Origin of the sequence: Acinetobacter sp. 1294243 (genome assembly GCF_000588015.1) — a bacterium.
GTDB lineage: Bacteria > Pseudomonadota > Gammaproteobacteria > Pseudomonadales > Moraxellaceae > Acinetobacter > Acinetobacter pittii.
In genome coordinates this window covers 1-57671 of record NZ_JFXG01000012.1, presented here as the reverse complement: position 1 = coordinate 57671, position 57671 = coordinate 1, and the positions used below count along the sequence as shown (strand labels likewise).

Annotated in this window: 51 protein-coding genes and 2 pseudogenes (1 of these 53 running past the window's edge); 20 read left to right on the top strand and 33 right to left on the bottom strand. The window is 37.6% G+C overall.

Annotated elements, in window-relative coordinates; translation table 11 throughout:
- Positions 1–550, top strand: the 3' portion of a protein-coding gene (locus J655_RS18260) for a DUF2062 domain-containing protein (RefSeq protein ID WP_005803254.1). It extends 17 nt beyond the left edge of the window; only the last 550 of its 567 coding nucleotides appear in the window; its start codon lies off the left edge, out of view; it ends in the stop codon at positions 548–550.
- Between the two features lie 32 nt (positions 551–582).
- Here the strand turns inward: J655_RS18260 and J655_RS18255 are convergent, their stop codons facing one another.
- The 3 genes from J655_RS18255 to J655_RS18245 form a co-directional block, all read right to left on the bottom strand.
- Positions 583–1455 carry a 5'-methylthioadenosine/S-adenosylhomocysteine nucleosidase gene (locus J655_RS18255; protein WP_005803256.1) on the bottom strand — a complete coding sequence of 291 codons (873 nt, stop codon included), beginning with the start codon at positions 1453–1455 and terminating at the stop codon, positions 583–585.
- A gap of 143 nt (positions 1456–1598) precedes the next feature.
- Positions 1599–2789, bottom strand: coding sequence for an iron-sulfur cluster carrier protein ApbC (gene apbC, locus J655_RS18250; protein WP_005803257.1), 1191 nt, complete (start codon positions 2787–2789; stop codon positions 1599–1601).
- A 145-nt stretch (positions 2790–2934) separates the two neighbouring features.
- Positions 2935–3435 carry a hypothetical protein gene (locus tag J655_RS18245; RefSeq protein ID WP_019767935.1) on the bottom strand — a complete coding sequence of 167 codons (501 nt, stop codon included), beginning with the start codon at positions 3433–3435 and terminating at the stop codon, positions 2935–2937.
- 284 nt (positions 3436–3719) lie between these two features.
- Here J655_RS18245 and metG point away from each other — a divergent pair, with 284 nt between their 5' ends.
- Complete coding sequence (gene metG / locus J655_RS18240; RefSeq protein WP_032052751.1) at positions 3720–5786, top strand: methionine--tRNA ligase; 2067 nt, start codon at positions 3720–3722, stop codon at positions 5784–5786.
- A gap of 83 nt (positions 5787–5869) precedes the next feature.
- On the opposite strand, the gene J655_RS18235 is transcribed toward metG, so the two are convergent.
- The 3 genes from J655_RS18235 to J655_RS18230 form a co-directional block, all read right to left on the bottom strand.
- Positions 5870–6205: a hypothetical protein gene (locus J655_RS18235; protein WP_005803261.1), complete on the bottom strand. Its 336-nt coding sequence runs from the start codon at positions 6203–6205 to the stop codon at positions 5870–5872.
- The gene (locus J655_RS25415) at positions 6186–6374 is read right to left on the bottom strand and encodes an NF038215 family lipoprotein (protein WP_005302999.1); all 189 of its coding nucleotides are present in this window, start codon (positions 6372–6374) and stop codon (positions 6186–6188) included. Before J655_RS25415 ends, J655_RS18235 begins: the two co-directional genes overlap by 20 nt.
- 163 nt (positions 6375–6537) lie before the next feature.
- Positions 6538–7161, bottom strand: a complete 624-nt coding sequence (locus J655_RS18230) for a LysE family translocator (RefSeq protein ID WP_005071049.1) — start codon at positions 7159–7161, stop codon at positions 6538–6540.
- A gap of 179 nt (positions 7162–7340) precedes the next feature.
- Between J655_RS18230 and J655_RS18225 the strand changes: the two genes are divergently transcribed.
- The 5 genes from J655_RS18225 to J655_RS18205 all read left to right on the top strand — a co-directional run bounded on the left by J655_RS18225 (position 7341) and on the right by J655_RS18205 (position 12972).
- Complete coding sequence (locus J655_RS18225) at positions 7341–7910, top strand: TetR/AcrR family transcriptional regulator (protein WP_019767937.1); 570 nt, start codon at positions 7341–7343, stop codon at positions 7908–7910.
- Complete coding sequence (locus J655_RS18220) at positions 7907–9550, top strand: MFS transporter (RefSeq protein WP_005075215.1); 1644 nt, start codon at positions 7907–7909, stop codon at positions 9548–9550. Before J655_RS18225 ends, J655_RS18220 begins: the two co-directional genes overlap by 4 nt.
- Before the next feature lie 39 nt (positions 9551–9589).
- Complete coding sequence (locus J655_RS18215) at positions 9590–10708, top strand: HlyD family secretion protein (protein ID WP_005803264.1); 1119 nt, start codon at positions 9590–9592, stop codon at positions 10706–10708.
- A 65-nt stretch (positions 10709–10773) separates the two neighbouring features.
- Entirely contained in the window at positions 10774–11655 is an 882-nt protein-coding gene (locus J655_RS18210; protein ID WP_005803265.1) for a 1-aminocyclopropane-1-carboxylate deaminase/D-cysteine desulfhydrase, read from the top strand.
- Positions 11656–11772: 117 nt separating this feature from the next.
- The gene (locus J655_RS18205) at positions 11773–12972 is read left to right on the top strand and encodes an NAD(P)/FAD-dependent oxidoreductase (protein WP_005803266.1); all 1200 of its coding nucleotides are present in this window, start codon (positions 11773–11775) and stop codon (positions 12970–12972) included.
- A 12-nt stretch (positions 12973–12984) separates the two neighbouring features.
- On the opposite strand, the gene J655_RS24730 is transcribed toward J655_RS18205, so the two are convergent.
- The 3 genes from J655_RS24730 to J655_RS18190 all read right to left on the bottom strand — a co-directional run bounded on the left by J655_RS24730 (position 12985) and on the right by J655_RS18190 (position 15438).
- A complete protein-coding gene (locus tag J655_RS24730) occupies positions 12985–13155 on the bottom strand; it encodes a hypothetical protein (protein WP_002120038.1) in 171 nt (56 codons plus the stop codon).
- Between the two features lie 126 nt (positions 13156–13281).
- Positions 13282–14985, bottom strand: coding sequence for a mechanosensitive ion channel (locus tag J655_RS18195; RefSeq protein WP_019767940.1), 1704 nt, complete (start codon positions 14983–14985; stop codon positions 13282–13284).
- 225 nt (positions 14986–15210) lie between these two features.
- Entirely contained in the window at positions 15211–15438 is a 228-nt protein-coding gene (locus J655_RS18190) for a hypothetical protein (RefSeq protein ID WP_005803268.1), read from the bottom strand.
- Positions 15439–15728: 290 nt separating this feature from the next.
- Between J655_RS18190 and J655_RS0104660 the strand changes: the two genes are divergently transcribed.
- Entirely contained in the window at positions 15729–16148 is a 420-nt protein-coding gene (locus J655_RS0104660) for a hypothetical protein (protein ID WP_171073770.1), read from the top strand.
- A 49-nt stretch (positions 16149–16197) separates the two neighbouring features.
- On the opposite strand, the gene J655_RS18185 is transcribed toward J655_RS0104660, so the two are convergent.
- Positions 16198–16959: a ferredoxin--NADP reductase gene (locus J655_RS18185; protein ID WP_002120057.1), complete on the bottom strand. Its 762-nt coding sequence runs from the start codon at positions 16957–16959 to the stop codon at positions 16198–16200.
- 86 nt (positions 16960–17045) lie between these two features.
- Between J655_RS18185 and gigC the strand changes: the two genes are divergently transcribed.
- A complete protein-coding gene (gene gigC / locus J655_RS18180; RefSeq protein WP_002120024.1) occupies positions 17046–17930 on the top strand; it encodes a LysR family transcriptional regulator GigC in 885 nt (294 codons plus the stop codon).
- A 19-nt stretch (positions 17931–17949) separates the two neighbouring features.
- Here gigC and J655_RS18175 read toward each other — a convergent pair whose 3' ends face one another.
- The 15 genes from J655_RS18175 to ndhC all read right to left on the bottom strand — a co-directional run bounded on the left by J655_RS18175 (position 17950) and on the right by ndhC (position 34139).
- On the bottom strand, positions 17950–18243 hold the full coding sequence (locus J655_RS18175) for a cold shock domain-containing protein (protein ID WP_005803269.1): 294 nt from the start codon (positions 18241–18243) through the stop codon (positions 17950–17952).
- Between the two features lie 116 nt (positions 18244–18359).
- The gene (gene upp / locus J655_RS18170) at positions 18360–18995 is read right to left on the bottom strand and encodes a uracil phosphoribosyltransferase (protein ID WP_002120045.1); all 636 of its coding nucleotides are present in this window, start codon (positions 18993–18995) and stop codon (positions 18360–18362) included.
- Between the two features lie 100 nt (positions 18996–19095).
- Positions 19096–20589, bottom strand: coding sequence for an NADH-quinone oxidoreductase subunit NuoN (gene nuoN / locus J655_RS18165; protein WP_002120035.1), 1494 nt, complete (start codon positions 20587–20589; stop codon positions 19096–19098).
- A 2-nt stretch (positions 20590–20591) separates the two neighbouring features.
- Positions 20592–22190 carry an NADH-quinone oxidoreductase subunit M gene (gene nuoM / locus J655_RS18160; RefSeq protein ID WP_005803270.1) on the bottom strand — a complete coding sequence of 533 codons (1599 nt, stop codon included), beginning with the start codon at positions 22188–22190 and terminating at the stop codon, positions 20592–20594.
- A 1-nt stretch (position 22191) separates the two neighbouring features.
- Positions 22192–24081, bottom strand: coding sequence for an NADH-quinone oxidoreductase subunit L (gene nuoL, locus J655_RS18155; RefSeq protein WP_002120008.1), 1890 nt, complete (start codon positions 24079–24081; stop codon positions 22192–22194).
- Positions 24078–24386 carry an NADH-quinone oxidoreductase subunit NuoK gene (gene nuoK / locus J655_RS18150; protein WP_000529822.1) on the bottom strand — a complete coding sequence of 103 codons (309 nt, stop codon included), beginning with the start codon at positions 24384–24386 and terminating at the stop codon, positions 24078–24080. Before nuoK ends, nuoL begins: the two co-directional genes overlap by 4 nt.
- A complete protein-coding gene (nuoJ, locus tag J655_RS18145; RefSeq protein WP_014205902.1) occupies positions 24386–24904 on the bottom strand; it encodes an NADH-quinone oxidoreductase subunit J in 519 nt (172 codons plus the stop codon). The genes nuoK and nuoJ overlap by 1 nt, the downstream gene beginning before the upstream one ends.
- Complete coding sequence (nuoI, locus tag J655_RS18140) at positions 24904–25446, bottom strand: NADH-quinone oxidoreductase subunit NuoI (RefSeq protein WP_002120012.1); 543 nt, start codon at positions 25444–25446, stop codon at positions 24904–24906. Before nuoI ends, nuoJ begins: the two co-directional genes overlap by 1 nt.
- A gap of 18 nt (positions 25447–25464) precedes the next feature.
- Complete coding sequence (gene nuoH, locus J655_RS18135; RefSeq protein WP_005803271.1) at positions 25465–26481, bottom strand: NADH-quinone oxidoreductase subunit NuoH; 1017 nt, start codon at positions 26479–26481, stop codon at positions 25465–25467.
- Positions 26482–26484: 3 nt separating this feature from the next.
- Complete coding sequence (gene nuoG, locus J655_RS18130; RefSeq protein WP_032052749.1) at positions 26485–29169, bottom strand: NADH-quinone oxidoreductase subunit NuoG; 2685 nt, start codon at positions 29167–29169, stop codon at positions 26485–26487.
- Between the two features lie 11 nt (positions 29170–29180).
- Positions 29181–30512 carry an NADH-quinone oxidoreductase subunit NuoF gene (nuoF, locus tag J655_RS18125; protein ID WP_002120030.1) on the bottom strand — a complete coding sequence of 444 codons (1332 nt, stop codon included), beginning with the start codon at positions 30510–30512 and terminating at the stop codon, positions 29181–29183.
- Positions 30509–31018 carry an NADH-quinone oxidoreductase subunit NuoE gene (gene nuoE / locus J655_RS18120; protein ID WP_002120040.1) on the bottom strand — a complete coding sequence of 170 codons (510 nt, stop codon included), beginning with the start codon at positions 31016–31018 and terminating at the stop codon, positions 30509–30511. The genes nuoF and nuoE overlap by 4 nt, the downstream gene beginning before the upstream one ends.
- Positions 31019–31031: 13 nt before the next feature.
- Positions 31032–32819 carry an NADH-quinone oxidoreductase subunit C/D gene (gene nuoC, locus J655_RS18115; protein ID WP_002120052.1) on the bottom strand — a complete coding sequence of 596 codons (1788 nt, stop codon included), beginning with the start codon at positions 32817–32819 and terminating at the stop codon, positions 31032–31034.
- A gap of 84 nt (positions 32820–32903) precedes the next feature.
- A complete protein-coding gene (locus J655_RS18110) occupies positions 32904–33581 on the bottom strand; it encodes a NuoB/complex I 20 kDa subunit family protein (protein ID WP_002120034.1) in 678 nt (225 codons plus the stop codon).
- A gap of 6 nt (positions 33582–33587) precedes the next feature.
- Complete coding sequence (ndhC, locus tag J655_RS18105; protein ID WP_002120061.1) at positions 33588–34139, bottom strand: NADH-quinone oxidoreductase subunit A; 552 nt, start codon at positions 34137–34139, stop codon at positions 33588–33590.
- 425 nt (positions 34140–34564) lie between these two features.
- Here ndhC and J655_RS18100 point away from each other — a divergent pair, with 425 nt between their 5' ends.
- Positions 34565–35983, top strand: a complete 1419-nt coding sequence (locus J655_RS18100; protein WP_019767941.1) for a sensor domain-containing diguanylate cyclase — start codon at positions 34565–34567, stop codon at positions 35981–35983.
- A gap of 92 nt (positions 35984–36075) precedes the next feature.
- Complete coding sequence (locus J655_RS18095) at positions 36076–36429, top strand: hypothetical protein (RefSeq protein ID WP_002120022.1); 354 nt, start codon at positions 36076–36078, stop codon at positions 36427–36429.
- A gap of 21 nt (positions 36430–36450) precedes the next feature.
- On the opposite strand, the gene bfmS is transcribed toward J655_RS18095, so the two are convergent.
- The 3 genes from bfmS to J655_RS25580 are packed head-to-tail and all read right to left on the bottom strand — an operon-like array spanning position 36451 to position 39028.
- Positions 36451–38100: a sensor histidine kinase BfmS gene (gene bfmS / locus J655_RS18090; protein ID WP_032006728.1), complete on the bottom strand. Its 1650-nt coding sequence runs from the start codon at positions 38098–38100 to the stop codon at positions 36451–36453.
- Between the two features lie 32 nt (positions 38101–38132).
- On the bottom strand, positions 38133–38849 hold the full coding sequence (gene bfmR / locus J655_RS18085) for a response regulator transcription factor BfmR (RefSeq protein ID WP_000076440.1): 717 nt from the start codon (positions 38847–38849) through the stop codon (positions 38133–38135).
- A complete protein-coding gene (locus J655_RS25580; RefSeq protein WP_031944149.1) occupies positions 38846–39028 on the bottom strand; it encodes a hypothetical protein in 183 nt (60 codons plus the stop codon). The genes bfmR and J655_RS25580 overlap by 4 nt, the downstream gene beginning before the upstream one ends.
- A 353-nt stretch (positions 39029–39381) precedes the next feature.
- On the opposite strand from J655_RS25580, the gene J655_RS18080 reads away from it, so the two are divergent.
- The 3 genes from J655_RS18080 (at position 39382) to J655_RS18070 (ending at position 43829) form a co-directional block, all read left to right on the top strand.
- Entirely contained in the window at positions 39382–42216 is a 2835-nt protein-coding gene (locus tag J655_RS18080; RefSeq protein WP_002120003.1) for a ribonucleoside-diphosphate reductase subunit alpha, read from the top strand.
- 56 nt (positions 42217–42272) lie between these two features.
- Complete coding sequence (locus J655_RS24725) at positions 42273–42407, top strand: hypothetical protein (RefSeq protein WP_002120013.1); 135 nt, start codon at positions 42273–42275, stop codon at positions 42405–42407.
- 138 nt (positions 42408–42545) lie between these two features.
- A complete protein-coding gene (locus tag J655_RS18070; RefSeq protein ID WP_032042147.1) occupies positions 42546–43829 on the top strand; it encodes a ribonucleotide-diphosphate reductase subunit beta in 1284 nt (427 codons plus the stop codon).
- A 120-nt stretch (positions 43830–43949) separates the two neighbouring features.
- On the opposite strand, the gene J655_RS18065 is transcribed toward J655_RS18070, so the two are convergent.
- Entirely contained in the window at positions 43950–44243 is a 294-nt protein-coding gene (locus tag J655_RS18065) for a hypothetical protein (RefSeq protein ID WP_002120070.1), read from the bottom strand.
- Between the two features lie 216 nt (positions 44244–44459).
- Positions 44460–45044, bottom strand: a complete 585-nt coding sequence (locus tag J655_RS18060) for a recombinase family protein (RefSeq protein WP_005071105.1) — start codon at positions 45042–45044, stop codon at positions 44460–44462.
- A gap of 839 nt (positions 45045–45883) precedes the next feature.
- On the opposite strand from J655_RS18060, the gene J655_RS18055 reads away from it, so the two are divergent.
- Together J655_RS18055 and J655_RS18050 are read left to right on the top strand one after the other, a co-directional pair.
- Positions 45884–46471, top strand: coding sequence for a recombinase family protein (locus J655_RS18055; RefSeq protein ID WP_025469862.1), 588 nt, complete (start codon positions 45884–45886; stop codon positions 46469–46471).
- Between the two features lie 585 nt (positions 46472–47056).
- Entirely contained in the window at positions 47057–47428 is a 372-nt protein-coding gene (locus J655_RS18050; protein WP_005071111.1) for a hypothetical protein, read from the top strand.
- Between the two features lie 45 nt (positions 47429–47473).
- On the opposite strand, the gene J655_RS18045 is transcribed toward J655_RS18050, so the two are convergent.
- Positions 47474–47881 carry a hypothetical protein gene (locus tag J655_RS18045; RefSeq protein WP_032052748.1) on the bottom strand — a complete coding sequence of 136 codons (408 nt, stop codon included), beginning with the start codon at positions 47879–47881 and terminating at the stop codon, positions 47474–47476.
- 624 nt (positions 47882–48505) lie between these two features.
- Positions 48506–49130, bottom strand: a pseudogene (locus tag J655_RS24720) (hypothetical protein).
- A gap of 732 nt (positions 49131–49862) precedes the next feature.
- Between J655_RS24720 and J655_RS18035 the strand changes: the two are divergent.
- The 4 genes and pseudogenes from J655_RS18035 (at position 49863) to J655_RS18020 (ending at position 54939) form a co-directional block, all read left to right on the top strand.
- The gene (locus tag J655_RS18035) at positions 49863–51521 is read left to right on the top strand and encodes a poly alpha-glucosyltransferase (RefSeq protein WP_032052746.1); all 1659 of its coding nucleotides are present in this window, start codon (positions 49863–49865) and stop codon (positions 51519–51521) included.
- Positions 51522–51565: 44 nt separating this feature from the next.
- A pseudogene (locus J655_RS18030) lies at positions 51566–52315 on the top strand (CatB-related O-acetyltransferase).
- 48 nt (positions 52316–52363) lie between these two features.
- Positions 52364–53905, top strand: a complete 1542-nt coding sequence (locus tag J655_RS18025) for a glycosyltransferase (protein ID WP_032052745.1) — start codon at positions 52364–52366, stop codon at positions 53903–53905.
- Positions 53905–54939 carry a hypothetical protein gene (locus tag J655_RS18020; protein ID WP_005071122.1) on the top strand — a complete coding sequence of 345 codons (1035 nt, stop codon included), beginning with the start codon at positions 53905–53907 and terminating at the stop codon, positions 54937–54939. Before J655_RS18025 ends, J655_RS18020 begins: the two co-directional genes overlap by 1 nt.
- A gap of 133 nt (positions 54940–55072) precedes the next feature.
- Here the strand turns inward: J655_RS18020 and J655_RS18015 are convergent.
- The coding region (locus J655_RS18015) for an ABSDF2314 family large adhesin (RefSeq protein ID WP_155762641.1) at positions 55073–57671 on the bottom strand (2599 nt) is incomplete at its 5' end.

Here is a 57671-nt window from a genome sequence, read left to right as displayed (position 1 = left end):
TTTTTTTCAATCTTGGCTTCCCTCTCCCGAGAAAGTTTCAAATATGAAATTTCTAAGGATTTTTGGTAAAAAGACCCTTAATCCTGTGCTTTGGTATGTCAATCGAAAATCAATCACCCGAGCTGTTTTTGTCGGAACTTTTTTTGGTTTACTGCCTATTCCTTTTCACAGCGTATTTATTGTGATGGCTGTATTGCTATTTGAAGTAAATTTACCAATTAGCTTGATGCTCGCGTGGTTAAGTAACCCGCTTACATTAGTTCCTATTCTATATATTGGATTTTGGTTCGGTTCTCATATTTTTCATGTGCATATGATTAACAAAGAAATGTTGCTAGGTGTATTGCATCAGATTTCTCGTTGGATTACTCATTTCGGCCATGGCCACATTGATTTTAGTCTTGCGAAAATCTTGATGACTGGACTTGTTGTAGAAGCTTTTGTATTTGCTGTCATTTTATATATATGTACAGAAATTTTCTGGCGCTGGATGGTCGTTAAAAACTGGAAAAGTAGACATCGTCAAAAGAAGCAAGAAGAGGTTTTATAAAAGCTTCACTCTTCTCGCATAGGGTTAAATCATTATTTTGGCAGTTTTGATTTCATATATTCTTCGGCCACATTAAGCACATATTCTTGGCAAGCCTCTCCTGTACCAGGGTCATAAGCTCCATTATTGGTAATATTATTAGATAAGATTCGAATGCCGAGGAAAGGAACGTTAAATTGACTTGCAATTTGCGCAACAGATGCCGCTTCCATTTCTTCAACAGAAGTACCATAACGTTGATGGAAAAATTGAATACGATCTAGCTCATTATTCCAGACATCTGCTGAACCAATCGTTCCTTCAACCACATCACCTTTATCATAACGGACTTTATGTGCTGCCATTAGCAACTCTTGGTCACCTTCAAATTTGCGTATTGCAATCGGTTCTGGATTTGATTCTTGAGTTGGCAAAACATCAAAAGCCTCAACCCATGTGAGTGAGTCTGAACCACCGCCCACTGGCTGTTTAGGTGTTCTAAATGCACCAATATTGGTTGTATATTTTCCTAAAACAATATCGTAAACGTGCAAATCAGGATCATGTCCACCTGAAGTTCCCTGATTAATGATCGCAATCGGTTTATAACGCTCAATCGCTAGAGCAGTTGCTGCAGCAGAGTTACTCATACCCATGCGAGTTTTAGAAATAATCATTGGATAACCGTTATAGGTACCCTTCCAGAATTTCCACCCACCAATTTCTTCAATAGTCTTATTCTCTAATTTTGAAGCCATTTTTTCCGATTCTACTGGCAAAGCACCCTGAATAATGATCGGCTGTAACTTCTGTTTTTGTTCCTGAACTGTTGGGGTTTGTGAAGCAGATGAGTTGTCATCGTTGCATCCAACTAAAAATAAAGCGCTACATAAACTGATTACGCCCAAACTATACTTAAATTGCATTTTTTAACCTTTCTTTTTAAAAAGTGTAAGGTAGCAATCTACATGCCAATTTCAAGTTCAGCTTTGTTATTAGGATTCAGTAATTTAAATTTTTATTTTAATCAGATGATAAAAAACCCGACTTAAAGCCGGGTTTTAATAAATTAGAAAATACGCTTATCATCACGTGTGCGTTGAGGGATTTTTTCAATCTGCTGCCAGACTGCTTTAGCAATCTCAATATAACTATCAGCTGCATCATCCATTGCCACAACACTAGGTTTACCCTGATCAGCATGTTCACGTATTTGAGCATTTAGAGGCAAACGGCCTAGCAATGGAATATGGTATTGCTCGGAAAGCTTATCACCACCACCGATACCAAAAATTTGCTCTTCATGACCACAGTTTGAACAAATATGAGTCGACATGTTTTCAACGACACCTAATACTGGAATACCCACTTTATTAAATAATTCAATTCCTTTGGTGGCATCAAGCAAGGCAACATTTTGGGGAGTAGTCACAATGATTGAGCCTGTAACCGGAATACGCTGTGCAAGCGTAAGTTGAATATCACCAGTACCCGGTGGCATATCAATCATGAGCACATCTAAATCTGGCCAAAGTGTTTGATTAAACAATTGCATTAGAGCGCCTGTTGCCTTTGGTCCACGCCATGCAACAGGTGTGTTGTTATCACCAGTTAAATGTCCAATAGAAAGCACAGCCATACCATAAGCATCTAAAGGTACAAAATTTTCACTTTCAATAAGTGGGGTTTTACCAGCGTTTCCTAGCATTGTGGGAATACTTGGACCATAGATGTCAGCATCTAATACCCCAACCTTAAGACCCATTTTTTGCAAGGCAAGCGCCAAATTAACCGTAGTTGTCGATTTACCAACGCCGCCCTTTCCTGATGAAACTAAAATAACATTCTTAATGCGAGGGTGAAGTGGAACATCTCTTTGTTGCAGAGCGGCTTTTTGAATCGGTGGATTATTTGGATCTGGTTCTGATTTAGGTGAGGCGTCAAGTACAGGAGGTAAATTTGAACTTTCTTGTGTAGGGCGCTTTTGTTGAACCACGTGTAAATTAAGTTCTTCAATACCGCACTTTTCTAATGCACCCGCTAAATCATCATGGATTTGCTGCAAATGCTCTTTTTCATCAGGAAATGTATTAATCGTAAGTTGTAATACACGACCCTGAACTTGAAGCTGACTAATGCGCTCCTTTAAAGCATCTTTTGAATGCGGTAATAAATAATTTTGGAGTACGGTTTGGATTTCATCTTCTTTCACCTCTTGTGCGGGTGAAAAAACGGACTTTAATGAAGAAAGCCAAGACATATTGTTTACTCCAAAAACAGATCATTACAGCTTAATGGAGATAGTGTAACAGTATTGCTCCACACTCGCTCACCTTGGGATGAATAATTACTCACTTCAGATCTCATCTTTTAGGTAAGGAGTGCAGATTTTAGTTTAAATCAGCTTATTCAGCAGAATCATGATTCTTTAATTTATTGAGTTTATCGGTTGCAGTTTTCTTCAACTCATCAAGTTTTGCTGTTGCTTGCGTTTTCAACTCATCAAATTTTGTAGCAGCCTCTTCCTTTAATTCCGCAGCTTTGGCTTTAGCATCGTCAAGTTTATGAGCTGCTTCTGTACGCAAGTGATCAAACTTGTCTTGTAGACTATGCTGAGCATCCTCAAATTTACCTTTTAAATCAGTTGCTTTTTCTTCAAGAGCCTCTTTACCAGAAGCTTGTTTTTCTTTCACATTTTCCTTTAAATCATCCAAAGCTTTTTCGCCTTGTACTTTCGCATCAGCTGCTTTTGCCTTTAATTGGTCTACCTTATCTTCAACTGCTTCTTTACCAGCAGCTTGCTTCTCTTTTACATTTTCCTTTAAATCGTCCAAAGCTTTTTCACCTTGTACTTTTGCATCAGCCGCTTTTGCCTTTAGTTCATCTAATTTATTTTCTGTAGTCATCGTTGTTATCCTCATAGTTAATTAAAAAATTACCTGAATAAGTTATTAGTTATACATCGTTATGGCTTATTTTCTGACCGTAACTGCAATTTGAAACAAAGACAATACAGGAAGATTCAAATATTTTTCGATTTGTTTATCTGTTCTAAAGAGAAACCACCTCTAGCCAAAATCCATTTTAATAGAAATCTCTTATGCCAAGCCGGAGATTATTAATCTTTGCTTATCTCCGTGCATCAGTTAAAATCTTCCACCTTATAAATACGAATGAGAGAATGAAATCCGTGCGTAAAATTTTAGTCACTAATGCCCTCCCTTATGCTAATGGTCCAATTCATATGGGTCATTTACTCGGTTACATCCAGGCAGATATCTGGGTTCGTGCCATGCGAGCAATGGGTCATGATGTGGCTTATGTATGTGCGGATGATGCTCACGGTACAGCAATTATGCTACGTGCCGAAGCAAATGGTATTAGCCCAGAAGAGCAAATTGCGAATGTTCAAAAAGAACACATCCGTGATTTTGACGGTTTTGGCGTACATTTCGATCACTACGATTCAACGCATAGCGATGCAAACAAAGCACGTTCAACAGATATCTATATTAAAAACCGTGACGCTGGAAATATTGCAGTTCGTCCTGTAACTCAATTATTTGACCCAGAAAAAGGGATGTTCTTGTCTGACCGTTTCATTAAAGGTACATGCCCAAAATGTAAGTCAGAAGATCAATACGGCGACTCATGTGAAGTGTGCGGTACAACTTACAATGCAACTGAGTTACTTAACCCGCGTTCGACTTTAAGTGGTGCAACACCAGTTGAAAAATCATCAGATCACTATTTCTTCAAGCTTCCAAACTTCTCTGAATATTTACAAAAATGGACGCGTGATGAAGGTCGTTTACCTCTTTCAATTGCGAACAAGTTAGATGAATGGTTTGAAGCTGGTTTAGCAGACTGGGATATTTCTCGTGATGCACCATATTTTGGCTTTGAAATTCCAGACGCACCAAATAAATATTTCTACGTATGGGTAGATGCCCCAATTGGTTATATGTCTAGTTTTGAAAACTATATCAAAGCTAAACGCCCAGATTTGAACTTTGATGATTTCTGGAAAAAAGATAGCCAAAATGATGTTTATCATTTTATTGGTAAAGACATTGTTTATTTCCATGCTTTATTCTGGCCTGCAATGCTTGAAGGTGCGAACTATCGCACCCCAACAGGATTATTTGTAAACGGTTTCTTGACTGTAAATGGACAAAAAATGTCTAAGTCACGTGGTACTTTCATTAAGGCCGAGACTTACTTACAGCATTTAAACCCAGAATATTTACGTTATTACTTTGCATCTAAGCTTTCAGATAAAGTTGAAGACTCTGACTTAAATCTTGATGACTTTGTTCAAAAAGTAAATTCAGACTTAGTCGGTAAAGTCGTTAATATTGCTAGCCGTTGTGCGAAATTCATCAACAGCAGCTTTAACAATACGTTATCTGCTCAATGTGCAGAAACTGATTTAGTACAAAGTTTTATTGATGCTGGCGATTCAATCGCTGCTGCATATGAAGCACGTGAATTCTCTGCGGCGATCCGTGAAATTATGGCGCTAGCTGACCGTGCAAACCAATATATTGATGAGAAAAAGCCTTGGGCACTTGCTAAACAAGAAGGTCAAGAGCAACAAGTTCTTGACGTCTGCTCTGTGGGTATCAACTTATTCCGTCAACTCGCAGTGTACTTAGCTCCAGTTCTGCCAACTTTAGCTCAACAAGTTCAAGATTTCTTAAAACTTGAAAGCTTCGATTTCGAGTCACGCAAACAAATTCTTGTAAGCCATGAGATTGCGCAGTTCCAACCGCTTATGCAGCGTGTTGATCCAAAAGCTGTTGCAGCTATGGTTGATGCTTCTAAAGAGTCTTTAGGTGCTCCTGCTCCAGAAGCAACAAAAGCGGCAGTGAAAAAAGACAAAGCAGCTGAGAAAAAAGCAGCGCCTACTCCAGCAGTTGGTGAAGCTGAAATTATCGGTATTGAAGATTTCTTAAAAGTTGACTTACGTGTTGCTCAGGTCATTGAAGCAGGTACAGTTGAAGGTTCAGATAAACTACTACAACTTACTTTAGACGTTGGTGAAGCTGAACCACGCAATGTATTCAGTGGCATTCGTAGCCAATACGCACCAGAAGACCTAAAGGGTAAATTAGTTGTTATGGTTGCTAACCTTGCACCACGCAAAATGCGTTTTGGTATTTCAAATGGCATGGTACTTGCTGCTGGAAATGGTGAAGGTATTTTCATTATTTCTCCAGACAGCGGTGCAAAACCTGGCGATAAAGTTTCTTAATCTGCTTTCAAAAAAAGCTCCCTAAATTGGGAGCTTTTTTATTTTTTAAGGGCTTTGAATAAGTTTAAACAAAGCTTACTAAATTATGACCACGGCCACCCTTCGCAAGGGTTATTAAATAAAACGTGTATATTTCCCAACTCTTCATTTGTTAAATAGCCATTCTTATTTTCATCTAAATAATGAAATAGCTCTGTCTGCTTGTTTTCACCTTGAAAACGCTTATCACTCGGCCAGTTATAAGGATAAAAGTCTTCAACCCGTTGAAATTCTTTTTGGCTATACATGCCATCATGATTTAAATCATATTTTTCCTGAAAAAGCTCCCAATCTAAAGAAGCAGGCTCACACGCATTTACCATATTCAAAATACAGTAAGTTGCACATCCAGCAAGTAACTTAATAGTTAGCTTGCTCATGATTATTCACTTGTATATCGGAAATTTTATAATCCTTTTCATGAACCGGAGTACCCACAATACTCATGGTCCGCTCATTTGCTGGCTGTTGCTTGCTCATCGTTCTCATCTCACATCCTGTAGTTAAGATGAGAAAAACTACAGAAATGCTCACCATTAGTTTTTTCATAACGTGATCCTCATTTCTTTTTGTTTTATTTATTAAGTTACCACTTTTAAAGTGTTTAAGTGCTAAAAAAGATATTTCAATTTGTATGTATTTTACGCAAAAAATAAAGCCAGACTATAAATAGCTGGCTTTGGATTTTTTAGATATTTTAATTAAAGACTTATCATTTGAAGAAAATTAACTTTAAGCCTAATACACTCACAATACTTCCAGCTACTCGGTCAACGGCAGTTTTTGCTTTTAAGTACATTGTTCTAGGCTTCTCTGAAGAGAGCAGCATTGCCACACATGAGTACCAACCCGCATCAATCATAAAACAAATCACTGGTAATGCGACATAGTAATAATTAGGGATTTCTTTTGGCAACAAAGCAGTAAATACACTCGCTAGCACGACTGCGATTTTTGGATTACTTAACTGGGTAATTAAGCCATATCGATATGCCTGCTTATAAGTCATTTTCGATTTGCCATCGTTTTCCATCGCAATTGGTTCTTTAGCATGTTTAATAATTTTAAAGGCCAGCCAAAGTAAATATAGACCACCACCAATTTTTAAAATTAGATAAGCAGAAGGCACCGCCAATAAAACTGCTTGCAATCCCATAACTGCTAATAGACCAAAAAGCGCTGCACCTGTCCCCGTCCCTAAAGCGGTAAACAAACCATGTTTACGTGATTTAGAAATTGAATTTTGTGCAACATAAATAAAGCTTGGCCCAGGACTTATTGCTCCAAGCATCAATGCCATCGCAATTGAAAAAAGAGGAATAAGGGACTCAAACATTGTATTGACCTAGCATCACGCAATTGCGCGGTATTCTAACAGCTTTTTGTGACACATATAAAAATGGCGAAGATATAAATGATGAAAATTGAATTTTCATGTTTTTACAATTTAAATCTTCACAACGGACAAAAATGTCCGTTAAATATATAACCTTTAGAACACCCCAAACCGATGACATGAGTAAACGTCAAAAAATTGCAGCCCATAATCGGGATGAATTACTCAATGCAGCCGAAGAATGTTTTCGTATTCATGGCATTAATGTTCCCTTACAAGTTGTGATTGACCACGCTGGTGTAGGCAGAGCGACGTTCTATCGTAATTTTTGTGATCGAAAAGCTTTAATTAGTGCACTTTTAGAACGCGCGATTACACAGCTAGAGCAAAAAGCAGCTCATTTTCAACAATTCGAAGATGGTTTATTTCGTTTAATTGAAGGACATATTGGGCAACTTCCCAAGCTCGCAATTTTGCAAGATTTTTGGAGAGTGATTGATCGACAAGATCCAATTATGTTAAAAATTTATGAACGGCGAAATAATGCACTTAACCCACTGATTGAAAATGCGATAAAACAAAAATTGTGCCGAGCTGATCTGACCGCCGATGACTATGCAATGGTCACAGCAATGTTGGGTTCTTCATTTCAAGGACATGAACCAGAAGAACAGACTCGCTTAGCAAAACGAGCAATTGAATTACTATTTCATGGTATTCAAATACAAAAAATTCGAGGGATAGAATGAGTAAAACGCCTCGTTACTTAGAAACACCACCCGACTGGACCCCAGAAGAGCAACCGACTTTACCTGGTTCACCAGCAGCTATTGCACACTCTGTACCTAAGCGGTTTATTTACTTTTTTATTGGTTTATTTATCGCCCTTTCGGCAAGCTTAAGTAATGGTTTTATTACGGCAAATCTACCTTTAATCCAAGGTGAGTATGGACTAACTCCTTCCGAAGCGGCTTGGTTGCCTGCTGCTTATGTCATGGCAAATGTCAGTTCAAACCTGATTTTATTTAAAGCCCGGCAACAGTATGGCCTGAGAGTATTTTCGGAAATAGGACTCGTGATTTTTATTGCAGTTCTGGTATTACATATTTTTGTGCATACTTATGAAATGGCCCTATTTGCGCGGGTTGTAGCTGGTTTAGCTGGTGCGCCATTAAGCTCACTAGGTATGTATTACACCATGCAAGCTTTTAAAAAAGCAGACATGGCAAAAGGTATATATATTGCCTTTGGTTTTCAGCAACTTGGTGTGCCATTAGCTTGGATTATTTCTCCATTTCTCGTAAATACAGATAGTTGGTCTGTTCTATATACCTTTGAGCTCGGCTTAGCACTTTGTTGTTTAGCCATGGTCGTTTCATTGAAGTTACCACGTAGCTTAAGAATTTATGTTTTTGAGAAGCAAGATTTCTTTACCTTTGCTTTATTAGCGCCTGGCTTTGCCTGCTTATGTATTGTACTCACACAAGGTCCAATTTTATGGTGGTTTAACAGTGAATGGCTTGCTTACGTCTTAATTGCAGGTTTTAGCTTAGTTGTTCTTGGTTTGCTCTATGAGCACTATCGCGCCAATCCATTAATTATGACACGCTGGTTAGGCGCCGCTTCGACCCTACGCTTCATTTTTGGTGCTTTTGCTATTCGACTTTTAATGTCAGAACAAAGCTACGCAGCTGTTAACTTCTTAAAAACAATGGGGATGGGTCCAGACCAATTTGTTCCACTCTATGTGGTCATATTGATAGGGATTTTAAGCGGAACACTTTTTAGTGCACTGACTTTTTCACGCGAACGGATTATCTTCCACTTACTTTTTGCAGAATTTTTAATTTTAGTCGCATGTGGACTAGATTATCACTTAACCAGTGATGTCCGACCTGTGAACTTCTTTGCAAGTCAGTTTTTAGTAGGCTTTGCAGGTGGTTTATTTATTGGGCCATTGCTCCTGATTGGCTTTGCGCAAACTTTGGCTAAAGGTCCTTCGTATGTGGTGACTTTTATTGTGCTGTTCTCTGCAACTCAAACATTTGGCGGCCTTGTCGGGTCTTCATTCTTCTCGACCTATCAACAACACCGCACACAAAACTATCAAGTCGAGATTATTAAAGATTTGGAACAAGCAGATCCTCTAGTTGCTCAAAGGCTCTCTACATATCAACGCAGTGCATCAGTTACGACTACTGACCCAGCATTACAAACAGCCCAATCCATGCGCTCACTTAATCAAGTGGTCACTCGTGAAGCGCAAGTGCGTGCCTACAATGACGTTATTGCATTAAACGGTATTTTTGCTGTCGCACTACTCTTGTGGGGTGGTTTTAATATTGCACGAAGTAAATATCTACAACGTAGAGGAATTAGCCGTCCTTAACGGCTTCTTTATTGATGAAATAGAAATTGAGATTGATATATGTCAGATGATCAAAACAAACCGGAACAAGCTCCACCTCAAGCAGCTCCCGCTCCATCTAACGAACCGGCACCTGCGAGCAAACTGATTCCAACAAAACGCTCAACTTTATTATGGATGCTAGTTGTGCTCATTGTCGGTATTTTAGTGATTTTGTGGGCATGGAGAATCGGACCCTTCGCAACGAGCGTTCAGCAAACTGACAATAGTTATGTTAAAGGTAAAACAACGATTTTATCGTCGCAAATTAATGGCTATGTTAAAGATGTATTAGTTAAGGACTTTGACCACGTTAAAAAGGGTCAAGTATTAATGCATATTGATGCAACCACCTACGACCAAAAAGTAACGCAAGCGGCTTCTGGAGTTGAACAAGCTAAAAATACTTTAGCCAATCAGACACAGTCTATTGCTCAAAAACAAGCTGATATTGTGGCTGCACAAGCAAAAGTAGATCAAGTTAAAGCTCAATATGAACTTTCTTTAGCACAGCTTAGACGATATCAACAGTTAGGTAATAGTGGAGCAGCTTCTAAATCTGAGCAAGATAAAGCCGCAGCAGATGCTGAAAATAACCTTGCAGCACTGAAGCAGGCAGAAGCCAATCTTTTAGTTGCCAAAGAAGCACTTAAAACGGCGCAGGTCGCGGAAGCTGGCTTAGAAGCACAAGTTTCCAGTGCTAAAGCACAACTAGATCAGGCACAAACTACCAAAGACTATAGTGTCATTGTTGCTCCAATGGATGGACAACTTGGTGAGGTGAACCCTCGTGTTGGGCAATATGTAGCAGCAGGGTCACAATTACTCTACCTCATTCCACAGCAAACTTGGGTGATTGCCAACTTTAAAGAAACCCAAATTGCCAATATGCGAATTGGGCAAAAAGCATGGTTTACAGTCGATGCGATGAAACACAAAAAATTTACAGGGCATGTTGAGCAGATCTCACCTGCTGCGGGTTCTGAGTTCAGTGTATTAAAGCCTGACAATGCAACAGGAAACTTTACCAAAGTGGTTCAAAGAATTGCCGTACGCATTACCATTGATCCAAATCAAGAAGGAATGGAACACTTACGCCCTGGCATGTCAGTAATTACTTCTGTCGATACAAATTCGTAAACAGCTTTTTAAAGCTCTATTTAAAAAGCTACAATGTGATCAATCATTAATTTTCTCAATTTCTAATGTTTGATCACATTGCCCAACCTGTTTCCTATCAGCATATTGAACTCTCCTCTCTAGTTCATCTCGACATTAAGCGATTAGATTTAGTTCATCCTCAAATTTCGGGCAATAAATTTTTCAAACTAAAATACAATCTGCTTGTCGCAAAACAACAAGGTTTATCGAGCATTTTGACTTTTGGAGGGGCCTATTCAAATCATATTGCCGCGACTGCCTATGCCGCTCATCTTTTTGGCTTAAAAAGTATTGGAATTATTCGTGGTGAAGAGTTAGCTGACAAACCTCTGAATCCAACCTTAGCAAAAGCTCAAAGTTTAGGAATGCATCTACATTTTGTCTCACGCAATGAATATCGCTTACGAGATGATGCAAACTATCTTCAACAATTACGTCATCAATTTCCTGAAATTTTCATTATTCCTGAAGGCGGCACCAATGAATTGGCAGTTCAAGGTTGTCAGGAAATTCTTAGCCAAAGTGATTTAAATCAATATGACGTGATTTGCTGTGCAGTAGGAACTGGCGGAACGGTTTCGGGTCTTATTGAAAGAAGTTCAGCCGATCAAAAAGTCTTAGGGTTTTCGGCTTTAAAAGGTGACTTTTTACAACAAGAAATTCGGCAGTGGACCAAAAAACAGAACTGGTCTGTGACAGATGCATACTGCTGTGGTGGGTATGCAAAAACTTCACCCGAATTATTGGCATTTGTAGACAGTTTTGAAGAGCAGCATGCGGTACCACTTGAACCCATCTATACGGGAAAGATGATGTTCGGTCTGTTTGATCTTATAAAGAATAATTACTTTTCTGAAGGAACTCGCATTCTGGCAATTCATTCTGGTGGTTTACAGGCAGATATAAGAAATAAATCACATCAATAACTTATTAGCTTTTAGTGCACATTACTCTGCATAGCAGTAAATGTCTTTAGCATGACTAAGGCTCGGCATGATAGTATATGCCCCTTTAAAATTTTCACGATTAATCGAGAATCTCTTATGTCTAACAGTCATGTCGATGTCATTGTCTTAGGTGCAGGTGCTTCTGGACTCATGTTGGCTGCACATGCTGCTAAACGAGGGCGCTCGGTTTTAATTTTAGAAAAAGCCAATAAAATTGGTAAAAAGATTTTAATGTCGGGCGGTGGTAAGTGTAACTTTACCAACCTGTATGTAGAGCCTGACAACTATATTTCTCATAATCCACACTTCGTTATTTCTGCCCTATCACGCTATAGCAACTGGGACTTTATCGGTTTGGTATGTGATTATAAAATTGCTTATGAAGAACGAAAACACGGGCAATTATTCACGCTGAACGGCGCTAAAGAAATTTTAGAGATGCTAGTGAGTGAATGTGATAAAACCAATAACGTTGATATCCAAACTCAATGTGAAGCTGTACAGATTGATCCATTAGAAAAAGGCGGTTTTACTGTACACACAAACCAAGGCCGATTTAGCTGTGAGTCATTAGTGGTTGCTACAGGTGGTTTATCCATTCCAACTTTGGGTGGTTCTGGATTTGGCTATGAACTGGCACAAAAATTTGGACATCAGGTTTTCCCAACTCGCGCAGGTTTAGTCCCATTTACTTTTTCAGATCATATTAAAGAAGTCACTACACGCCTAAGTGGTAATGCTCTAGATGTGACTCTAAGTAACTCGAAGAATAGCTTTACTGAAGCATTATTGTTTACGCATCGTGGTTTGAGTGGTCCAAGTTCTTTACAGCTTTCAAACTATTGGAATACCGGTGAAAGTTTTAAAATTGACTTTTTCCCGAGCCAAGATTTAGCAAATTATTTAAAAGACAAAAAGAAAGCCAAACCTAAAGTTTTATTGCGTACTCTTCTGAATGAATTTACGGCAAAAAGTATTGTACAAGAGTTACAACAACTTATATGGCCAGAGCAGAGCGAGACAGTAATTGGTAATATCAGTGATGCACAGCTAGATCATATTGCCGAGCAACTACATGGTTTTGCTGTGAAACCATCAGGCACAGAAGGCTATCGTACTGCCGAAGTTACTTTAGGTGGAGTTGATACAAGTGAAGTATCTTCCAAAACAATGGAAAGTAAAAAGCAGAAAGGACTGTTTTTTATTGGGGAAGTACTTGATGTGACTGGCCATTTAGGAGGTTATAACTTCCAATGGGCTTGGTCTTCCGCTTATGCAGCAGCACAATACGTTTAAATGATCAATAAGCTAATTTGAGGCTTTCGAATCATTTGATGATTTTTCAGAATTACGAGTATGAGTTGTTGCCTGTTTTGATGAGTTAGATTTATTAAACACAAATTTATAAGCACTTGCTAAAAAACCTACCGTAATTCCCGCAATGACAATCGGTGCTAAAAAACGACCTGGTTTCTTCATCGTATTTTCCTCACTTATTTGTTTTTATAACGTCTAAAAAGAACGACCACTCAATATAGAGTGGTCGAACTTATCACAAAAATCAAAGATTTTTTGTACGGTTTATCTGAAAATTAGTTTTACTTACTAAATTTCGTCATTTTCTCCAGTAGATCCAAACGGTTTATTTACTGGTGGTTCTGCTGGATTTACTTGTGCAGAATCAGCTGGTTTTGCATCAGATGAAACCGTTGATGGTGAGTTTGTAGTCGTTGGTGCAACTGTAGATGTTGACGAACTCGTAGTTGCAGATGAGCTACCAGTAGATGGACTGCTTGTGGTCGTAGTAGAAGGTGGTTGATAAAGCGGATTTGGTTCATTCGCTTCTTTTTTAGCTTTATCTAGCAAATCGCTCAACAGTCTTTCTGCTGGTTGGCGACCACCTAAACCAAATGCAAGAGCGAAAGCAACTGCAACTGCGCCTAGAGTCAAGCCAAATGCAAGATTAACGATTGAATCTGCAATACCCATCGCTCTTAAACCAAGCGCAAGTACGAGACCAATAATTAACACACGAACTAAACTACCTAACCAACGCGAGCTATTATATTCGCCGCGTTGAACCACGTTCGCCACAACATTGGCAAGCCAGAAACCAATAACCAAGATTACAGCGCCCAATAGAATGTTTGCACCGAAATGAATAAACATTGCGATTAGACCACTAATTTGATCGAAACCAAGACGATCCGCAGCTTCAGAAACTGCAAATAACATAGTAAAGAATACAATTAGCCAGCCAACTGCATTAGAAACTTTAGTTTGACCTAAAAAGCGTTGTACATCTAACTTTGCAGGAATTTCATCAACACCTGTACCTGCAATTAATTCAGCAACTAAGCGACCAACAAAACGAGAAACAATATAAGCAACCAGTAGAATTAAACCAGCAGCAATAATGTTTGGAATCGCCTGCAAGATCTCATTGAGCATAGCTGTTGCTGGCTGAGAAATTGTCTCAATGCCTAAAGCTTCAAACGCTACAATCAATGTTGTAATAATGATGATTGCAAAAACAAATGAACCTAAGAATTTGCCTACGTTAGAGCTTTTGAAAAGACCAATTTTTTCAGCTTGAGCCTGAACACCTAAGCTATTTACTAAACCTTCAACAATACCGCGTACAATTTTTGCCAAGATATAACCAACAAAAACGATAACACCAGCAATAAAGATATTTGGTAAGAATGCTACAGCATCATTTACCATATTTTGAACTGGAATCAGTAAGCCTGTTAATCCTAATATTGAAAGAACAATCGGAAGGAAAAGTAACAATACAAGCCAGTAAAGAATTTCACCAATATTCTGGCTAATTCCACCTACACCCACTTCACTGCTTAACTTATCATCGAGTTGAGTTCGGGATAAAACATTGGTCACCCCCGCTCGCACCAGTCGAGCAACGATCCAACCAATAAAACCCACCACAACAGCAGCAATAATATTTGGAATATAGACGAGTACCTGATTCACCATATTGCTGAACGGGCCACTTACTCCACTAATGTTAAGTACATTGAGAGCTGCGACAACAGCTAAGATTAGAATAAACCAGAATACGACTTTTGAAATAAGACCTTCTATGTTTGGAGCACGCCCAGTTGCTGAAGATAATTTTGCGTTGGTATTTACTTTTTGCAGAAGTTTTTTTACCCCTGCCGCAACTAATAAAGCGATTATCCAGCCAACCAGTAAGATGACGATTGCAGCTAAAATAGGATGAAACTGATCCCAGTAATACATCGCATCAAACTGAGCGCCGCGAGGCCCATCAAAAAATTCATTCATATTGTTATGTCCTCAATTGTTATGTTCTTTTCAGTGCCATCAATTATGAAAAACACTTTTCGTTGTTAAAAATGACAATAAATGCGGTCTATCTCACCTTATGTTTTGAATATTTTGTAATCAACACACTTCTGCATAAATACAACAAATTGATGCAAAAGGTTGCAAAAAAAGCCTTCAGGTCACATCCCAAAGGCTTTCTATGAAGATATACTGGTTAGCTTATTACCCTTTATAAATATTCAAATCAGAAGTGCTCTTAATGACATGTGGTGTGGCCTCATGTTGAAAAGCGGCTTCTTCTTTAGGTGTTTTGCTGTGATCAGCAACCATGTAGACGATGAGTGCAATAAGAAAAAGCCCAACAATAATTAAAATGTAAACTGGCAATCTTCTTTTTTTCGCAGTTTCTTCAGGACTCGTCACATGAGGTGGTTTTGAAAAATCATGCATCTTCTTTCCCCTCTTCTTTTATCATTAACTTTATAATCATCATAGCAATTTGGTTTGTTGCATTGTGTGAAAAAGCATTATGCTAAGGTGTCTGCGGTTGCAAAACTCTACTATTAAAATAATAAAAACAGTATAAAATTTAGGCAAAAATATTTAGCCATTTAAAAATAATAACGAGTTATGCTCGAGCTTCTTTAATGTTCTATTTGTAATACAATATGTTTTAGCGCTTACTTTTTATAAAATAGGCTATAATAAGCCCCCTTGTTTTAAAGCTGCTCTATTTTATGATGTATCGTCAGCAAAACGTAACACTTGATCTTGACACTGACGTCACACATCAATGTTATATACATCAGACGAGAGACGAACATCTCATTGGTATTATTGAATTTAATAAATCAAGTTATGAACTCAAATGGGGTGATTTAGAGTATTTTCGTCGCCGTACTGAAGAATTTTCCGTCATGCCATTTCCTGACTGCATTAATGCCATGATTGTTGATATTCGTAATATCAATATTTTTCTAGACAATGATGTTCCGATTTTACCTTGGCGCTTACTAGAAGAAGACTGTCCTGTTCGCTTAGTCGTTCCACAAGATCGTTTGGAACATTATGCAGGTCTTTTTGAGCCAACTTGGCTTTCAACCGATGTAGACAGCGCAATTTCAGAAATTCGCGAATTTATGGATATGTTTGTCCACTAATAAACATATCCATAAAATTAATTTTAAATTACTTTCAAAATAAGATTTACTACCAGTAATTTTCTACCGCAATATTTCCCTCACCTCGACGGTTCATCGTCAAACCACGGCGTTTTAAAGCCTCTTTCGTGTCATCTACCATTTGCGGATTTCCGCAAAGCATGACGTGGCTTGTGGCAGGATTCAGCTCTATACCAGCAGATTTTTCTAATTCACCATTTTCAATTAGAATCGGCAAACGATCATGCAATGGCGCAGATGGATCTCGAGTAATAATCGGAATAAATTTAAATCCGTTATGTCCTTCCCCAAAAGTTTCAGCAATCTCTTGAATACGATCAACGTAAGCTAACTCAGCTGCGGTACGGACACTGTAGACCAAATTAATTTTTTGATATTTAGACCATGTATCGAAGTCTTGTAGCATCGATAAAAATGGAGCTAATCCTGTACCCGTTGCCAATAACCATAAATCATGGGGTAAAGGTTGTTGATAGCGAGCTAAAGTCAAATAACCATAAGGTATTTTTTCTAAATACAGCTCATCTCCTACCTTTAAATGTTGAAGATTTGACGTAAATGCACCGTCTGGTACTACAATCGAAAAAAACTCAAGCGTTTCATCAAATGGTGATGAGACTACCGAATAAGCACGAACAACGAGTTCCTCTCCAACTTTTAGCCCAATACGTGCGAATTGCCCAGCAGTAAATTTAAAATGTGCAGGGCGGGTCATGGTGAAACTAAAAAGAGTTGGAGTCCAGCGGTGTACAGATAAAACTTTTTCTACGCTAAATTTTTCAATTGACATGATTTCAACGTGGCATGAAATAGTGCGCTCATGTTAGCATGACAGCCGAAATAATGAATACTTTTAAACGTTAAGGCTTTTTAAACATGCGCATGACATTACGCCAGTTGGCTGTTTTTGTAGCAGTCGCTCAAGAAGGAACTGTCACCAAAGCGAGTGATGCGGTCAGACTGACGCAAAGTGCAGCAAGTATGGCTTTAGCCGATTTAGAGGATGGTCTTGGTGCTCCTCTATTTGATCGTTTAGGTAAACGATTACAGCTTAATGATTTAGGTCGTTTTCTATTGCCTCAAGCATTAGAAATATTAGGTCGCTGTGAAGCTTTTGAGCAAGCTGCAAAAGGTGAATTGCAAAGCATTGATTTACGTATTGGGGCCACTTTAACGATTAGTGATTACCTCATGCCAGATTTAATGGCAAACTTTTTACAGCATCATCCTAAAGCACATTTGCAATTACAAGTGGGCAATACACGCCAAATGATTGAAGCAGTCAATCAATTCCAACTTGATTTAGCTTTAATTGAAGGCTCATGTCACTTACCTCAACTCCAATGTATTCATTGGCGTGATGATGAGCTTGCAGTTTGCTGTGCCCCAAATCACCCTTTAGCACGTTTAAATAGACCTCTAACAGCGCATGATTTTCTTCAAGTCGAATGGATTTTACGTGAAGAAGGTTCAGGAACGCGTGAAGTATTTGATAATGCGATATTGCAAGATCTGCCAGACGCGAATATTCGCTTAACCCTAGGTCACAATGAAGCAATTTTAAAAATCGTTGCTGGTGGTTTAGGTATGTCATGTATTTCTAAACTTGCCATTGAACCTTTAATTGAAAAGGGACAATTAGTAATTTTAGATACACCATTCTGGCAGCTTACCCGTCCGCTTTATATGCTGGTACACCGTCAAAAGTATCAGGGTCCAGGTCTCAAAGCATTCTTACAATTCTGTGAAGATCAGGTTTAAAACCTGATCTTTTCATTGATTAGCGTCGAAAATTTGATAACAGTTCGCTTGTGATCGCTTTATTGTGATCCGCAATTTTATTTTTCTTGGTTTTCGCAGGATTCGGGTCAACACGCTCAATTTTGATCGCTTTAAATTTACCCTGATTATCTGCGGCAAGAAATCTCACTTTTTCATTTCTTTTCGGCTCGCCCTCTGATGCAGGGAAATCAGAAATATGAAAGAAAATATCTCCTTCAGTAGTTTCAATAAAACCAAACCCTTTATCAGGGTTATATTGTTTTACCCATCCAGTATAAAACTCTTGCTTCATGATCTTTCCCCTACTTTTCCAATCCAGTCGTTGCAGTAAATAAAAAAGAGACTCACGATTCCGTTTTTAAAATTATACGGTTGAATGAAGTCTCTTTTTAATGCTATTTCAAAAAATTAATCTTTTTGTACACTACCAAAAATTTTATCGCCAGCATCACCCAAGCCAGGAACAATATAACCTTGTTCATTTAAGCCATTATCAATAGATGCCGTATAAATTTGCACATCCGGATGAGCTGCTTCAACTTTAGCAACGCCTTCAGGTGCAGCAACCAACACCATAACACGGATATCTTTACAACCACTTGCCTTTAACACATCAATAGCAGCAACTAACGAATTACCCGTTGCTAACATTGGGTCAATAATCATCGCAAGACGATTAGCCACATCCGGAACTAATTTTTTGTAATATGTGCGAACTTCTAATGTTTCTTCATTACGCTCAAGACCTAAAACACTCACTTTTGCGCTTGGAATCAGGTTAAGTACGCCATCCAACATACCAATTCCGGCACGTAAAATCGGTACAATCGTTATTTTTTTACCAGCAATACGCTGAGTAGTAACAGTTCCAGCCCATCCATCAATTTCACAATCCACAACTGGTAAATCTTTTGTTGCTTCATAAGTCAACAACATAGTCACTTCCTGAGCAAGCTCACGGAAGTTCTTAGTACTGATATCAGCACGGCGTAACAAACCTAATTTATGACGAATAAGTGGGTGACGAATTTCTTGAATGGCCACAGATGTTACCTAAAAATATAAAAACGTATTTATTATAATCTTTTTTTAACGCTCAATAAAAAAAAGCCTCCAGATTTGGAGGCTTTTTTGTACACCAGAATTACTGTTGTGAAAGCATGAAATGTAATGGAGATAAAATTTCTGCTTTTAATGCCAAATTAATCATTGGATCTGGGTAAACACCCAAAATAATAACTAATGCAGCAGCAGCTAATACCATTAAACCACCCACTTTTTGTCCCCAATGAGCATCTGCATCAATACGAGGAGTTTCCGGTGGTGTCATGTACATTACAACCATCACACGTAAGTAATAGTACAAACCGATACCACTACCCACAATAATCATTGCAGCTAAGAACCAGTGTTGAGTTGTTACAGCAGCCATTACCACCAAGAACTTACCAATGAAGCCTGCTGTTAATGGGATACCAGCCAAAGATAACATCATGACTGTTAAAGTTGCTGTAAGTACTGGACGACGCCAGAACAAACCACGGTAGTCTGCAAGGCTTTGTGCTTCATCTACGTTGTTATATGGGCTAGACATTAACGCTACTGCACCAAAGGCACCAATAGTTGTTAATACATAAGACACTACATATACAGTTACGCTACCCAAGCTCGCATAAGTCATGCTAATTAAAGCAATTAACAAATAACCAAAGTGAGCAATAGATGAATAACCAAGAATACGTTTTAAGTTAACTTGACGAACAGCGAGTAAGTTACCAACTAAAATCGACAATACAGCAATGATCGTCAAAATAGTTACTAAGGAGTTCACCATCATTGCGCCTGAAGCAAGCATGTAGCGCACGAACAAACCAATTGTTGCAACTTTAGCAGCAGTCGCTAAGAAAGTTGCCATTGGCGCTGGTGCACCTGCATATACATCTGGTGTCCATTTATGGAACGGCGCAAGCGACAATTTAAATGCAACAGCAAAGATAATAAGTGCTAAACCTAATAACACCATTGGCTGTTTGATTGCTTCAAATAATGCTTGTACAGAATCATAGAATGAAAGCGAACCTGTATATGCATAGATATATGCCATACCCATCAACAACATTGCAGAAGCTGTCGCTGAAAGTACAAGGTACTTAATACCCGCTTCAAGTGAGTTACTACGTTGATAAGTATAAGCAAGTAAGCCATATACAGGAATCGACATTAACTCAAGGCTAATGAAGAACGATGCATAGTGAGAGCTTGCAACCATCAACATTGCACCTGCTACTGAAGCAAGTAACAAAAGATATAACTCTTCGCGGTTGTCTTTATAAGTTTCGATGTAAGCATGAGACAAAGTACAACATGCCAATGCCGCAATCAAAATCATAAATTGATAGAACATGGTAAATGGATCAACCATAAACATGCCCATCACATTTGCCGGTACAAACTTACCGCCAAATACTGCAAATAAAATATAAAGTGCAGCAAGGTTTAAACCAACAACAGAAGCTGTTGCGATTAAATTATGATTACGCTTAATTGAAATTAACAGCATGACGACGATTGTTGTCAAAGCAACAATCATCACCGGAGCTAAAGGCATAAGCGTAGAAAATGATACTGTGAAGTTCATGATTATTGGATCTCCACATGGTCAAGTTGAGTAGCTGTTTGCTGAACAGTTTCAACGACTTCTTGTACTGGCACATAACTATTGACCAACCACTGCATGCTTGAATGAGATACATCCAAGAATGTTTGTGGGTAGATACCAAGCCAAACGAGACCAATCGCACAAATCATCAAAATACCAACTTCACGAGCAGATAAGTCTTTCAATGGACTAGTGTAATGTTGCTTTTGTTCAGGATTTGGTTCACCAAATAAAGCACGGTGAATCAAGATCAAGCCATATAAACCTGCAAATACAAGGCTGATAGAAGCAAGAATCGTGAAGACAGGATATTTATTAAATGAACCCATCAAAATCAGGAATTCACCAATAAAGTTACCTAAACCTGGTACACCTACAAGAGCAGCAACGAAGAACATCAAGAAAAATGGCAAGTACTGAAGCTGGCCACGAAGACCACCCATTAAACGTAAATCACGTGTATGTAAACGTTCGTAGATTTGACCAGACATAATGAACAATGCAGCTGATGACAAACCATGTGCCAACATCATGATCATTAGACCTTGGAAGGTCAAAATATTACCTGCATAGATTGCAAGTAAGATAAAGCCCATGTGTGAAATCGACGTATACGCAAGTAAACGTTTCATGTCAGTTTGCTGGTAAGCACACCATGCGCCGTAGAAAATACCAATCAAACCGAAAATAATCGCAATGTCTGCAAACTGTGCAGAAGCTGTCGGGAAAAATGGAATAACAAAACGAAGCAAGCCATACGCAGCTGTTTTAATCAAGATACCCGCTAAGTCTACAGAACCCGCTGTAGGTGCTTGAGCATGCGCATCTGGTAACCAACCATGTAATGGGAATACTGGTAACTTCACTGCAAAACCGATGAAGAAACAGATCATGAAACCGTACGCTAAGCCTGTAGGTAAATGGTTAGCTACAGCTAATAAATAGTTGTAATCAAAACCGATCATGCCCGTCATCATGTAGCCATAAACTACAAGACCTAGGATACCGATTAACATCACCAGACCAGCAATCTGTGTGTAAAGGAAGAACTTAGTAGCAGCGTAAACACGTGAACGACCGTTTGAACCTTTATGACCCCATAACGCAATCAAGAAGTAGATTGGTACAAGCATCATCTCCCAGAAGAAGAAGAACAAGAACAAGTCAATCGCTAAGAATACACCGATAACGCCACCTAAACTCCATAATAGGTTTAAGTGGAAGAAACCAACGTTCTTTTGAATCTCACCCCATGAACAACCAACAGCAAGCACACCAAGTAACGCTGTTAATAACACCATGAGCAAAGATAAACCATCCACAGCTAAGTGAATGCCAATACCGAGTGATTGAATCCACGGTAAATAGAACTCAGCAGACCAAGTTGGGATTTTAGAACCCAACTCGTAGCTATAAGTTCCACTTTGCCAAAGTGCAAGACCTAAGCCCAAAGTAATGAGCATACCAATTAAGGCAATCCAGCGTGGCAAAGTTTTGTCGAGCTTATCGACTAACCAACAAATAAAACCGGCAATGAACGGAACAAGGATCAGCGCGGGTAAAATTAAATTGTTTTCCATTTTATTTCCCCACTACCTGAATAACGATCAAGATCATCAATAACACCACTACACCGAGTGACATGCTTGATGCGTATTCACGCAATGAACCTGTTTGACGTGAGCTTGTAAAACTGTTTCCGCCTTTCACGAGCGCAGGAAGAACTAACCACAAACCGTCAATCGGATCACGGCCAAAAATTTTGGCGAAGAATAAATAAGGTTTAACAAAAACGATGTCATACAATGCATCAAAACCAAAAGCAGTACGGCAAATATGTGCCAGACCTGAACCCAAACTTGTTTGAGCGAATGATTTCACTGCACCATAAGCAAATGTAAATAATGCTATACCAACAACTAGACCAACTAGTGCAATACCTACTGCTAAGTGCTCTGCCCCATGCATGCCTTCTACAAATTGTTCAGCGACATGGAATTCAGGAATTTTTGCAGTATTCAGAATACCTGCTACCGGTGCTTTTAATACCGCACCAACAAAAGTAGACAATACAGCTAAAATACCCAATGGAGCCCAGTAAGTTGCACCTTTAATTTCATGGTAAGGCGTGTTTTCTTGACCAAAGAATACAACCCAGATTAAACGGAATGTATAGATTGAAGTCAGGAATGCACCTGCTACACCCACCCAATATAAGGTGTGATATAAAGCAACTGATTGACCTTGTACCCAAACTTCACCAAGAATCGCATCTTTAGAGAAGAAGCCAATAGTCAAGAATGGAATAGCTGCTAATGCACCGCCACCAATCGCGAAACAAGCAAACAGGAATTTGTTACGTTTGAACAAACCACCCATTTTGAAAATGTTTTGCTCGTGGTGATAAGCCAGAATCACCGCACCAGAAGACAAGAATAATAATGCCTTAAAGAATGCGTGAGCCAACATGTGGAACAAGCCAGCTTGATAAGCTTCAGCACCTACAGCCATAAACATATAACCCAACTGACTCATTGTTGAGTAAGCCAAGATACGTTTGATGTCTGTTTGAACGAGTGCAGCAAAACCTGCAACTAACAAAGTTACCGCGCCAGTTACTGAAATGAATTGCATCACTTCAGGAGCAAGTTCAAATACGCTGAATAGACGGCAGCATAAGTACACCCCAGCCGTTACCATTGTTGCAGCGTGGATTAATGCAGAAACAGGTGTTGGCCCTGCCATTGCATCTGCCAACCATGTTTGCAATGGAATTTGAGCAGACTTACCAGCAGCACCCAAGAACAACATTAATGCAGTCCAGATTGTAAGTGACGAACTCTTCGTCATTACTTCTGCTGCGTGTTCAACGATGTACTGAGTATTCAGCGTACCAAATTGTTGGTAAAGCAAGAATAAAGCAATAAGCAAGAATACGTCACCAACGCGGGTCACTGTAAACGCTTTGATCGCAGCCCAACCATTTGCAGGGTTTGCATAATAGAAACCGATTAGCAAGTAAGAGCAAAGACCTACGCCTTCCCAACCCAAGAATAACAACGCCAAGTTGTCACCCAATACAAGCACAAGCATGCTTGCAACAAACAGGTTGAAATAAGAGAAGAAACGCGCATAGCCCTCTTCACCACGCATGTACCATGATGCAAAGATGTGGATTAAGAAACCAACACCCGTGATCATGCCCATCATGAGTAAAGATAAGCCATCTAAATGTAAGCTAATGCCCGGAGCAAAACCGCCAACATTGAACCATGTCCACAAGTTTTGAACAAAAACTTGCTGACCACTCGTTGTAAATGCCATTCCAGCAATGAGTGCAAATAATGCAGATAAACCTACAGAACCTACGCCAATAACTGCTGCAACATTTTCAGAGAGTTTGTCTCGTCCTGCCGCCAATAAAATAAAACCGATTAGCGGAAATAATACTGTTAGATATAAATAACTCATCCGCGCATCTCACTAGCAGCATCTACATCCAAATGATGGAAGCGATGATAGAACTGAAGGACAATCGCAAGACCGATACATGCCTCTGCTGCTGCAAGGGTCAAAATCAAGATGAACATCACTTGCCCATCTGGTTGTGCCCATACGCTACCCGCAAGAACAAATGCCAATGCTGCAGCATTCATCATGATTTCAAGGCTCATTAACATAAATAATAGGTTGCGTCGCACCATTACACCGTAAAAACCGAGTGCAAAAAGGATGGTTGCAACAATCAAACCATGTTCTAAAGGAATCTGGCCCATTATTCTTTTTCCTCTTCTGCACCTGGTTCACGTTTACCTAAGTGATATGCTGCAACAAGGGCTGCTAGCAATAACATCGCGGCAACTTCAACCAATAATAAATAGTGAGTAAAGAGTGCTTGACCAACTACTTTTGGTCCAATCACTTGTGCCCCAAGCGGTGCTGAAATAGTGGTGTATTCACCACCAAGCATCCAAACTAAAAGCAAGCCGAGCAAGAAACTCATGAGTGCTGGATATGCCCAAGCATCTGAAGAAAGCCATTTACGTTCTTGTTCAACGGTGTGTTGACCTAAGTTAAGCATCATCACTACGAAGACAAACAGAACCATAATTGCTCCGGCATAAACAATGATTTCAAGAGCACCTGCAAAAGGCGCCCCCACGATCATGAAAATACCAGCAACAGCAAGCAATGAAACAATTAGACTAAGTAGAGCGTGTACAGGGTTCGTGTTAGTCACTACACGAACCGTAGAAACGATGGCCACGAGTGCCATCAAATAAAACGGCCACATCATGGTAATAGACTCCGTACATCGATTGGTGCACTTTCTTTTTGTGCTTGACCTTTCTCTTTACCGTTAATTGCCATACCCGTTACACGGTAGAAGTTGTAGTCTGGGTATTTGCCTGGACCTGAAATGAGTAAGTTTTCTTTCTCATAAACAAGGTCTTGACGTACATATTCGCCTAACTCGAAGTCTGGTGTGAGCTGAATCGCAGTTGTTGGACAAGCTTCTTCACACATACCGCAGAAAATACAACGTGAGAAGTTGATACGGAAAAACTCCGGGTACCAACGACCATCTTCTGTTTCTGCTTTTTGTAGTGAGATACAGCCAACCGGACATGCAACCGCACATAGGTTACATGCTACGCAACGCTCTTCCCCATCAGGGTCACGCGTTAATACGATACGACCACGAAAGCGTGGCGGCACAATCTGTTCAGCCGGAACTTCTGGATATAAAATCGTGTCACGTTTACGCGTTGCATGGCTAAACACCATGAGTAACGTACGTACAATTGATCCGAATCCAGCTAGAAATTTATACATTTTGTACTCCCTGCTGTCCTAGGCCTGATTCATCAGAATCACAGCACCAGTCACTAACAAGTTGACCAACGCCAATGGCAAACAAATTTTCCAACCAAAGTTCATGACTTGGTCATAACGCGGACGCATTAAAGAACCACGTGCCAATACAAACATCATTACAAAGAATGCTGTTTTAATCACAAACCAGAATACTGGTGGAACAAATGGAATTTCTAAATTGAATGGCGTTAACCAGCCACCAAAGAATAAAGTCACGATCAATGCAGAGATCAGTACTACGTTGACATATTCAGCAACGAAGAACATACCCCATTTCATACCGCCATATTCAACATGGTAACCTTCTGCCAATTCTTGTTCTGCTTCTGGTTGGTCAAATGGATGACGGTGAGTTACCGCAACACCAGCAACTACGAAAATCAAGAAACCTAAGAATTGCGGAATGACAAACCAAACATCACGTTGTGCTTCAACAATTTCACGAAGGTTAAATGAGCCTGCAATTGCAACCACACCCATCAATGAAATACCTAAGAACACTTCATAAGAAATAGTTTGAGCTGCTGAACGTAAACCACCAAGCAACGAGTATTTGTTATTTGAAGCCCAGCCACCAAATAAAACCGCATAGACTGCAATACCAGCCATTGCCATGAAGAACAATAAACCGATACTCATGTCGGCAACACCCAGTGAAGGACTCACTGGGATTACCATGAATGAAAGAACCGCTGTTGCCATTGCAACAGCTGGTGCTAAACGGAATGTAAGTTTGTCAGCAAACTTTGGTGTCCAGTCTTCTTTGAACATGATTTTGAGCATGTCGGCAACGATCTGGAACATACCACCAGGACCAACACGGTTTGGACCATAACGGTCTTGCCACCAAGCAAGTAAACGACGCTCAATAAAAGACATCAACGCTGCAACTAAAACTACAACAAGCAAAATCACAACTGCTTGAACGACAGCATAGGCAATCGGCCAGTTCTCAACCCAAAGTGGCGTTTGACGTATAATTTCTTGATTCATGAATTACACTCCTAAAGCCACTGAAACAGGCTCAGCTAGTGACACCATTGGTGCTAAACCAACTGGGTAACCAATATAACCTGTAGGTAAATATTCAATTACTTGTACCGGCAAGCTTACAGTTGTTTCGCCTGCTTTTACTGTAATGCGTTGACCTTCTTGAAGGTTCAAACGAGTTGCATCTTGTTCGCCCACTGCAAACACAGCTTCAGGAATACGAGTTTCCATTGCAGGTGTTTTAATGGTGAATTCGCCAGAACCAAAAATATGGTGCATTGGAACTAAGCGGAAACTTTCAGGATTTGCAACTACTGGCACTGGAGCAACGTAGCTACGTGCAGGACGTTTTGCCAAGCGATCGAATAAACGAACACCAGAATCACCACCTTTTAAGTGACCACCGACTTCATCTTGGTATTTATTCCAAGATTGTGGAGAGTTCCAACCCGGAGCCCATGCAAATGGTACTAATGATGATGCTTTTTGCGGACCAACATAACCTTCCATTGAGAATGTTAATGCTGAATCTGGATCAGTAGGCTGTTTAGGCTCATGAACCGATAACGGCGCACGCATTGCTGTACGACCTGAATAACGACGTGGTTCACGCGCGATTTTCAAGCCATGTACACGGTAACCTGCATCAGGCGCAACATCTTGGATAGTTTCAAGTACTGGTACATTTTTCACGATGCTTTCAATTACATCGTCAAGTAATGTCCAATCTACAGCCTTACCTTTAATGCCAGTTTCAATGGCATGTAACCAACGCCATGATTCTTTAATTGCATATTCAGGTTTGTAGTAGCTTGGATCGTAAACTTGATAGAAACGCTGTGCACGACCTTCTTGGCTTACAACAGTACCATCACCCTCTGCAAAGCTTGCTGCTGAAAGAACGATATCAGCCTGTTTCACAGTTTCAGTTTCACTGTGATCAAGCACGATTACTGTTTCAGCTTTATCTAATGCAGCTTTTACTTGAGCAGCTGGTAAGCGACGGAACAAGTCATTTTCAACAATAACAAGCGTGTCGTAGTCTTGAGCAAATGCTTGTTCAAGGCTTAAACCACCGAACAATGCCAAGCCCATAGAGTTCACTTCAGGAACTACAAGACTTAAACCAGCTTTAGAACCTAAGTTCTGAGTCAACTGTGCTGCAGCTTCCATAATAGAAGCATCTTGCAAGCTTGTACCCGCAATAATTAATGGTTTGTTTGCTGCCTTTAGAGTGTCAGCAATGGTTTGAGCAAATGCTTTTGCATCTTCATCTAAACCACTTACAACTTCACCATTCACTGCCGCAGCAACTGCAAAGCCTAGACGTGCGATGTCATTTGGAGAAGCAACCACTTCACCAGTTGCAACGTCAGCAAGACGAGTTTGAGTTGCAGCTAAAATGTAAACCGGAGATTTTGCTTCTTGGCCAATACGTTGTACAGGCTCAGCTAACCAATCTGGTGTACGTGTTTTTGCAGCCATTTCACGCGCTTTGTTTTTCGCAGCTTGGCGAACAGACAATGCCATACGAGGTGCAGTTTGAGTTAGGTCTTCACCTAAGATCAGAACAGCATCATAGCTTTCAATTTCACGCATATTCGGGTTGTAAATACCCTCGGTTTGCATGATAGATGCGGCAAGTTCAACAAGCTTTTGCTCTTTTTGTGCAATACCAGTTGAATAATTTGCCTGACCTACAAGCTCACGTAATGCGTAGTTCGATTCCAAGCTTGCGCGAGGAGAACCAATACCCAAAACTTTCTTGCCTTGAAGCTTAGCAATCGCTTGATCTAGAGCTTGGTCGACAGAAACAGTTGCAACAGTTTCACCATTACGGAACTGAGGCTGACGTGGACGGTCTGCACGGTTTACATAACCTGTGCCAAAACGACCTTTGTCACAAAGGAAGTATTGGTTAACCGAACCATTAAAACGGTTTTCTACACGACGGATTTCACCATAACGTTCACCCGGAGAAATGTTACAGCCAGAAGAACAGCCTTGACACACGCTTGGTGCATACTGCATGTCCCACTTACGGTTATAACGCTCTGAATGAGTCTTATCAGTAAACACACCTGTTGGACATACTTCAGTCAAGTTACCAGAGAATTCAGACTCTAAAGTACCTGATTCTGGACGACCAAAGTAAACACGAGATGCATTGGCATATACGCCAAAGTCTGTACCGCCCGCATAGTCTTTGTAGTAACGAACACAACGGTAACAAGCAATACAGCGGTTCATTTCATGCGCAATGAATGAGCCGAGTTCTTGGTTGTAATGCGTACGTTTTGTAAAACGGTAGCGACGACGGTCATGACCCGTCATTACAGTCATATCTTGTAAATGACAGTGACCACCCTCTTCACAAACTGGACAGTCGTGCGGGTGATTCGTCATCAAAAATTCAACAATAGATGCACGGAAATCCGTTGCTTCTTTGTCTTCAATTGAGATATAGGTATTGTCAGATGCTGGTGTCATGCAAGACATGACTAAACGACCACGCGTATCTTCTGGATTCGCATATTGCGTAACAGCACATTGACGGCAAGAACCAACCGAACCTAAGGATGGATGCCAACAAAAATATGGGATGTCGATGCCCAGACTCAAACATGCTTGTAGCAAGTTTCCCGAGCCGTTGACTTCATACGATTTTCCATCGACATGAATTGTAGCCATAGTCGAATTCCTTAAGCTTGTTCTACGTTGCTGGTTTGCACGACAGGACGATTCGTCACTTTCGCTTCAAACTCACCACGGAAATGTTTGAGTGCGCCCATAAGCGGCTCCATCGCACCTGGTGCGTGGGCACAGAAAGTTTTACCAATCCATAATTTACGAGTTAGTTCTTGTAAATGGTCGATATCTTCTTTCTTACCTTCGCCTGCTTCAAGTGCTTTAAGCGCTTTAACAGCCCATGGCAAACCATCACGACATGGTGTACAGAAACCACATGATTCACGCGCAAAGAACTCTTCTAAGTTACGAGTGAGCGATACCATACATTGAGTTTCATCTACCACCATTAACAAACATGTTCCCAAACGAGAACCTGCTTTCATAATCGTGTCTGCATCCATTGGTAAATCAATGGTATCTGCTGGTAAAAAGTCAGTTGAAGCACCACCTGGCAACCATGCTTTGAGCTTTAAGCCCTCACGCATACCACCTGCATGATCTTCAATCACTTCACGCGCAGTTGTACCAAATGGCAATTCCCAAAGACCCGGGAATTTAACTTTACCCGATGCACCATAAATTTTAGTGCCCGGATCTTTTGATTTACCCGCTGATAAACCGATATACCACTCTGGTCCACGAAGCATGATTGCTGGCAAGTTGTTATAAGTTTCAACGTTGTTCACAATCGTCGGACGGCCCCATGCTCCTGCAACTTGCGGGAACGGTGGCTTAGTACGTGGGTTAGCACGACGGCCTTCAAGCGAGTTAATCAATGCAGTTTCTTCACCACAGATATAACGCCCTGCACCCGTATGTACATGTAGATCAAAATTCCAGCCAGAACCTAAGATATTTTCGCCTAAATAACCTTTAGCACGAATCTGTTCTAACGCTTCATTTAGATATTGAGCAGCCTCGATGTATTCACCACGGATAAAGATATAACCTTGAGTTGCTTCTAAGGTATAACCCGCAATTAACATCCCTTCGATCAATTGATGTGGAAGTTTTTCCATCAACAAACGGTCTTTAAAGGTACCCGGTTCCATTTCGTCGGCATTACAGATCAAGTAACGTGGACCACCATCATTTGGTGCCATCAATGACCATTTAATACCCGCTGGGAAACCCGCACCACCACGACCTTTTACAGTTGCAGCTTTAATGACGTCTAACACTTCAGCAGGTTTCATGCCTAAAGCTTTTTTAAAGCCAGCATAGCCTTCAAGTGCTTCGTAATCATCAGCACTACGTACCGCTTCTTGTTTGCTTAAACGCCAAGTGAGCGGATGAGTTTCCGGATTACCGTCGCCATAAATTGGTTTTGGTTCAGTATTCATACATACTTCTCCAATAACTGTTTAATTGATGTCACTTCGACTAAACCGTGAGTATCTTCATCAATCATTAAAGTTGGGCCTTTGTCGCAGTTGCCTAGGCAGCAAATTGGAAGCAGAGTAAAGCGACCATCTGGTGTCGTTTGACCATACTGAATTCCTAATTCACGCTGGAATGCTTCAGCAAGAGTTTCTGCACCCATTAAGAAGCAAGCAATTGAGTCGCAAAGTAAAATTACGTGACGACCTACCGGATGGCGATAGATACGGTTATAAAATGTTGCAACGCCTTCCAAATCAGCAACACTCATCGACAACAACTGTGCGATGGCATTCATTTGAGCGTCATCTACCCAACCATTACGGCGCTGTACACACTTCAATGCATCCAAAGAGGCTGCACGAGGGTATGGATAGTGACCAATGTGATGTTCGATTTCGTGAATTTCTTCCGCAGTCAAAATCCCTTCGACATTCACACGTGGTTTTTTATCAGTCAAAATCATCATTATGTGTTCCCTCTTAGCGATCCACGTCAGCCATAACCACGTCAATGGTCGCCAGATAAATGATTAAGTCAGACACTAAACTTCCGTTAATCACTGAAGGCATTTGCTGTAAGTGAGTAAACGTCGGTGTACGAATACGAGTACGATAACTCATGGTCGCTTTATCTGAAGTCAAGTAGTAAGTACTTGCACCTTTAACCACTTCAGTCATAAATGATGACTCGCCCGCTGGCATGACAGGACCCCATGAAACGCTCAAGAAGTGCGTAATCAAGGTTTCAATATCTTGTAATGTCTTATCTTTCGGTGGTGGAACAGCCAATGGATGATCCGCTTTGTATGGACCAGAAGGCATGTTATCCAAGCACTGTTGAATAATTTTTAGCGACTCGGTAATTTCACGGAAGTGAACAAGCACACGTGCGTATGCATCGCCTTCATACTCAACCGGCACATCAAAATCGAAGTTTTCATAGCCGCTGTATGGACGATATTTACGTACGTCAAAATCGATACCTGTTGCACGTAAACCAGTACCAGTTACACCCCATGCGAGTGCAGATTTGGCATCGTATTGTGCAACATTACGCGTACGTCCAATAAACACAGAGTTTTTCAATGCCGCTGTGTAGTATTCGTTTAAGCGTTTAGGCATCCACTCTAGCAATTCTTTAACAAGCTTTTGCCAGTTGTTTGGAAGATCGTGTGCTGTACCGCCAATACGGAACCATGCTGGATGCATACGGTAACCCGTAATTGCTTCAACAATGTCGTAAACTTTTTGACGGTCTGCGAACATATAGAATACTGGTGTCATACCACCGGCATCCTGAATTGCCGTACCACAGAATAACAAGTGGTTATTGATACGGAACAATTCGTTCAACATGACACGAATCACTTGCGCACGTTCAGGAACTTTAATACCTGCCATTTGCTCGACAGCCATCACATACGGCATGTTTTGAGCACAACCACCTAAGTAGTCAACACGGTCAGTATAAGGAATGAAAGAGTGCCATGTTTGACGTTCAGCCATCTTTTCCACACCACGGTGGTGATAACCGATATCAGGTACACAGTCCTTCACTTCTTCGCCATCTAACTGCAATACAACACGGAACGCACCATGTGCAGATGGATGGTTAGGACCCAAGTTCAAGAACATGAAGTCTTCATCAGCGTTACCACGCTTAAGACCCCAGTCTTCTGGTACAAAACGTAAGTGCTCTTGTTCAAAGTCTTGTTTCGCTTTGTCTTGCATGTACGGCGTATATTCTGTCGCACGTGCTGAATATTCTTTACGAAGCGGATGACCTTCCCAATAGGTTGGCAACAAAATACGACGGAGCATTGGATGCCCTTCGAAATTGATACCGAACATATCGTAAGCTTCACGTTCATACCAGTTGGCATTTGGCCAGATATTTGTCGCTGTCGGAATGTTTAGATCATTTTCGTTCAAGGCAACCTTGATACGAATGTCACTATTACGCTCAAGCGATAATAAATGATAGAACACAGTGAAGTCAGATGCTGGTAAACCATCACGATGAACACGTAAACGTTCATCCATCGCAGATAAGTCAAACAGCATTACATACGGACGTTCCACTTTACGCAGGAACATAAGGACTTCTTGCACGCGTGCGCGCTCGACCCAGACTGTTGGAAACTCTTCAAAAGTCGCCTGCACGTAAAAGTTCTCACCAAATTTGGTTTTGAGCTCTTCTACGATTGCAAATGCTGGGCGTGAATCAACTGCTGTTGACTCTGGCATAGCAATGTCAGTTTCAGCCATTGGCTTGGCTTCCTATTTAATACAAATTCTGTCAATTTTCTCGATGAACATATCAGTTAGATATGTCAAAACACCGTCAAAAAATTATTTAATCTCATCCATAGAGCGTAAGTTTTTAACGGCAATACGCTCTGCATTCTTACGGTCACGTTCTGGCATCATCTTTGGCTTATATACTGGCTGAAGATCATCACCGATCACGGCAGAAAGCGGGCGTCGCTCTAATTGAATCTGGTCTTGTAAAAGCATTAAAGCTTGAATTAATGCTTCAGGACGAGGCGGACAACCTGGGACGTACACGTCAACAGGAATAATTTTGTCTACACCTTGTACTACTGAATAGATGTCGTACATACCTCCAGAGTTTGCACAAGCACCCATCGAGATGACCCATTTAGGCTCTAACATCTGTTCATACAGACGCTGAATAACTGGTGCCATTTTTACGAAACAGGTACCTGCAACAATCATCAAGTCAGCCTGACGAGGTGAAGCACGGATAACCTCTGCACCGAAACGTGACAAGTCATGCACACCTGTTAAGGTCGTTGCATATTCGACGTAACAACATGAGGTACCAAAGTTAAATGGCCACAAAGAGTTTTTACGTCCCCAGTTTACTGCTGTATGCAAGACATCCTCTAAACGAGTCATGAATACGTTTTTATTCACTTCCTCTTCAAGCGGATCCGTCACAATTTGACGTTCTTGCAATGGGTATTGATCAGCATCCGGATTCGCGCGGGTCAGAGTATATTTCATCCCGACTTACTCCTTTTCAGATGACAATGCAGGTGTAGTTTTTGACTTAACACGACCTGATGATTGAGCTGGAATCTGACCTGTAGGGTCAGTTACGAGCTCTTCAATAGAATTAAAGCGTGTAATTTCAGCAATGTTCATTGTTGGTGAACCGATTTTAACCGCCTCACCTGCTGATTTACGGCGATCTGCTGGTGACCAACTTAAAGCACCTACAGAGAAGGCATAAACAAGCGCAATCAATAGATCAACGACAAAGATCACTACAGTGGTATATCCCAACCACCCTACTTCACGCACAGAAGTAGACCATGCATAGAGGTAAAGCGCCTCTAAGTCGAAGACAACAAAGAAAATTGCAACTAAATAGAACTTTGCAGACAGGCGAATGCGAGCGCCACCAGCACTCACGACACCTGATTCAAACTGCTCTTGCTTAGCACGTCCCCACGATTTTCCCCCGAGGAGTAAGGGAACTGTGAGCATAAAGACGCAAAGAAATGTAACGCCGATCACGAAGGCGATAATCGCCCAGTCGTATGGAGTAATGGCACTCATGCGGGGATAACTCCTGGCAGGCCTATTATTTAACAAAGAATGTATGTATTGGCCTTCAAATACACCAAACACAAAATTAATCCCGCCAATTGTACCTGATTTCTAATTTCCCATGCTAGTTGAAGCGTCTTAGTCTTTCGGATGATTTTCTAGACAAAACTATTCATCTATGTGTTGTAAGGGGGGTTTCACCGCACATAATCGGTTTATTTAATTGTTTCTTTATTTATGATGATTTTTTTCATTTTTTAATTTTAGAATATTTACACAGTTGAAGCGCTTAATAACTTTTTATAACTTACTTTTTTATAATATTAGTTTGTTTTTTATTGTATTCAGCTTCTCCTCTGAATTATGATGAATGTTTAATCATGCATAATATTTTATTACTCTTGGATAAGAGTATTTATCATTAAGGGCAGCTGATGCCATACTCACTTCGTGAATTTTCATTTCTCTCCTTTTTAAGATTTTTTCTCCTATTTAGCTTCATTATTGCGACATGTTGTTTCATTGGCATTGCATCTCGCCCTTTAAGTTTTCTTGCATTCTTTTGGCCTGCCAATTCGGTTTTGCTCGGATTGCTTATTCGTTTTCCAACCACACGCCGACCAAGCGCATTTTTAGGTGCCTATATAGGATATGTGATTGCTGACTTATTTCAAGGCACTCCATTTGCTCTCACACTTGTTTTAACAACATCAAACTTTCTTTATGTTGTTACTACGTTTGCGCTCTATATGTTTTTTAATCAACATATTAAGGCGGCCTATCGCGGTTATTCCTACCTTTTTTTATTTGGATTATGCGGAATAGGTAGCGTAGTAGGTGCATTGTTTGCAGCAACTTTCGTGCCTATGTTTAATACCAAATTTATGATTGGTGGCTTGTTGGATGAGTTTGGTTACTGGTTCACTTCAGAACTGCAAAATGCCTTGCTTCTTTTACCTATCATATTGAACATTCCTCAATATAGTCAGGTTAAGCATTACTTTTCAAGAAATCGTGGCCTACAACCAACCGACCTTTTACCTTTTGGCGCTGTGCTTATTTCGATTGCTGCTAGCTATTATGACTCTGGCCCGGGTTCACTCCTCTACCCGATTGCTGCACTGATCTGGTGTGCTATTCGCTATAAACCTATTGTTGTTGCACTCATTACTAGCTTTACCAGTGCTTATATTATTTATCATGTCTCTGGACATTACCTTTTGCTCTATCCAAACGAATATTTCAGTAATACGATCTCAATCCGAATTGGGTTAATTATGATGACGATTGCCCCACTTACGGTTTCTAGTATTAGTGTTTTGCATTCAGAGTTAATTCAAAAGCTTCAACATGCCATTGCACATGATGAGCTAACTTCAAGTCTGACTCGACGCCAGTTTTTACAGTCGGTCAGATTACTTCAAGAAAAAGTACAAAAAGAAAATAAGACCTCAGCTTTTTTCATGCTTGATGTCGACCACTTTAAGCAAGTTAACGACAACTATGGTCATCAAATCGGTGATCGGGCGCTACAAACTTGTGTCACCACGATTCAAAATATTTTACATCCTCATGATTTGTTAGGTCGCTTTGGAGGTGAAGAGTTTGCCATTTTTATTGCAGATACCACCAAGGAAAGTGCATTTGAACTGGCTGAACAAATTCGAATTAAAATTAGTCAGCAACCGATTTATATTTATGGGAAATTACCAATTTTTATACAGGTGAGTATTGGGATAAGCTTATATTCCCCATCGTCCCATCGAGCTATTGAAAGTTTATTTAAAGAAGCAGATGACGCTTTATATCAAGCAAAACGCCAAGGACGTAATCGAGTGTTTATATCTTTATAATTTTTTCATTTCATCATCTAGTGTAATGAATTTTATACAATAACCTGTGTTTTGCCATGTATGCTAATAACAGATAATAAGGAGAAAAATGCATGACTCTAGAATATACGCATAAACCAAACTACTACTTGTTTGCACAATTACTGGTGCGACATATAGAAAGCTATATTCACAAACATCCAGATGCCAACAATGCAATTTTTGACTTGCGGGATGTCTATGAAATATTTAGACAGGATTTTGCGTCAACGACAACAAACCTAGAAGGTATTTTGCATATTGCAGATGAATATAAAATAGAAACACTTAATGGAGATCAACCTCTTATTCAAAAATACCAGATTGATGCAAAAAACAATTCGTTACTGATCGATTTTAATTCCGATGCGTTAACCAGCTTAAGAAGCGGAAAACCTATTTTGGAACCAGATGCGACTCAACTATAAATAGATCAATAAAAAAGCACCTTATGAAGGTGCTTTTTTATTGGCTTTTAAAGGAGGCTGTTTAAAGCGTTTTGCTGGCCATGTCATGATAAAGCGAGCACCACCCAAGGTTGGGCTTTCATCCACTTTAATTTCACCGCCAAACCAATAGGCAATACGGCTTACGATAGACAACCCTAAACCATAACCGCCCGACGCACGCGTACGGCTATCGTCTAGACGGGCAAAAGCTTCAAATACTCTTTTACGGTCTTGTTCAGGAATACCTGCGCCATCATCTTCAACACAAACAAAGGCCATGCCATCGCTGTGGATACCACCGGTAATCCGAACTTTATTATCGCAATAACGAACCGCATTACCCACCAAGTTTTGAACAACACGATGTAAGTAACGACGCTCAGCATCTACTTTTACATAAAGTGGAGGAGCAACAAGTTCAATTTCTTTTTGCGTTTTTAAAGCTTCGGTTTCGACCGCAACCTGATCTAACACATCAAATAAAGTAATTTCATCAAAATCTAGTGAAGGTGTACCCTGCTCTAGTTTTGCATAAGTCATGATTTCATCAATTAAGGTATTGAGTGCTTCAATATCTTTATCAATCATATCGACCTGATGCATACGATGATTGTAATCATCTTCTTCCGCCAACATCTCTGTACCAAAGCGAATACGGGCAACAGGCGTTCTAAGCTCATGAGATACCGCTCTCATTAACTCACGCTGAGCCTCGATTAAACGCTGAATATGGTCAGACATGTTGTTATAACTTGATGCCAAGTTTGCCATTTCGTCACTTCCTTCAATAGGAACACGCAATGACAAATCACCAGACTTCATGCGGTTTAATGCATAACGTACTTGGCGAATTTTACGCTCTAGCGGCAAGATCAACCCATAGACACCTAGACTCAGCAAAAATAAGCTAAATAAAGTAATCCCTGCTGAAAGCTGCAAAGGCATCCAGTTAAACATCGGCACTGGTCCAAGCACGAGAACCCGTGTAGGCTGATTCGGAATTGGAGAGACGATTGAAATGGTTGTACCGCGGACTGTCGCACTGTCTTTGTACAACATGACGCTTTGGTCTTGGCGTAAACGACCAATTTGTTCAGAGTCCAGATTAACGTCTTGAATATTGTAGATATTAATTGGGTAAGAGAAATGCTTTTGAATCTTGGCAAGATATTCTTGTTCTTGCCCCGGATAAAACATTAGATAATCCAGTACAAAAATAGGGAGAGCCTTCATTTGGCGCTCCGTAATTTTGTCGACTTTTATAGATAAAAAATGCTGAGGGTCGTCACGTAAGCCAATAATGATATACGCAATACTATTACTGGCATCGTAACGGACAACAGATTTTTGAGCTTCGATTCGTTTTTTCTCGGTACGAGATAACTCAACCTTACTTGCATCAGTATAATAAATTGGAAGTTCCAATAAATCTGACGCATCTGAAACCCAGTCTATTTTCTGTTGTTTCCCCGGTTGTCGAGCGACTCCCTCACTAATGACATAAGAGATACCATCAGTTAAAGATTCTCGGTATTCTTGTGCCCGTTGATAATTGATAATTTGTACAAGCAAATAACCAAAGACAGCAACCAAAACAACAAGAATTACCAGTCCCGCATATATTCGCAGGAATATACTGTGTTTAAACACTCGACCAACCTTATAGGAAGTTTATTCAGATCTTATAACCCATTGGTTTCTTTAACGAACAAGTAACCTTTACTACGTACTGTTTTAATACGTTTTGGATTTTCAGGATCATCACCAATTTTTGGACGAATACGTGAAATACGGACGTCGATTGAACGGTCCTGACCATCGTATTCGATACCACGTAAACGTTCGAAGATATCTTCACGCGATAAGATACGACCAGCATTTGATGCAAGCAACCATAATAGGTCATATTCTGCGCTAGTGAAGTCAACAAGTTCACCATTTAGCGTTACAGAACGACCGCCATTATCAATTACAAGGTCATCGAACTCGATACGTTGAGCAACTTCATCTTCTACAGTTTTATCTGTGCGACGTAATAGTGCACGGATACGCGCTAAAAGAACACGTGGTTGAACCGGTTTAGCAACATAGTCATCTGCGCCCATTTCCAAACCAAGCACCTGATCCATGTCTTCTGTACGTGCAGTCAACATCAGAATCGGTTGATGGTAATGTGGACGAACTTCACGGCAAACTGTTAAGCCATCGGCACCCGGCAACATGACATCCAAGACCACTAGATCTGGTTGTTCACTAATAATACGACGAATTGCACGGTTACCATCAGTTTCTACACCAACTTCCAAGCCGTTGCGAATTAAATATTCTTGAGTTAATCGCGCTAAGCGCTCGTCATCTTCAACGATCAGAATCTTTGGTAACTTTTCTTCTTGGCTCATATCATTGCCCCTATAAATCTCGTTTCATGCATCTTAAAAATCTTGCAGATACATTCGTTTATCATTTGCAATATACACACGTTTACATTGTAAACAAGTAGGCGTTCACCAAACTGATACATGACCATCGTATTTTGTTGCATTTTATTAGCCTTTGAATTTTCACGTGTTTTTAAGATTTATTTATTGTTATTAAATTTCATATTCTATTCATATTTCCAATGTATGAATATTAAACAAATTATTTCTCTGTTTAGTTTAAATTTATTTAAGTGTTTGTTTTTTGAGTTATCCACAAAGTTATCTATAAGTGTTTTTTAACAGCTTTGCTATGCTATCTCCCATCAAATCATACAGATAAAAAATTACTAAAAAGTCAAGATTGATCTGCTATGAAAAATCCCGTATCTTGTGTTGAAAATAAACTTTAACTACTAAGTCTTGTGTTTATCCCTCAAATATCGTGGCATGTTTTTTGCTCGGTTCAAACGGTCTATGAACATAACAAAAGTGACAATGGAGCTATGCTGGCATGAGCGTAATTACTTCGACTCCCGGTCAAATTCAGGTGATTAAGCGCACTGGAGATGTTGCTGCATTTGATGCAGAGAAAATTTCAGTTGCGATTGGTAAAGCTTTTCTTGCTGTGGAAGGTCAACAGAGTTCGGATTCTAGCCGTATTCATGACCGTATTACCCAGTTGACGGAAATGGTCTTAAATACTTTTACTCGCCGTTTACCATCGGGCGGTACGATCCATATTGAAGAAATTCAAGATCAAGTAGAACTTGCTTTAATGCGTACTGGGGAACAAAAGGTTGCCCGCGCTTATGTGATTTACCGTGAACAACGTGCTAGCGCTCGTCAGCAAACGAACTCAAACCACCACCCTACTTTACAAGTTACCGACAAAAACGGTCAGCTTCAGCCACTTGATTTAAGTGCATTGCAAGCAACTGTTTCTAAGGCAGCTGAAGGTTTGGAAGGTATTGACGTTCAAGCCATTGTCGATGAAACCGTTAAAAACTTATATAACGGCGTAAAAGAAAGTGATATTGCCACAACAATGATGATGGCAACACGTACCCGTATTGAACAAGAACCTAACTACACTTACGTGACTGCACGTTTGCTTTGTAACGAATTAGTGAGCACTGGTTTAACGTTCTTAGGCTTATCAACAGATACACCAGAAAACAATGCACTTGAAGCATTCTTGAAAAAAGGTGTTGAGCTTGATTTGCTTTCACCTGACTTGCTTGACTTCGACTTAGAAAAATTATCAGCAGCAATTCAGCCAGAACGTTCTAATCAGTTCACCTACTTAGGTTTACAGACTTTATTTGACCGTTACTTCATTCACTCAAACGGCGTTCGCTTCGAATTACCACAATTATTCTTCATGCGTGTGTCGATGGGTCTTGCACTCAATGAGCAAGATAAAGAAGAGCGTGCAATTGAGTTCTATAACTTATTGTCTAGCTTCGACTACATGGCTTCTACGCCTACCCTGTTTAACTCAGGTACATTACGTCCACAGCTTTCAAGTTGTTATTTAACAACAATTGGCGATGACCTTTATGACATTTATGGCGCGATGCGTGACAACGCAATGCTTTCTAAATGGGCTGGTGGTTTAGGTAATGACTGGACACCTGTACGTGCCTTGAACTCTTATATTAAAGGTACTAACGGTAAGTCTCAGGGTGTTGTTCCATTCTTGAAAGTTGCGAACGATACAGCTGTTGCAGTAAACCAAGGTGGTAAGCGTAAAGGTGCTGTGTGTGCATACCTAGAAACTTGGCACTTAGACATCGAAGAGTTCTTAGAGCTTCGTAAAAACACGGGTGATGACCGTCGCCGTACTCACGACATGAACACTGCGAACTGGGTTCCAGACTTGTTTATGCAACGTGTATTTGAAGATGGTGAATGGACATTATTTACTCCTTCTGAAACTCCTGACTTGCACGACTTAACTGGTGCTGAATTTGCTGAGCGTTATGCTTACTATGAGTCTGTAGCGAAAGAAACTAACATGCTACATAAGAAAGTACGTGCTAAAGACTTATGGCGCAAAATGCTTTCTATGTTGTTTGAAACTGGTCACCCGTGGATCACATTCAAAGATGTATGTAACTTACGTTCACCACAACAACACGTTGGTGTAGTTCACTCATCTAACTTATGTACTGAAATTACCTTGAACACAAATCAAGACGAAATTGCAGTATGTAACTTAGGTTCGATCAACCTTGTACAACACGTTCAAGGTGGTGTATTAGACCGTGAAAAGTTAGCTCGCACTATTAAAACAGCAGTACGTATGCTCGATAACGTGATCGACATTAACTACTACGCTGTACCACAAGCGAAAAACTCTAACTTGAAACACCGCCCTGTCGGTATGGGTATCATGGGCTTCCAAGATGCTCTATATGAAATGGGTATTGCTTACGGTTCAGACGCTGCTGTTGATTTTGCTGATGAATCAATGGAAGTAATTAGCTACTACGCGATTGAAACTTCAAGCAACTTGGCTGTTGAACGTGGTGCTTACTCAACATTCAAAGGTTCATTGTGGGATCAAGGTATCCTTCCAATCGACTCTTTAGAAATTGTTGCGAAATCTCGTCCAGAGCGCATGTTCGAAGTTGACCGTACTCAACGTTTAGACTGGGACACTTTACGTGCCAAAGTTCAAAAAGACGGTATGCGTAACTCAAACGTGATGGCGATTGCTCCAACTGCAACCATCTCTAATATTTGTGGTGTTTCTCAGTCTATTGAGCCAACATTCCAAAACTTATATGTGAAATCTAACTTGTCTGGTGAGTTCACTGTTATTAACCCATACCTTGTTCGTGCATTAAAAGAACGCGGTCTTTGGGACACAGTAATGGTTAACGATCTTAAACACTTTGAAGGTTCAGTACAAAAAATTGCTCGTATTCCTGAAGAATTAAAAGCAATCTTTGCTACTGCGTTTGAAGTAGATACACGTTGGATCGTTGATGCTGCATCACGCCGTCAAAAATGGATTGATCAAGCTCAGTCGCTTAACCTTTACATCTCTGGTGCAAATGGTAAGAAACTTGACATCACTTACAAGATGGCATGGTTACGTGGTCTTAAGACGACTTATTACCTCCGAGCTTTAGGTGCAACTTCTGCTGAAAAATCTACAATTAACACAGGTGCTTTAAACGCAGTTAAACCTGCGACTGTTGAAGCAGCAGCTGTTGCTGCCCCTGTTGTAGAAGCGAAGAAACCAGAAGCAGCGGTTGAAGAAGAAGGCTTCACTCAAGCAGCTCCTGTACCAATGGCTTGTTCAATCGACAACCCTGATTGTGAAGCTTGCCAATAACATTGAATAAGGTTGCTCTTTTTCACTAAAGAGCAATCTTAAAAGAGGTAAAGATTATGCTTTCTCATCTCAGCCATAACTATATGCTTGGTGTTGGAGTTTTAATCTTTGCCTTTATTTTCTTTTATATGCCGATGGTTTACGCATTTATCACAATACGTAAGCAGCAGCGTAAACAAAATAAGTTGTAGTGAGTAGAGACCAAAGGCCCAAAATTTGGTCATGCATCAATAAAACTTAATTTTGTTTACACATTAAAAGCGTATAGTAGGGACATCTTCGTTTAAGAGATGTCAAATATAGATATATACAACGAAGAGAGAACAAAAATGTCTATCCTTAGTTGGGACGATTTTGAAGATGATTCGCAAAAACCGACTACACCTGAACACAAGTCTGCGCCCGTCCAATCGGAAAAAGCGTCAGATTCGCAGAATGTATCTACTGCGCAGCCATCATCGTCGAGCGTGGCAGCTCCACAATCCGCTGGAACCCATTCCGTGCGACCAACAGTTGCCTCCGATACAGTGGCTAGAGCCGCTCAAGCCTTAGAACATTTAGACGTTGCCCCTGGCCTTGAAGAGCTAGAAATGGGTGCCCAACGTGTTCAAGTTGACGACAAAGCCATGATTAACTGTCGTGCGGACTTGAACCAACTTGTACCATTCAAATATGAATGGGCTTGGCAGAAATATCTTGACGGATGTGCAAACCACTGGATGCCTCAAGAAGTTAACATGAACCATGACATCGCGCTTTGGAAGTCTGAAAATGGCTTAACTGAAGATGAGCGTACTATTGTTATGCGTTCTTTAGGTTTCTTCTCGACTGCGGATTCTTTAGTTGCAAACAACTTGGTATTGGCGATTTACCGTCACATTACTAACCCTGAATGCCGTCAGTACATCTTGCGTCAAGCGTTTGAAGAAGCGATTCACACTCACGCTTACCAATACTGTATCGAATCTTTAGGTATGGACGAAGGCGAAGTCTTCAACATGTACCGCGAAGTTCCATCTGTTGCACGTAAAGCAGCTTGGGGCTTGAAATATACTCAATCTTTAACTGATCCTAATTTCCACACAGGTACACCTGAAAACGACCAACGCTTACTTCGTAACTTGATCGCATTCTACTGTGTACTTGAAGGGATCTTCTTCTACTGTGGCTTTACTCAAATTTTGAGTATGGGTCGTCGTAACAAGATGAACGGTGTTGCTGAGCAATTCCAATACATCTTGCGTGATGAGTCTATGCACTTGAACTTTGGTATCGACATGATTAACCAAATCAAGATTGAGAACCCTCACCTTTGGACTGCTGAGTTCCAACAAGAAGTGGTTCAAATGATTGTTGAAGGTACGATGCTTGAAATCGAATATGCACGTGACACAATGCCACGCGGTGTATTGGGTATGAATGCAAGCATGATGGAAGAATACTTAAAATTCATCTGTAACCGCCGTTTATCTCAGTTAGGTTTACCAGAGCAATTTGCTGGTGTAACGAATCCATTTGCGTGGATGTCTGAGATGATGGACTTACGTAAAGAAAAGAACTTCTTCGAAACTCGCGTAACTGACTACCAAACTGGTGGTGCGTTAAGCTGGTAAGTCTAACTTATCAAATCAAAAGAGCCACTCTACTCGAGTGGCTTTTTTATTGAATATATAGAGAATTAGCAAATCAAAGATTTATTCCATATAAAAAATATTAAAATCAAAATATAAAAATTAACAGGTACATACCCAAAACATATTATAGATAAGGTGAGTTGGCGCTCTTGCAGGATAAGTATCTTTTTCGAAAACCTTATAGGTTCTATTCTTATATTTGATGATCAATAATTCTTCTTTTCGATCAATAACTAAACCAACTTTATAAATAAAATAAAAAGAATCATTCTTATTTATGCGTCTAAATACAAATTGTACTAAATCTTCTTTTTGTATTTTTGAATGATCAACCACTATAAAACCTTCACATATAGAACACTTCCATTTGATTAAATCAATACTCATATCCATATTTCGCGCTACCAAAATTATATAAATAAACCTTAAGTTAATAAATATAACTTTTAATAAGTTAAGATATAGCTAAAGGCCTATACAACAATATCAATAGAAATATTAAAATATCAATATGAATTTAATTTTAAAATTTAAATATTAATTTAATAAGTATTAAATAAAATTTTAAAACATGATTTAATACTTATTAACAGCAAAATTTTTCATATCTTAATTGTCAGATTTTTTAATTATTCTTTGAATCACTGTCCTTGAGACAGCAAGGTCCTTAGCTAACGAATATACACTAAAACCTTTCTTAAATTTATTAATAACATCCTGTTTTTGATCGTTGGATAATTTTTCAGGTCTACCCCCTTTTCTGGATAAACTAGATTTTTTTTGTCCAACACAATCAATTAAAAAAAGTTTTTCAAAATTAATGCAAATTTCTATAAAGTGGATAAAATTATTTTTAATATCATCTTCAAATTCACAATTAAAATAATCCAATATAATTAATTTAATCTTCTTTCTTTCAATTAACTTAATAGATGATAATATCTCCGTAAAACTACTACCCAAGCAATCAATACCTTTAACTATTAAAAAATCATCTTCTTCTAAAGAATAGTTAATTAAATTAAGAAAAATAGTTCGTAAAGTAATAGGTTTATCTACTGATACTAATTCAAAAATGACTCTCTTAGGATGAATTTTATAATCAAAGCTATTTAATAAAGAAATAAAAGATTCTTTCTCTTCTTCAATATTTTCAATACTACAATTTACTCGTATATAGGCATAAATACGCATATCTCCTCCTATTCCTTAGAGTGATGTGAAGAGTATCTATAAAGTAAATTCAAATCAAAATATACTTTTTAGCTCTTCACTTATTGTTTGTTATATAATTAGTTTATTAATTTTAGACTTTTTATAGTAATGTAAATATTTTTATATTTCCATAATTTTAAAAATTCCCACACGGCAAAATTTAAACACATATAATATAATAAAATATTATATAATTATTAAAAAATTAGTTGAAAAATACTTTAATTTTTATAATAAAAAAGTTTAGTATTAAATAAATTATAAATATAAGAAAATATTAATTTTTTTTAAAACATGTTTATGAAATATAAATAAAATATTTAAAATTATAATTTAGATCATTTACAAATGACCATATTAAATAGTTTTAAAACTATGTATTTTATTTTTATAAAAATTAAAAACACAATTAAAAACAAAAAATAAAAAATAAAATTCATTTAAAATCAATTATATAACAAAAAAGCTAGTAATTAGCAGATTGACCCCATAATGTTTTGTTACGTCATACACCATTAAATTAATTTAATTAAAAAATAAAACTAGATTTTAATATTAGATTTATATTAAATTCAAAAATAATTAAGTAAGGAGATTATTAAAGATGAAAAAAACAAACATCATAGAACTAACAAAATTATTAACTAATATAATAAAGATGATAAAAAAACCTAATAACCCATATAGATTTAAGTATGTATTTAATTAACATGTTTTAAACACTGTATAGTACACTTTTGTGATTTAGTTCATGTTTTTTTTAAAAAAATAAGATGCTAAGATTTGTTTTGTTTTTGTTTAATTTTGGTGTTTTTAATATGCGTACATATGCCTATGTTAGAATAGAGCCTAATTTGCAGTTTGAATTTTCTAGATATATCACCTTTTTTAGTGAGTATGGCTATAAGATTCAAAAGAATAGATTAGTAGTAGAAGAAGTATCGGTTGATAAATCTATTATTTATAGAGATAAATTTCTTAATCTAATAAGTTATTCATTAGAAGAAGGCGATATTTTAGTGATAAAAAGCATGGATTGCTTGGGTAACAGTTTTGAGGAAATTTTAAGTATAGTTGATAAAATTGATCAAAAAAAAATCCGACTAATATGCTTGGATTACTCAAAAAATGAGATTAATGGTGACTTAAAAATTTTCTTTCTACATTTTTTAAAGCTATCAGCTGAATTTGAGAAATTATTTAAGTGTAATAATAAAAAATCCAAAGATCACAATCCGGTAAGAAAAGTTGGTAGACCGGAAATATTAAATAATGAACAAAAAACTAGAGTGATCGAATTGTTTAAAAAAGGCTATAGTGTGTATTCACTTGCTAAAGAATTTTCGGTTACAAGAACAGTAATTCAAAGGATTTTGAACAATGCCACTAAAACTAATATATTGTAGTTACTAGGAATTTTTAAGTTTAATTCTATTAAATAAATATGGAATATATAAAAATGGAATTAGAGATGAGTTACATTTTTTAATAAGGTTGATCTTCTACACCAAATTAATTATTAAAAATTTTAAGACAGACTCAACAACGTATTGATATATACAAACATATTCAAGCTATATTGTTATTCTTAAAATTTATATTATAAATAACTCGTTATAATTCAATATTAAGTTAATTTTGTCTTACAATTTTAAGGATTTTTTATTTTCATTAATTTTTAATTAATTAAGAGTAGCCAATTAAGCAAATCAAAAATATATTTTATTTTCAATTAATTATAAGAAATTTTGTGTAAAAAAATAATTAATATATATTTACTATTGATTATCTTATATATACAAAGTAAAGTTGCTTTATCAGAAATAATTTAATCAAATTATCAAAAAAAACTTGATAGTATTAATTTATTTCAAACATCAACTTAACACTTTAACTTTTTAAAATTTATGATTTCCATTTTGTATAAATTAACTTAATGCTTTTAAAGCATTATTACGAAAATTATTTTTTAGTTATGATAAACATTTAATATGAATGATATTTTTTGGAATTCTCTACCCGGCTCAGCAACCGGTGAGATTTTTACTCCCGAAGGAATTGGGCCTTTTCCAGCAATTATTATTTTTGATACAGGATTAAAAGAAAGTACTAAAACTTATGCTACTTTCTATGCAAAAAAAATGAAAGAAAGAGGTTTTTCTGTCTTTATAGTAAAATTAAACTTAAGTAAAAAAAATGAAATAGGTTCAGTAATAGAATTTATTTTAAAAAGAAATGAAGTAAACAGTGATAAGATATATTTAATAGAAATTGAAAAAAACAATTTGATAAATCTGAATATAGAATTATATAAAAATTACTTTCAAGCTATTGCTTCAATTAATTATTTTAATTACTTTTAGGAGAGTAAGCTACTAAAGCTTAGTCTCCCTTTATATATTTAATTATCAAAAACCGTGGCTTACAGATGATTTGGAAACATAAATTGAGTTTTGTGGGTTCGCATCTTCGACCCAACACGATTTAGGGACATTAACTTCCTCGCCACTTACTAAAGTAATCTTTGTCTGCTTCAACTCACTAATAGTATTACTCGCAGCATAGTAATGATGTTTATCACAAATCACTGTCTTCTTATGATTATTTGCATATTGAGCAGCTTTATCTGCTGTAACCTCACCTGAACCAAAGCTAGGATGGGCTGATTTTTCTGCTATTAAGTACAATTTATGATTCGCAATTGTATTAATAGAAGGTGGTGAATAAACCGATTGATGTCCATATGGTTGATTCACACAACCAGAAAAGATTAGTGTTAATGAAAATACGATTTGAGTTAGAATTAAATTCTTCATTAATTTTAATCCTCATGTTAAATATATAAAAATCCATTTTATAAATCCCATCTTAAATTAAAATTTAGAGAGTTGGAATTATTAACAATAGATATACCCCAATACATTTAAGTGAAATTTAACCTTGCATTCTTAAATTGGAATAAAAGAAATCAATATAACTTTAAGTTCTTTATTAATTAAGAAGAGTCCACACCCTAAAAGGCTGTGGACTTAGTGAATATCACTCAAACCTGAAATACGAGGATAGTTGCATAATAAAAATCCTCAAAATTATATTCACATAAGCCTCCATTTGTATCAATTACAAATCAATTAATTTCAAAAATAAATTTTTTTATTAAAAAATTATCTTTATTTTACATACACTAAGATCACTTCCATCAAAAAAAATGTTTTAAAATCATGTTTTAAATACTTAAATTTCAAACATTATAAAAATAATTAAAGATAGAATGCTTTCAAAATTTATTGTCCAGAATTTATAGTTTTTACATCTATATTAATTTTCATCTAAACTTTCATTTCGTTTATAAAACTTATATTTAAGTAATAAACAATTAAATAGATCATTTTATAGATTCAAAGCAAGCTAATCTTTTAATATCCGCATAAAAGTGATTCCTATGAATGATAGCAATAGTACTTTTTTATTGTTCTATGCAAATAAAAAGTACGCTTATAGATTTCCAGCTTGGTCAAGAATATTTAAGGTTGGCATTCCTCTTGCACACATCCCTGCGATCTTAGTAGCTTTCTCAGCCAAATTATGATGATCCCTATCAGCCGCTTGTAAATTTATGATATTTGATGCCCAAGATAATTGAATCAACTTGTCATGAAGTACTTTTTGAGAAACCCAAGGCACAATACTGTCATTTAAATCCCCCACAACAAATACTCTATTCGCTGGGTGCTTGGGTGTAAGTGCTGTTATTGCATCTACAGTTTCAAATAGTCTTGGATCAGATGTCTTCCCCAATGCTTCTGCCAATATTTTTGGTGATGAAGGGGCTGAACTTGGGATAGCACATAATATATCTGTCCTTTTTGATAATAAGGCAGATACAATATGACCACCACCACTATGCCCAACTAACACATAATTAAGGATTTGATGCCTTTGTTTAATTTTATTTAATGCTTCAGACATTAATAAAGATTCTAATGGCTTTCTAGCACCATTATGTACACCAGACGATCCATAAATCCCTGGACGAGCTACAAAAATATATGGGAAATTATACAACTCTGTGGACTTAACGACTGCTTCATTAACTTTGTCCTGTGGTTTTTTGTCAGTATATGATGCAGGTGCTTTGCCTCCTACAATTGCTACATCACCAGAAAAATACGCAATCGCTCTATTATTCGTTTGATTTTCGAGTAATCCGGCAGAATAATATCGTATGCATTCTTTATATGAGTAACCATTTAAATTCACTTCAGCCCAAACTGTTCTTCCGATTCCCGAATTGTCCAATTGTGTACATTGTGCTTGGGTCGAAGTAACAACTTTATATGCATCATCTCCGATAAAATTTCCATTTGTTAAATCAATACTAACTGTTTCAGCAAAGCTATGATTAGCAGCTAAAAACATCAATAAAGAAATTATTTTTTTCATAATTAACCTTTTTAATTCAAATAAATTTTAGACAATTAAATTAACAATCAAGATTAATTAACACAACAAAAATAGAAATATTAAAATTATATAAAACATATAATTAATTTATTTTATCAAAAAAAAATAAACTAGGACACATAAAATTATGTTTTAAACCATACTAAAATTAAAACATATGAATTAAATTTCGAATAATTTTAAACACAACTAAAGCCTTAAAATCACTTCTAGTACAACAAAAAAACCAATACAATAACAAGCAGAATTAAATATCACTCTATTATTTTTTAAGAAAGGAATTAAAACAATTTAATTGTTTTCTAGCCAAGATTAACTTAATTAGGTCGCAATATGCTACATCAATTAAAATATTTAGATTTAAGTAATTTAAAAAATCAGATCAGTGAATGGATATCACTATATGATCAGACTGACTCTGAAAAAAAAATAGTCTTTATCTCATATGGTTGCCTAGATCAACGGTGTAAAGTTTTTTCAATTGCTAGTTCTGATATACAAAAACTGCAAAAAAAAATAAATAACTTTTTAGAAAAAATTTTTCTTAGAGATAAACGTTATCTAGGCTATATAAAACTTGATGTTGTAACTCACATAGAAAAGAAAAGTTGGACCGATGTTACCCATGATATATCTAATCAAAAGCATAATAATCACTTTAGAAAAGGTATTAGTTTTGATAAAGATTTCAATATATGTTTTTTAGAACAAGAGATTTATGGGAATGCAATCATACGAGGAATTTCATATGATCAAAAAAATTTTATTGACCAAAATAATTTAAATAAAGCAATCAAGAAAAAATATTCTTCTATTCAAAAAGATTTAGAAATTATTAAAATTAAAGATGTATGGCTTTTTGAAACTGAAAGTGTATTTTACGAAAATGGTAAATTCATTAAACTTCAAAGTGGAGGTTGTGAAAATGGGGTTAGGTTCATTGATAAAAATGATAAATCTCATATTAAAGAAATAATTAATAAAAATTCTAGTTTCCTAAGCAGTCAAATTTTAGAAGATGGGAAATTTATCTACGGCTATTTCCCTGCATTTAATAATGAAATTAAAAGCTACAATACAATACGGCATTGCACTTCAATTTATTCACTTTTAGAAACTTTTGAGATTGAAGAAAATAATCAATATTGGTCTAAAATTCACTTAGCTATTGAGTATAGCATCAAAAATTTTTATAAATTAATAGATGAAGATACAGCTCATATGATTGATGGAAATGACAATAATTATGAGATTAAGCTTGGTGCGAATGCAGCTACTATTTTAATGTTAACAAAATATCAGGAAATTACTAAAAATAAAAAATATCTAGAATATGCAGAAAAAATAGCAAATGGTATTATGCAAATGATTGATAAAACAGGAAAAACTACTCACATTCTGGAATACCCATCCTTGTCTATTAAAGAGAAATTTAGAATTGTTTATTATGATGGTGAAGCTGCACTGGCACTCTTAAGGCTTTATCAGTTAAATAATAATAAAGTTCTTTTAGATACTGTTAAGTTAATGTTTGATAACTTCATATCTAATTCATATGAAAAATATCATGATCATTGGTTAAGTTATTGTACGAATGAATTAACATTAGTATGTCCAGAAGTTAAATACTATCAGTTTGGTATAAATAACTATTTAAATCATATGGACTTTATTAAAAATCGTAAAACAGTATATGCTACTTTCCTTGAGATGATGATGTCTGCTTATAAAATGGTAAATCGTCTAAATATACAAGGTCATGAAAATCTATTTAAATCTTCTAAATTTGAAGAATTAAAATCTCTTATTCAGTTACGTGCTGAATTTCAACGCACAGGTTTCTTCTATCCAGAAGTTGCTATGTATATGAAAAAACCCAAGTCTATATTAAATTCTTTTTATGTAAGACATGATCGTTTTCGTGCTCGAATTGATGATCAAGAACATAATTTATCAGGTTACATTGCTTATTATTTACACTTCAAAGATTAGTTTCAAATCCAAAATTATTTAATAATGCAATTAAAGGTATTTTTATGAATAATGAAATATTTACTTTATCAAATGAAACTACAAATGTTGAGTTTTTTAAAATTGAAAAGAGTCTTAGTCGACTTAATATAAATATGTTTTTCCTTAAAAAAAATCCACATAAGCTTATTACACTAAATAATGATTTAAAACTTGAAGGACATAATAATTTTTATAATTCTGTTCTAAGCCTTTGTACAATTGGTGCCTTCTCATACTCATCTTCTAATCTTAACTATGGAGTATCTATTGGCCGCTATTGTAGTCTAGCAAGTAATATCAAAATTATGGGTGCCCACCACTTCCCCGAGTGGATTTCTACTTCACCTCACTTTTATAGTGAGGACTATCATGATACTGATCCAGCATTAGTCACCCATAATTATAGAAGTCGGCGTAATGTTACTATTGGAAATGATGTTTGGATTGGAGCTGATGTTGTTTTAAAAAATAATATTACAATTGGTGATGGAGCAATAATTGCTTCTAATAGTGTTATTACAAAGAATGTAGAACCATATACTATTGTGGGTGGTAATCCTGCCAAATTAATTCGTAAAAGATTCGAAGATACAGTCATTAAAGAATTAATGCACTTAAAATGGTGGAGATTTCATAAAAATGATTTAAAAGGTCTAAATTTTACAACCCCATCTGATTTCATAAATAATTAAGAAAAAAGAATTTATATGGAAAAATTAAATGAATACCAACCACAAATTTTTACAAAAAATGATTTACTGAAACCATCGTAAAGCAAACAAATCTTTTATGTTGTATAAATTATAAAATGGTTATTTATTATGAAAACTCAATATTTTTTTCTATTTCCAAAAATTGACCAAAAGAAAAATGGATTGGTTTTTGCTCTTTTAAAGCGCGCAAAAATACTAAATGAACAATTAGGTATTAGCCCCACAATTATTACTACTGAATATGATCGCTCACTTGCAGAAAATTATTGGAGCCTTATATCTACAAACTTAGCTCCTCCTTCTATTGGATATCTCAATTTATATGGTGATTTTCAAGGAACTCATCTAAAACTAGCTAATAAAAAAATCCATAACCCTATGGTAGAAATGTTTAACAGTAACATTTTAAAAACTATAATTCCTTTCACCTACAATCAACGTTTTCATGATAAAAATAATAAAAACTATTTGTACGAAATACGGCAAAATGACTCTCCTACTTTAAGTTATGTGAATACTTTCAAAAAAGGTGTAAAAACAGGACGAATTATTTATGACTCTTATGGTTATCTTAGTTGTATTCAAGTCATCAACCCAGAAAATCAAATGATAATAACTGAAACTTATTATCATACAGAAGGTTATCCAGTTATTATAAAAAACTATCAACTCAACGAAAAGAATAAAAACATTGTTTCAAATATTTTTTTATTTAATAAACAAGGTGTTATTAATGAGGTTTTTGATACTGAATCTCAGCTCATTCAGTATTGGTTCCTAAAAATCTCTCAACTTTATAAAAATGATCTGATGTATATTCTTATCGACCGTGCAATTCATTTCTATGAACCACTTAGAGAGATAAAACAAGAAAACATGCGATTTATTGGAACAATTCATGCTACCCATCTAAATGGCCATGATATTCAAAATTCTACAATTAATCGTCATTATCGTAGCTATTTTAAATATAGTAATGAATTAGACGCACTAGTAATCTTAACTGAACGCCAAAAACAACATATTCAACAGCGCTTTGGAATGGAAGAGAAATTATTTGTTATTCCACATATATATGAAAAAGCTATTGACCATGTCAATTTTTCAAACAGAGATCCAATGTTTTGCTTAACTATTGCTAGATATGATAAAGCGAAAAATTTAGATAGCTTAATTAGGGTTTTCAAAAAAGTTGTAGAAGTAATCCCCAATGCTTATTTAAACATTTATGGTTTTGGAAGTGAGCATAACTTCTTACAAAGTCAAATTGATGAACATCAGTTAAATAACCATATTAAATTGATGGGCTATAATGAGAATACTGATGCTTTATATAATAAGGCAAGCTTATTCCTTTTTTCTAGCCGATCTGAAGGTTTCGGTATGGCAGTTTTAGAAGCTCTATGCCATGGCTGCCCTGTCGTGAGTTATGACATCGATTACGGACCATCAGACATGATTAATCATGATGAAAATGGCTATTTAGTTACTTTTCAAGATGAAGAATTATTTGCACAGAAAGTAGTTTCTTTATTAAAAGATGAACACAAACGGCTTAAACTTAGTGAAAATGCATATGCATGTAGTCGACTCACAGATCAAAAACAATTTGCCCTAAAATGGCAAGAGCTTTTCCAGGCTATTCAGTAATGTTTTTTATGCATAAAAAAACTTTGGTTTTATTATTCTCTACATTTTGTGTATCTACTTATATTCATGCAAAAACTGATTGTTATTCAAGTAGCCCTCCTGTTGTTAAACAACTTGATCAAGTCTATTATGGCATGAATAATCTGCGTATTTTTTACACTACGTCTGGTGATAATGCTTTAATATTTCAGCAGGATAAAAATCTAAATCATGTTCCAGACTATGTAGAAAATATTGCTATTCAAGCAAATACCACACGAAAAGCTTGGTCCGTTTTAGGCTACCAAGATCCTTTGAATAGTCCACGCTATAAAAATAACGTCCAATATATTGATATACAAATACAGAAGCTTGATGGACTCGGACTAGCTTATGATGAACCCCATCGACATTCCAATAATCCATTAAAAAAAAATGCTTGTGCTCTAATTATTCTTATTAGCAATAATATTCCAAATCTAACTACTGACTCTTCATTAATAGCACATGAATTATTTCATCTTTACACCTATGGTTATACGATGTTTAAGCAACCTTGGCTGACAGAAAGCTTGGCAGCTTGGTCAGAAGGGATTATCAGAAAAGATAAGTTTGGTACATATGGACAAAGAAATTTGCCGAAAAATGAAGAAGATTTTGACAAATACATCTTGCAAAGAACTTATAGGACATCTCAATTATGGAACCGTCTTTCTACACTTGTAGATACATCTGATGGAAAACTATTTTTACCCTCTTCTCTCATAAAACAGAGATACACTGATGGGCAACCTGTTTTTCAAGATCAATATTTAAAAGGAACCGTCTTTATGAAAAAGTTTCTTGAAAATCTTAGAAGACAAGATCAACAAATTTCTATTTTAAATAATTGGAATTTATATCATTGGAAAGAAATTGATCAAAATTCAGCTCATTTCAACACACAAATTTTAGATACATTATTGATAACTCTAGAAAGCAAGAACGAACGTAATATAGAGAAAAATGAATTTAAAAGACTCTTAAAAAAAATTATAAAAAATAAAAAAATCTAGTTAATTTTACTTTCAAAAATATTAAATAAGCCATTTACTGCGACTAATGCTTTTAAAAACTGTTTTTCAATAAAAAAAGAGAAGGCACTGGTGCCTTCTCTTTTATTTACAGATTTCTATCAACAACAATCAATTAAAACAACAACTGATTATTATTCAATAACTCATCCAGTGTTGTATCTGTATTTTTCAATACAATGAGATCAGTTGAGTTATAGGTATTTCCAGTACCATCTCGATCAATACTAATCAAAGTATTACCCGCACCGTCAGAAGTAACAGACACATAATTAGAGATATTGCTTGCATTAGCGCCATTTAACAATGAACTAATATCAACTTTATCACCTTGTGCCAAATTAAAGTCAGTCCATTCATCCTTACCATTGCCACCTGTTGCATCAGCAGCGTTCAGTAAGTTATAGACAACTGTATCTGCACCAGCTCCAGTAGTAATAATGTCGTGGCTAGCGGTACTGATGGTCTCACTACCAATATTCACGGTCAAAGTTGCAGGTGTACTTTCATCACCTGTTGCAGCAACCAGTTTATAGTTCAATGTAGCGACATCACCAGAAGTAGCAGAACTATTTGCTGTGAACGTATATGTTCCATTTGCCGAAACAACGAATGTACCATCCTCAACCGTGATTGTTTGACCATTCGCTTGTACATATGTACCAGGCGAAGTTTCTACAAATACTTTTGTACTTGCTCCACCCGTTACATCTACACCATTACCAGAATCATCTGTTAACAAGTTACCCGTAGCAGTTACCGTCGCACCATTACCAACGAATTGGTCATAATGTGTGAAAGTAGCATTTACAGTAGTGTTGACAGTAGTTGTATTCGTTCCAGCAATCAGAGGAATATTAGATTCTGTGCTACCAAACACGACACGCCATTGACTAGCAGTGTCTGATGCAGAAACCTGATAAGAGCCACTGATCAACACAGTACCGCCAGCATCACCTAAGATTGGTGATGAATGTACAACAGAAGCTGATGCTCCAGGTTGAGTTGTCCAAACACCATTCACAAGTTTTTGCACTTGATAACTGAAAGTATCACCATTAGCAGAGCTATCGAGGATACCACCTTGTGTAGTTACAGAGAAATTAAGCGATGCGGCAGTATTTGCAGCGACATTAATCACATCGCTCGTATCAATACCAGCAACTGAAGTAGCAGCGCCAAATAACGGTTTCGTACTACTTGCAGCCATACTACCCGTATCAACAGTTGTATTGGTTGATGGAACTAATGTAATCGCAGCTGCTGCTGTATTATCAGTTGCCGTCAACTCTACGACACCATCTTGAGTTGGATCTTCTGGCCATGTGATATCAAGATCATTTGTATCAATGCGAACATTTAAAGTCGCTGTATCTTGATGCCCGTCACTATCCTGAATGGTGTAAGTGAAACTATCTACTTTACCTAAACTATTTGGAAAGGTGAAATCACGGATGTATTCATAATTACCATTCTTATCAATAAACAACTCACCATATTCACCTTGAATACGAGTAAATGCTTCACTGTCTTGTGGTAGAGCAGTTATCACACCATCTTCATTAGCAACACTGATAACCGTTGCTGTTTCACCAGCATGAATCACATCAGCAACGTCCGTTGGATTTTCAGGATTATTTGCTGTAATCACATTACCTTTTGCAACGACATCACCATAATCACTCAACACCTCGTTGGTAACAGAAATTGAAGCGATACCAATTCCTGTAACTTGTACGCCCTCACCTGGAGTTAATACAAGTGCATATTGTCCTTCAGGTAGATTACTGATGGATGCTCCACCTCCCATGACGCCTAAACCAACTCCAAGCATGGATCCAGCATTATCTATTTTATTATAGAGCTCATATCCACCCGTATTCTCGTTATAACGAAGAATATTAAGGTCATAAGAACCAATACCACCACCTATTAGAACTCCACCAAAAGATACATCAAACGATGCAATTCCACCTTCAGGTACAGTCACTGTAATTGGTGTTTGACCTTTCAAGTCAATAATTGGCCCAATCAATGATAATGATGGGAAGGTTACTAACGCACCACCCGGAATATCAGGATGAGTTACTACAGGATTAACCTCACTTAATACCGTAGCAATATCATCAATAGCATCAATGAAAACTGGAACTATAGATGTGACTGGTAATGAAGTATTACCTGCTGCATCTGTCGCTGTTGCTGTTACAACATCGCCAGTTACTAATGTGCCAGGATTAGCTACAGACCAAGTACCATCACCTTCTGTAGTAGTAGTAATGGTACTACCATCTGGGAAGGTTACAGTTACTGTTGAACCTGGTTCTGCCGTACCTGTGATCGGATCAACATCATCCAATTCATCAATAGCAATTACTGGAGGTACAGTATCTACAACTTCTGTTGCCGGTACTGATTCATTACCTGCTGCATCTGTCGCTGTTGCTGTTACAACATCGCCATCATTCAAGCCTGGGTTCGGTACTGTCCAGCTTCCATCTGTACCTGCAACAACTGTTGCTGTGGTGCCATCTGGATAAGTCACTGTCACGGTTGAACCTGGTTCTGCCGTACCCGTAATCGGATCCGTGCCATTGATTGGGTCAATCTCTGGTGCAGTCGGAGCCAATGCATCTACAACTTCTGTTGCCGGTACTGATTCATTACCTGCCGCATCTGTCGCTGTTGCTGTGACAACATCGCCATCATTCAAG

Coding starts and splice junctions, on each gene's coding strand:
- J655_RS18255 (WP_005803256.1), bottom strand. CDS start 1,455: ATGCAATTTAAGTATAGTTTGGGCGTAATCAGTTTATGTAGCGCTTTA.
- apbC (WP_005803257.1), bottom strand. CDS start 2,789: ATGTCTTGGCTTTCTTCATTAAAGTCCGTTTTTTCACCCGCACAAGAG.
- J655_RS18245 (WP_019767935.1), bottom strand. CDS start 3,435: ATGACTACAGAAAATAAATTAGATGAACTAAAGGCAAAAGCGGCTGAT.
- J655_RS18235 (WP_005803261.1), bottom strand. CDS start 6,205: ATGAGCAAGCTAACTATTAAGTTACTTGCTGGATGTGCAACTTACTGT.
- J655_RS25415 (WP_005302999.1), bottom strand. CDS start 6,374: ATGAAAAAACTAATGGTGAGCATTTCTGTAGTTTTTCTCATCTTAACT.
- J655_RS18230 (WP_005071049.1), bottom strand. CDS start 7,161: ATGTTTGAGTCCCTTATTCCTCTTTTTTCAATTGCGATGGCATTGATG.
- J655_RS18225 (WP_019767937.1), top strand. CDS start 7,341: ATGAGTAAACGTCAAAAAATTGCAGCCCATAATCGGGATGAATTACTC.
- J655_RS18220 (WP_005075215.1), top strand. CDS start 7,907: ATGAGTAAAACGCCTCGTTACTTAGAAACACCACCCGACTGGACCCCA.
- J655_RS18215 (WP_005803264.1), top strand. CDS start 9,590: ATGTCAGATGATCAAAACAAACCGGAACAAGCTCCACCTCAAGCAGCT.
- J655_RS18210 (WP_005803265.1), top strand. CDS start 10,774: ATGTTTGATCACATTGCCCAACCTGTTTCCTATCAGCATATTGAACTC.
- J655_RS18205 (WP_005803266.1), top strand. CDS start 11,773: ATGTCTAACAGTCATGTCGATGTCATTGTCTTAGGTGCAGGTGCTTCT.
- J655_RS24730 (WP_002120038.1), bottom strand. CDS start 13,155: ATGAAGAAACCAGGTCGTTTTTTAGCACCGATTGTCATTGCGGGAATT.
- J655_RS18195 (WP_019767940.1), bottom strand. CDS start 14,985: ATGAATGAATTTTTTGATGGGCCTCGCGGCGCTCAGTTTGATGCGATG.
- J655_RS18190 (WP_005803268.1), bottom strand. CDS start 15,438: ATGCATGATTTTTCAAAACCACCTCATGTGACGAGTCCTGAAGAAACT.
- J655_RS0104660 (WP_171073770.1), top strand. CDS start 15,729: ATGTATCGTCAGCAAAACGTAACACTTGATCTTGACACTGACGTCACA.
- J655_RS18185 (WP_002120057.1), bottom strand. CDS start 16,959: ATGTCAATTGAAAAATTTAGCGTAGAAAAAGTTTTATCTGTACACCGC.
- gigC (WP_002120024.1), top strand. CDS start 17,046: ATGCGCATGACATTACGCCAGTTGGCTGTTTTTGTAGCAGTCGCTCAA.
- J655_RS18175 (WP_005803269.1), bottom strand. CDS start 18,243: ATGAAGCAAGAGTTTTATACTGGATGGGTAAAACAATATAACCCTGAT.
- nuoN (WP_002120035.1), bottom strand. CDS start 20,589: ATGAACTTCACAGTATCATTTTCTACGCTTATGCCTTTAGCTCCGGTG.
- nuoM (WP_005803270.1), bottom strand. CDS start 22,190: ATGGAAAACAATTTAATTTTACCCGCGCTGATCCTTGTTCCGTTCATT.
- nuoL (WP_002120008.1), bottom strand. CDS start 24,081: ATGAGTTATTTATATCTAACAGTATTATTTCCGCTAATCGGTTTTATT.
- nuoK (WP_000529822.1), bottom strand. CDS start 24,386: ATGGGCCAGATTCCTTTAGAACATGGTTTGATTGTTGCAACCATCCTT.
- nuoJ (WP_014205902.1), bottom strand. CDS start 24,904: ATGTGGCCGTTTTATTTGATGGCACTCGTGGCCATCGTTTCTACGGTT.
- nuoI (WP_002120012.1), bottom strand. CDS start 25,446: ATGTATAAATTTCTAGCTGGATTCGGATCAATTGTACGTACGTTACTC.
- nuoH (WP_005803271.1), bottom strand. CDS start 26,481: ATGAATCAAGAAATTATACGTCAAACGCCACTTTGGGTTGAGAACTGG.
- nuoG (WP_032052749.1), bottom strand. CDS start 29,169: ATGGCTACAATTCATGTCGATGGAAAATCGTATGAAGTCAACGGCTCG.
- nuoF (WP_002120030.1), bottom strand. CDS start 30,512: ATGAATACTGAACCAAAACCAATTTATGGCGACGGTAATCCGGAAACT.
- nuoE (WP_002120040.1), bottom strand. CDS start 31,018: ATGATGATTTTGACTGATAAAAAACCACGTGTGAATGTCGAAGGGATT.
- nuoC (WP_002120052.1), bottom strand. CDS start 32,819: ATGGCTGAAACTGACATTGCTATGCCAGAGTCAACAGCAGTTGATTCA.
- J655_RS18110 (WP_002120034.1), bottom strand. CDS start 33,581: ATGAAATATACTCTGACCCGCGCGAATCCGGATGCTGATCAATACCCA.
- ndhC (WP_002120061.1), bottom strand. CDS start 34,139: ATGAGTGCCATTACTCCATACGACTGGGCGATTATCGCCTTCGTGATC.
- J655_RS18100 (WP_019767941.1), top strand. CDS start 34,565: ATGCCATACTCACTTCGTGAATTTTCATTTCTCTCCTTTTTAAGATTT.
- J655_RS18095 (WP_002120022.1), top strand. CDS start 36,076: ATGACTCTAGAATATACGCATAAACCAAACTACTACTTGTTTGCACAA.
- bfmR (WP_000076440.1), bottom strand. CDS start 38,849: ATGAGCCAAGAAGAAAAGTTACCAAAGATTCTGATCGTTGAAGATGAC.
- J655_RS18080 (WP_002120003.1), top strand. CDS start 39,382: ATGAGCGTAATTACTTCGACTCCCGGTCAAATTCAGGTGATTAAGCGC.
- J655_RS24725 (WP_002120013.1), top strand. CDS start 42,273: ATGCTTTCTCATCTCAGCCATAACTATATGCTTGGTGTTGGAGTTTTA.
- J655_RS18070 (WP_032042147.1), top strand. CDS start 42,546: ATGTCTATCCTTAGTTGGGACGATTTTGAAGATGATTCGCAAAAACCG.
- J655_RS18065 (WP_002120070.1), bottom strand. CDS start 44,243: ATGGATATGAGTATTGATTTAATCAAATGGAAGTGTTCTATATGTGAA.
- J655_RS18060 (WP_005071105.1), bottom strand. CDS start 45,044: ATGCGTATTTATGCCTATATACGAGTAAATTGTAGTATTGAAAATATT.
- J655_RS18055 (WP_025469862.1), top strand. CDS start 45,884: ATGCGTACATATGCCTATGTTAGAATAGAGCCTAATTTGCAGTTTGAA.
- J655_RS18050 (WP_005071111.1), top strand. CDS start 47,057: ATGAATGATATTTTTTGGAATTCTCTACCCGGCTCAGCAACCGGTGAG.
- J655_RS18045 (WP_032052748.1), bottom strand. CDS start 47,881: ATGAAGAATTTAATTCTAACTCAAATCGTATTTTCATTAACACTAATC.
- J655_RS18035 (WP_032052746.1), top strand. CDS start 49,863: ATGCTACATCAATTAAAATATTTAGATTTAAGTAATTTAAAAAATCAG.
- J655_RS18025 (WP_032052745.1), top strand. CDS start 52,364: ATGAAAACTCAATATTTTTTTCTATTTCCAAAAATTGACCAAAAGAAA.
- J655_RS18020 (WP_005071122.1), top strand. CDS start 53,905: ATGTTTTTTATGCATAAAAAAACTTTGGTTTTATTATTCTCTACATTT.